This is a genomic window from Bradyrhizobium sp. UFLA06-24 (genome assembly GCF_054967145.1).
The window spans coordinates 55,954-113,624 of the sequence record NZ_JADFUE010000016.1 but is presented as its reverse complement, the minus strand read 5'-3'; the positions used below and the strand labels follow the sequence as shown (position 1 = coordinate 113,624).

Below are 57,671 nucleotides of genomic sequence, written 5' to 3'. Positions count from 1 at the left end.
TCTACCGTGAGCTGGTGCGTCGCGGCGTCAGCGATTACGTGCTCGCACCGGTCGGTGCGATCGATGTGGTGCGCTCGATCTGCAACCTGTTCTCGGCTCCCGAAGCCAAGGCGGTCGGCCGCATCATCGCCGTAGTTGGAGCCAAGGGCGGCGTCGGCGCCTCCACCATCTCACACAACGTCGCCTGGGCGATTGCGCGGGACCTCGCGATGGACGCCGTGGTCGCCGACCTCGACCTGGCCTTCGGCACCGCCGGGCTCGACTACAATCAGGACCCGCCGCAGGGTATCGCAGACGCCGTATTCTCACCCGACCGCGTCGACACCGCCTTCATCGACCGCCTGTTGTCGAAATGCACGGACCATCTGAGCCTGCTGGCGGCACCGGCGACGCTCGACCGGGTCTATGATTTCGGCACCGACGCCTTCGATGCGGTATTCGATACGCTGCGTGCGACCATGCCCTGCATCGTGCTCGACATCCCGCATCAATGGTCGGGCTGGACCAAGCGCGCTCTGATTGGAGCCGACGATATTTTGATCGTGGCGGCGCCCGACCTCGCCAATTTGCGCAACACCAAAAACCTATTCGATCTGCTCAAGGCCGCGCGCCCCAACGACCGCCCGCCACTATACTGCCTGAACCAGGTCGGCATCCCCAAGCGGCCGGAGATCGCCGCCAGCGAATTCGCCAAGGCGATCGAGAGCCAGCCAGTGGTTTCGATCCCGTTCGAGCCGCAGATCTTCGGCGCTGCCGCCAACAACGGCCAGATGATCGCGGAGATCTCCGCGAACCACAAGTCGATCGAGATGTTCCTCCAGATCGCCCAGCGCCTGACCGGCCGCAGCGAGACGAAGAAACAAAAGTCGTCCCTGCTTTCACCGCTGATTGAGAAGTTGCGGGGAAAATAAGCCGCCGCATGGAGTTGTTAAGTGTTCGGTAAGCGTAGCGGAACAGACACCGACTTTCGGGCTCCCAAGCCCGGCGCCGTGTCGCCAGAGCCTGCCCCGGCTCCGGCGCCGACGGTGTCGCGCGCGCCGCCCCCGCCGGCCATCGCTTCCCCGCCCCTCGCCCCCTCCCGGCCCGTGCCGGTCATGGAGACCCGGCGCTCGGACAATTATTACGAGGTCAAGGCGACCATCTTCGGCGCCCTCATCGAGGCGATCGACCTCGCCCAGCTCGCCAAGCTCGATTCGGAGTCCGCGCGCGAGGAAATCCGCGACATCGTCAACGAGATCATCGCGATCAAGAACATCGTGATGTCGATCGCCGAGCAGGAAGAGTTGCTCGACGACATCTGTAACGATGTGCTCGGCTATGGCCCGCTCGAGCCGCTCCTTGCGCGCGACGACATCGCCGACATCATGGTGAACGGGGCCGGCACGGTCTTCATCGAAGTCAGCGGCAAGATCCAGCGCACCGGAATCCGTTTCCGCGACAATCAACAGCTCCTCAACATCTGTCAGCGCATCGTCAGCCAGGTCGGCCGGCGCGTCGACGAATCCTCGCCGATCTGCGACGCGCGTCTCGCCGACGGCTCCCGCGTCAACGCCATCGTGCCGCCGCTCGCGATCGACGGCCCCGCGCTTACCATCCGCAAGTTCAAGAAGGACAAGCTGACGTTGGATCAGCTGGTCAAGTTCGGGGCAATCTCGCCGGAGGGCGCGGAGATCCTCCAGATCATCGGCCGCGTACGCTGTAACGTGCTGATCTCCGGCGGTACCGGCTCCGGCAAGACCACGCTGCTCAACTGTCTAACCAACTATATCGAGCACGACGAGCGCGTCATCACCTGCGAGGACGCCGCCGAGCTCCAGCTCCAGCAGCCCCATGTGGTGCGCCTCGAAACCCGCCCGCCCAACATCGAGGGCGAAGGCCAGGTCACGATGCGCGAACTGGTGCGCAACTGCCTGCGCATGCGTCCCGAACGCATCATCGTCGGCGAAGTCCGTGGCCCGGAGGCGTTCGATCTGCTCCAGGCCATGAACACCGGCCACGACGGCTCGATGGGAACGCTGCACGCCAACAATCCCCGCGAAGCGCTCTCGCGCTGCGAATCCATGATCACGATGGGCGGCTTCTCCCTTCCTTCGCGAACAATTCGCGAGATGATCTGCGCCTCGATCGACGTCATCGTCCAGGCCGCGCGCCTGCGCGACGGCTCGCGGCGCATCACGCACATCACCGAGGTGATGGGCATGGAAGGCGACACCATCATCACCCAGGACATCTTCCTCTACGACCTGATCGGCGAGGACGCCAACGGCAAGATCATCGGTCAGCACCGATCGACCGGCATCGGGCGTCCGAAGTTCTGGGAACGCGCACGCTATTACGGCGAAGAGAAACGCCTTGCCGCCGCGCTCGACGCTGCGGAAAAGAAACCGAACACGTGAGCGGGCCGGCGCAGCCATGAACATTCAGGTCCTCGCCCTCGCCTTCCTCGCCACCGCTGCCGTCGGCGGCATCGCCTGGGTCTTCCTCTATCCGATGCTCTCAGGCGAGCGGAAGGCCGAGAACCGCCGCGCGTCGATTGCGCGCGCCGAAGCGCCAGCGGCGCGCCAGGCCGAGAAGACCCAGCGCTCGCGCCGCGAGCAGGTCGAGAGCTCGCTCAAGGATCTCGAGGCGAGACGCTCGCAGGAGAAGAGCGTTCCGCTCAACATTCGTCTGTCGCAGGCGGGGCTCGACTGGACGACGCAGAAATTCTGGATCGCGTCCGGCGTCGTGGCCGGCGTGTTCTTCTTTGGCGCCTTGTTCGGCGGCGGCGGCCTGCTGGGCGCCGCCGGTCTCGCCTTTGCCGGCGGCTTCGGACTGCCGCGCTGGGCGCTGGGCTTCTTGAAGAAGCGGCGCGAGAACAAGTTCCTGGCTGCCCTGCCCGACGCCGTCGACGTCATCGTCCGCGGCATCAAGGCCGGCCTGCCGCTGTTCGAATCCATCAAGGTCGTCGCGGCCGACGCGCCGGAGCCGCTGCGCAGCGAATTCCTGGCCATCATCGAGACGCAGGCGATCGGCATGCCGCTCGGCGAGGCCTGCTCGCGCCTCTACGACCGCATGCCGCTGCCGGAGGCCAATTTCTTCGGCATCGTGGTGTCGATTCAGCAGAAATCGGGCGGCAACCTCTCCGAAGCGCTGGGCAACCTCTCCAAGGTGCTGCGCGACCGCAAGAAGATGAAGGAAAAGATCCAGGCGATGTCGATGGAAGCCAAGGCCTCGGCCGGCATCATCGGTTCGCTGCCGCCGATCGTGATGTTCCTCGTCTATCTCACGACGCCCGACTACATCTCCTTGCTGTGGACCCATCCCACCGGTCAGCTCATGCTGGTCGGCTGCGTCGTCTGGATGTCGATCGGCATCATGGTGATGAAGAAGATGATCAACTTCGATTTCTGACGGTGCCGCATGGTCGAGTTCCTCGTTACGAAACTGCATGACGCCCACTTCATGACCATGCTGCTGGCGGCCATCGCCGCCAGCGCCACCGTCTATACGCTGGTGATGCCGCTGTTTGCCGGCGAAGGCCTTTCCAAGCGGATGAAGGCGGTAGCCAGCGAGCGCGAGCGGATCCGGCAGCGCGAGCGCGAGCGCCTCAACAAGAACGAGAAGGTCTCGCTGCGCCAGACGCCCAAGCAGATCGTCTCCAAGGTCGTCGAGGACTTCAACCTGACCAAATGGCTGGCGCAGGAGGCTGCGCGCGACAAGCTGATCATGGCGGGTTATCGCGGCCAGGCGCCTTACATTACCTTCCTGTTCGCGCGCTTGGTGGCCCCGATCGTGCTGCTCGTCGGCTCGGTGATCTACGTGTTCCTGATCGCCCATATGGATCGGCCGCTGCCGATCAAGATCGGCATTTGCGTCGGCGCGGCCTATCTCGGCCTGCAGGCGCCGATGCTGTTCCTGAAGAACGCGATCTCCAAGCGTCAGCTCTCGATCAAGCGCGCCTTTCCCGATGCGCTCGATCTGCTGCTGATCTGCATCGAATCCGGCATGTCGGTCGAAATGGCGTTCCGCAAGGTCGCCACCGAAATCGTCGGCCAGTCGATCGCGCTGTCGGAGGAGTTCACCCTGACCACCGCCGAGCTCTCCTACCTGCAGGACCGCAAGGTGGCGTACGAAAACCTGGCAAAGCGCACCGGGCTCGAAGGCGTCAAGTCGGTGTGTCTGGCGCTTCAGCAGGCGGAACGCTACGGCACGCCGCTCGGTCAATCGCTGCGCGTGATGGCGCAGGAAAATCGCGACATGCGCATGAACGAGGCCGAGAAGAAGGCCGCCGCGCTGCCGCCGAAGCTGACGGTGCCGATGATCCTGTTCTTCCTGCCGGTGCTGTTCGTCGTCATTCTCGGGCCGACCGGCATCAAGATCTCCGAGCTGCACTGACGCGGAACGAAAAACGCGAAAACAACCCCATGCACAGTAGCCGGCCACCGCCGGCTCTATGCCCTGTAGATCGCGATAAGCCTTCGCAATGTCGGGTTAATTTCGCCTGATCGCGCCAAGAGCGGCAGATCAGTCGGATTGGCTGAGCGAGGCGACCGGCGTGCGCTTCGGCACGCCGCGCGGAGCATCGCTGCGGCTCAGCATGTCCTTGAGATAGGCGACATTGGCCGCAGCCTGGTCCGGCGGGAGGTCCGCCTTCACGATGGCCTCGGCCTCCGCGAAGCGACCCTGAAGGCCGACCACCAGGCCGAGATTCTGCCGCACCCGCGAGCTCGCACGCGGCGAAGCGTAGGCCTGCCGCAGCACCTCTTCCGCCTTGGGCAGATTCCGCGACAGCATGTAGGACAGCCCGAGATTGGACAGCACGCCGGGATCGTCAGGCGCGATCTTCAGCGCACTCGCATAATAGGCGCGCGCCTCGTCGTGACGGCCCATCTGGTCGAGACAGGTCCCCTGCACCGAGAGCAGGCGCCAGTCCGGATTGTCCGGCGAATGCGCCTTCGACAACACGTCGAAGGCCTGTTGGAAATTGCCGTTGTCGGCAAGCGCGCGGCCGTAGAGGGCCAGGAGCGGCTTGTTGCCGGGGTTGGCGATGGTCGCCTGCTCGAGCACGGCGGCGGCCTGGGCACGCTGGCCATTGGCGCGCAAGGCCTGACCGTAGGCCAGCGCCGCGTCCGCGTCCTTGGGATTGGCGCGGTAGCGTTCGCCATAGGCCTCGACCGCGCGCGCCGGATCCGCCGGCACGGCTTCCGCCTTCGGCCCGATCGAGCCCGTGACGTCGGACAGCTTTGACATGGCAGTGCAGCCGCCGAGGCTCGCGGCCACCAGAGCAATCAGCGAGGCGGAGGCAAGAAGCCGGACAGGACGGAACCGTTGACGCATGACGCTTTGACTCTCGAGCCGATGATCGAGCCGAACGCGCCAGCAATAGACTGTTAACCCTAATGGTCGGTTAACGCCGGGAACGGCCGCCTTGCGGCGGCATCTCCCCGCCCAGGTCGAGATCGAGGCCGAGCAGCTTCATCTGCTCGTTCAGCTGGCGCAGCAGATGCAACCGCTGTTGCGTTCTCCCGGCGACATCCGCGGCCTCGCGCGGCAGCATCGGCCACCGGCGCAGGAGGTCGTCACGATTGAGCAGGCGATCCGTGCGGAGTTCCTCCAGAGTGGCATGGTCGATGCCGAGCATGTCGGCTGATTGTCCAATCAGTCGGTGGAGCAGCGCCCTCACTTCGGCCCGCGCCGTGGCTTCGGACCTTTGTGCGGACCTGGCGAGCTTACCGTCGAGATCGGCCCAGGCATGAAACGTGACGAGATAGGTGTAGAGCATGTCCGTCCAATCCTGCCCGCCGGCGTCGTAGAACGCAGGGCGCGACAGCAGCCGCCGGACCAGCCCCAGAACCTGGTCCCGCGACAGCGACGTGGATGAGGCGATCTCGATCGCCGACTGGACGGCCGGATCGCGGGACAGATCCCGCCCCGCCGGCAGTCTGATGAGCCCGTCCGGCAGATTCGAATCGAGCGGCCTGAAACCGGCATCGTTGCGTGGCTGGGAGTAGCGGGCGATCGTGAACCGATACTCGCAGCGCTCGGACCCGGATGTCGGACCCAAATGGACGATGTTGAAGCCGGCGTCGTCGCCGCCATGCCCGGTGGAGGATGGACAGGACAGCACATAGATCGTGCGCCAGAAATCCTCCCCGCCGCTCCGCATCGCACGTGGATCGGGAATCGAGTAGCGACTGAGGCCCTCGATATGGCGATGCCCATGCAGAACCATGGTGACGCCGAGCGAGGTCGCCGCCTCCAAAAAAGTCGCGGGTGCGGCGAGATACATCAGCGGCTCGTCCGGAACGCCGAGAAACCGCTTGCCCTCGCCGGTCGCCTGCGGCAGCGGATGATGATGTAGCGCCAGCACGCGCACCAGGTTTTCCGCAGGCTCGGAATAACAGGCACGTCCGGCCGAACCAATGCTGCCTGCAAGCTCGATGCTCAGCCGGGCGGACTGCGCGACCATCGCATGGTATGCTTGTTCGTCGATGTTGCCGCTGGCAAGCGTCGTGAGGCTCGCGCTGTTGGAGTCGAGCAGCACCAGGTCGAGACCGGCCTCGCGGTAATAGACGCTCTTCGAAGTCCGCGGCAGGCGCAGATAATCATAGGCGTCGTGCCGGCCGCCGCGCTGGCTCGGACGCTTGACATCGTGATTGCCTGCGACCGCCTGGATGTCGGTGAATAATCCCGTCTGCCTGAAAGAGGCGATCACCGCGAGCGCTTCGTCGAGCGCGGGCGGGGTCGGGTCGTTCACGATGTCGCCCGTGATCAGCAGGATACGGTCCGGCACGTCCGCGAAGGCCGCCATCCGCTCGCGCAGCGCAGCGATGAGGGTCTCAATGGCCGGAAGCAACCGGCCTGCCCCATCCAGATGCAGGTCGGAGATCTGCGCAATGACAAACGATCTATTCATTTTGCGCCGCTCACAACGAATGTTGCGCCGCCCAAACGATTGAGAGAAATGCCTTCGAAGAGTTCAGGCAGATAACGTCTGGTATCGGTATCGTCAGGGAGTCAGCGGCGCTCTTGCGCTCCATGCGTGCAGAGACGCGCCGCACAACCACAATATATTCGACAATAATGCCACAACCGCAGCGCTAGTAAAGTCCTGCGCCCGCGCACGCGTGAGCGGCAGTCTCAAACCAGATGCGAGCGCGGTCGCAGATGGTTACAGACAGTCAAATCAATATTCGATGGCGAGACGTTTGCGGATTTCGTCGATGCGCTTGTCGAGCGCATCGAAGCGCGCATGAATCGAACGGTCATGGAGGTAGAAGACGTAGCCGCCGGCGAGAAACGCAAATACCCAGTGGTGATGCTCCACATAGCCAAAGACTGCCTCGATGGCCTGGCCGATGAATGTGACCACGCTCCACACAAATTCCATTCGCGTTTCCTCCCGGCACGCTTCGTCTTCGGCCGCTGCCGTCCCGTAGACAGGTGACAAGCCGACCCGCAACCGTTGCCGGAACCTAGCACGGCTCCTGATCTGCGAGTAGCTGCTCACCGGGCGGTGACCGCAAAGCCGATTGCGGCCACGGCAAAACTCTGCGAAGTCTCCTCCAACCGAATGACCTTGCGGACCCGCCAATGCCTTCCGTGTTCGAGACGTCCTCGACTGCCACCCCGATCACCTTCGTCACCAAATCGAGCTGGGAGGCCGTGCGCGAGTCGCTGCCGCCGGCGCAACGCCAGTTTGCCGTGGCGAGCGCCTACGCCGCCAAGCCGGGCGGCTATCTGGCGCTCCCAGCGCCGGACGGCACGATCGCGCAAGTGCTGTTCGGCCTCGAAGAGGACGGCGCCCGCTCGCGCGATCCGTTCCGGCCCGGCGCCCTGCCCGGCCTGCTGCCGCCGGGTATCTATCGCTTTGCCAATGCACCGCACGATGCACGACTGGCGGCGCTCGCCTTCGCGCTCGGTGCCTATCGCTTCGCACGCTATCGCAAGGCCGACCGGCCCGATGCCCGGCTGGTGCCGCCTGATGGTATCGATCCCGCCGAGATCAACCGCATGGCCGATGCCGCGATGCTGGCGCGCGATCTCATCAACACGCCCTCCAACGACATGGGGCCGGAGGAACTCGCCGCTGCCGCGCAAGAGCTCGCGGCCGAATTCGGTGCCAGCTACGCCTGCACCACCGGCACGGAGCTGGAGACAAACTTTCCGCTGATCCATGCGGTCGGCATGGCCTCGAGCCGCGCGCCGCGGCTGATCGATATCGGCTGGGGCGATCCCAGCCATCCCAAGGTGACGCTGGTCGGCAAGGGTGTCTGTTTCGACACCGGTGGCCTCGATCTGAAACCGTCGAGCGGCATGCTGATCATGAAGAAGGACATGGGTGGCGCGGCCAATGTGTTGGCGCTGGCGCGCATGGTGATGGATGCCAAGCTGAAGGTCCGGCTGCGCGTGCTGATTCCGGCCGTGGAGAACGCGCTCGCCGGAAATGCCTTTCGTCCGCTCGACATTTTTACATCGCGCAAAGGCATCACGGTCGAGATCGGCAACACCGATGCGGAAGGACGCCTGGTGCTCGCCGACGCCCTGGCGCTGGCCGATGAGGAGAAACCCGAACTGCTGATTGATCTCGGCACGCTGACGGGGGCCGCGCGCGTTGCGCTGGGACCGGATTTGCCGCCCTTCTACACAAATGATGAGGCGCTGGCCGCCGACGTCGCGCGCTGCGCGGTGCAGGAGAACGATCCGTTGTGGCGCATGCCGCTGTGGCCGCCTTACGATGCGTGGCTGGACTCCAAGACCGCCACCATCACCAACGCCCCGTCGGGCGGCTTCGCCGGTTCGATCACCTGCGCGCTGTTCCTGCAGCGCTTCGTCGAGCAGGCCAAGAGCTGGCTTCACGTGGATATTTATGGCTGGACGCCGTCGGCGAAGCCGGCGCGGCCCGAGGGCGGCGAATGCCAAGCCGCCCGTGCCATCTACAAGGTGCTGAGCGAGCGCTATGCCTGATCCAGGCCACGATCCGCGGCTGACGCCCGCGCGCGGCGACCTCGCCGCAAAATATCTCGAAGGCAAGGTGCAAGCCGATCGCTTCGTCGTGGGCGAGGAGTTCGAGGTCACCGCGCCGATCGCGCCGGCGCGCGAACAGCCCTCCTCGAACGCCATGCTGATGACGCAAGCGCTGCGCGGCGAGCGGGTGACGGTCTACGACCGCAACGGCGAGGGCTGGGCCTGGGGCCAACTCGCCAGCGATGGCTATGTCGGGTGGCTGCCGGATGCCGCACTGATGAAGCCGGCGGCCGCGCCGACGCACAAGGTGAGCGCACTGCGGACGCTCGTCTTTCCTGGCCCCTCGATCAAGCTGCCGCCGGCCGACACACTGGTGCTGGGGTCGAAGCTCACGATTGCGCGCGAGGACGGCCCTTTCGCTGTCACGCGCGACGGCGCGTTCCTGCCGAAGGCTCATCTCGTCCCCCTCGAGTCTCGCGAGCCGGACTTCGTCGCGGTCGCCGAACGCTTCGTCGGCACGCCCTATCTCTGGGGCGGCAAGAGCAGCCTCGGCATCGATTGCTCCGGCCTGGTCCAGGTTTCGCTGACGGCCGCAGGCACCGGGTGTCCGCGCGACAGCGACATGCAGCAGGCCGGCCTCGGCCGCGCACTGGAACCGCATGAGCGAAGCAGCTTACAGCGCGGCGATCTGATCTTCTGGAAGGGCCACGTCGCCATCGTGCGCGACGGAAGCACCATGGTTCACGCCAACGCGCATCACATGGCGACGGTGGTCGAGCCGATCGAACCGGCGATTGCGCGGATCAAGGCGGCCGGGAGCGAGGTGTCGGCGATCAAGCGGCTGTAGCGCGCGTCGGCGAATGCTTTGCTACGCCGACCCCGGAAGACGGACCCGGAGCGGCATCATCAAAGAATCGGGTCAATCATGACAGCGCCTCAAGCTCTTCAACACCTACAGGAGGCTTGCTTCGCCAACCAATCATGTATGACCGTTTCGCCAGACCGTCCTGAACGCGAGCAATCTGCGTCCGCTCGCCTGCGAGCCGCAACCGGAGCAGGGGATCGTGAGTTCCCGACGCGATCAGGCATTTGTTGATGACCCAAGCGAATGGCTCAATACCGGCGCGCCGCAGGTCTTGCTGAAGAGCAGCGGCCTCTGAAACCGGAGTTGTCTCCGGCAGAGTTACCAGGATCACCCGGGTGTGAGTGGGATCCTGCAGCCTCATCAGCGGGGTCACGATACGCCCCGGTCCGCTCGGTTCTAGTTGGCCTGTCATCTGACGATGATAAGCGCCGGTCGCGTCCAGCAGCAGCAAGGTGTGGCCTGTTGGAGCCGTATCGAGGACCACAAAGGCGCTTCGCGCCTCGGCAACAACGTGCGAGAAGGCGTGAAACACAGCGACCTCCTCAGTGCATGGCGAAGCCAGGTCTTCGAGCAGTAGCGCCTTACCCTGATCATCCAGGTCGCGGCCACGGCTCGCCAGTATTTTCGAGACATAGCGTTCCGTCTCAACCCGGGGATCGATCCTGTCTACCGTGAGGCCCGGCATCACGCCATCGACCACGAAATTGACATGCGCTGCAGGATCTGTCGTGCTGAGGTGCACGGCATGTCCGCGCTTGGCGAGACCCACGGCGATGGCCGCGGCAATCGTCGTCTTTCCGACGCCGCCCTTGCCCATGACCATGATGAGGCCATGCTTGCCTTGGGCGATGTCGTCGACCAATCGCTTAAAGCCCGGCAAGTCGATTGGCTCGGCATCTCGCTCGGCGGCGTCATTCGGATCCCGTGGATTGGATGACGCCAACATCCGCCTCAGAGCCGTGAGGCCCACGATGTCAAATCCAAACAATGGAATTTCGTCTCGCGGCAGCTTCGTCAACGACGCCGGCATCGAGGCGAGAGCCTCGTCCTGGTCCCGCTCAAGGGCAACTGCCACAACATCGGCAGGATCCGTGGCGTGAAAGCGTCCGTTCACGGCGAGAGTCTGGTTCGAGAGATTGAGCGCGTCGAGTTCGCCCGACGTTCGAGCCGCCTCGCGGATCGCGCTCCGATCGGCGCGAGTGACCAAGACAACCGTCGTCCGCTTCGGATCGCCCAGCGCTTGAAGCGCTTGGCGAAAGCGATTCTCTTGCATCTTCAAACCAGAATGAGGACCGAGACAGGATGCCCCCCGGTCGTTGTCCTTCAGAAAGCCGGTCCATGCCTTTGGCAGGCTGAGAAGCCGCAATGTGTGGCCGGTCGGGGCCGTATCGAAAATGATATGGTCAAAGCCTGCCATGTCGCCATCCAGCAGGCCGACGAACTCGTCGAAGGCAGCTATCTCGGTGGTGCAAGCGCCGGAAAGTTGCTCGCGAACGGTCGATCTCTCCTCAGGGGAAACCGCGGGCCCGAGCTGGTTGAGCACACGGGTTCGATAGCTCTCGGCCGCTGCCTCCGGGTCGATGTTCATCGCGAAGAGCCCGGCGGCGTTCGGCACTGGCGCTGGATTGTCGCTTAGCCGGACCTCCAGCATCTCGTCGAGGTTCGAGGCAGGATCCGTGCTGACGAGGAGGACACGCGACCCGCGGTCGGCGAGACCGATGGCGGTAGCACAGGCCAGCGAGGTCTTGCCGACGCCGCCCTTACCAGTAAAGAACAGAAATGGTGTTGGAGCGTCCAGCGCGTGAAAGTGAAGCATCAAAAATAATCCCCCGGTCGCGTGCGGTGATGCGGGATACCCCCTCGTGGGAGTGGCGGCCCGAGGACTGCGGCGCGTGGAGCGCTATCCGACGCCCTGAACGATGAGGCCCGTACCGTCGCAGCGTTCGCAAGCACTCTCCTTGCCGGTCGCCTTGTCTGCCACTTTGCCGGTGCCCGCGCATTCGGGACAGAGGTCCTCGGCGGTACCTGGCGTTCCGGGTTCCGGATCATCATCAGGGGTGTGCGGCCTCAGCGGATTTGATTTCATGTCGGCTTCCTTCCGCCATATGTTAGGAGCCGCCAATTGATAAGTCCCGACACAAACGGGCGGATTGATCTAACGCAAGGACCGATCTTGCGCATGCCGGATCGCCGATGCTGAGAAGCACGCTGCTCTTTCTGGCCCTTCGGGGACCTGAGCGTCGGACTGGATGTCCGCTTTGCACCACAAGTTGCCTTTCGTCTCGTACGAGCAACGCGAATTACGATTGACGAGGAAATGCCGCTGAGAGTGAGGTGACTGCCTTCAACATGGCAGCGACGATGTGCGAAGGTGCCGATCCCGTTTCAACGGTGACGCGGAACACGGAAAAGCCAGGATTGCGCGCAGAGCGAATGCGATGGCGCGTGGGGACTTCTTCGACTTCCGCGGAGAGAGACTTGGTGGGTTTTCGCCTAACCCATCCGACGAAAGCTAAGTCGCCACCGCCCCGTTCCCCGCCGTCTCCAGCCGGAACGCCGCCGCGAACAGCGCGCGGGTGTAATCCGTCTTCGGATTCTTGAACAGCTCGGCGGCCTGGCCTTCCTCGACCACCTTGCCGCTCCGCATCACGATGAGATGGCTGGCGAGCGAGGCGACGACGCGCAAATCGTGCGAGATGAACATGTAGGTGAGATCGCGCTTGCGCTGGAGCTCGCGCAACAGCTCCACCATCTGGGCCTGGAACAGCATGTCGAGCGCGCTGGTCGGCTCGTCCAGCACGACGAAGTCAGGCTCCAGCACCACCGCGCGGGCGATGCTGATGCGCTGGCGCTGGCCGCCGGAAAACTCGTGCGGGTAGCGGAAGCGCGTGTCCGGCTTCAGTCCGACATCCTCGAGCGCCTTGACGACGCGCGCCTCGCGCTCCTCGCGCGACAGGTTGGGTTGATGCACCGAGAGACCTTCGGCTACGATGTCCGCGATCGACATGCGCGGTGAGAGCGAGCCGAACGGGTCCTGGAACACGATCTGCATGTCGCGCCGGAACGGGCGCATCTCCTTGAAGCGGAGGCCCTGGATGTCCTTGCCCAGGAACACGATGCGCCCGTTCGAGGAGATCAGCCGCAATAGCGCCAGGCCCAGCGTGGTCTTGCCCGAGCCGGATTCGCCGACGACACCGAGCGTCTCGCCCTTGCGCACGGCGATGCTGACGCCGTCGACCGCCTTGATATGGCCGACCGTCTTGCGCATCAGGCCGCGCTTGATCGGAAACCACACTTTCAAATCGTCGGCCGACATCACCACCGGGGCGTCAGGCTGCGGCGGGGCCGGATCCGGCTTCGGCTCGGCCGCAAGCAGATCGCGCGTATAGGGATGCTTCGGGGTCTTGAAGACCTGCTCGACCGGCCCCTGCTCGACGATCTCGCCGCCCTTCATCACACAGACGGTGTCGGCGATGCGGCGCACGATGCCGAGATCGTGGGTGATGAAGAGCAGGCTCATGCCGAGACGCGACCTGATCTCGGCCAGCAGGGCCAGGATCTGCGCCTGCACGGTGACGTCGAGCGCCGTGGTCGGCTCGTCCGCGATCAGGAGATCCGGCTCGTTGGCAAGCGCCATCGCGATCATGACGCGCTGGCGCTGACCGCCGGAGAGCTGGTGCGGATAGCTCTTCAGCCGCGTCTCCGGCTCGGGGATGCCGACCTGGGTCAGCAGCTCCAGCGTCCGCCTGCGCGCCTCCGAATTGCTGGTCGGATTGTGCAGCTGGATGATCTCGCCGATCTGCGCCTCGATCGTGTGCAGCGGATTGAGCGAGGTCATCGGCTCCTGGAAGATGATGGAGATGTCGCTGCCCCTGATCTCCCGCATCTCCTGCTCGGAGCGATCGATTAGCTCCTGCCCCTTGAAACGGATGCTGCCCGAGGGGTGCGAGGCGGTCGGATAGGGCAGGAGCTTCAGGATCGAGAGCGCGCTGACCGACTTGCCGGAGCCGGACTCGCCGACCAGCGCGACGCATTCGCCGCGCTTGATCTGGAACGACACCTTGTCGACCGCCAGCGTCGTGTTGCCGCCCTGGTGGAAGGCCACCGAAAGATCGCGCACGGCAAGCAGGGGCTGGTTGATCGCGTCCATCACGCCCTCACTTGAACGTCTTGCGCGGATCGAAGGCATCGCGCACGGCTTCACCGATGAAGATCAGCAGCGACAGCATGATCGCGACCGAGAAGAAGCCGGTGAAACCGAGCCACGGCGCCTGCACGTTGGATTTGCCCTGCGACAACAGCTCGCCGAGCGAGGGCGAGCCGGGCGGCAGGCCGAAGCCGAGGAAATCCAGCGCCGTCAGCGTCATCACCGAGCTCGAGACGATGAACGGCAGGAACGTCATGGTCGCCACCATCGCGTTGGGCAACAGATGCCGGAACATGATGACCCCGTTCGAGACGCCGAGCGCCCGCGCCGCCTGGATATATTCGAAATTGCGTCCGCGCAGGAATTCCGCGCGCACCAGGCCGACCAGCGACACCCATGAGAACAGCAGCAATATGCCGAGCAGAACGAAGAAGCCGGGCACCAGCACCGAGGACAGGATCAGCAGCAGGTAGAGCGAAGGGATCGCGGTCCAGATCTCGATGAAGCGCTGGAAGGTGAGATCGATCCAGCCGCCGAAATAGCCCTGGATGCCGCCGGCGGCGACACCGACGATCGAGGAGACGATGGTGAGACAGAGGCCGAACAGCACCGAGATGCGGAAGCCGTAGATCAACCGCGCCACCACGTCGCGGCCCTGATCGTCGGTGCCGAGCCAGTTGTATTCGAGGTCGCGGCAGCTCTTCAGCCCCTTCTTCTCGAGCACCGGCTTGCACTGGGCTTCCGTCAGCATCCAGGTCGGCGGCGACGGAGCCGGCGTCGGCAGATCGAGATTGTGAGTGTCGTAGGAGTAGCGGATCAAAGGCCAGACGATGCTGCCGCCCTTGTCCTTGATCAGCTTCTGCAAGTACGGATCGCGGTAGTCGGCCGCGGTCTCGAAGTCGCCGCCGAAGGTCGTCTCGGAATAGGTGACGAAGGCCGGCCAGTAGAGATGACCGTCATATTTGATCAGGAACGGCCGGTCGTTGGCGATCAGCTCGGCAAACAGCGACACCACGAACAGGACCATGAAGAGCCAGAACGACCAGTAGCCGCGCCGGTTCGCCTTGAAATTCTCCCAGCGCCGCTTGTTCAACGGCGACGGCGCGAACGGCTTGCGCGTAATCGGCACGGCCGCACCGAGCGGGCTCTTGGCCGAGGTCTCGATCGGAGTCGGAGCGGTCAGCGTCATCAGACCTCCCTCGCCTCGAAGTCGATCCGCGGATCGATCCACATATAGGTCAGATCGGAGATCAGATTGACCACGAGGCCGACGAGCGAAAAGATGTAGAGCGTGCCGAACACGACGGGGTAATCGCGGTTGAGCACGCTCTCGAAGCTGAGCAGCCCGAGCCCGTCCAGCGAGAAGATCGTCTCGATCAGCAGCGAGCCGGAGAAGAAGGCGTGGATGAAGGCGCCCGGAAAGCCCGCGATCACGATCAGCATCGCGTTGCGGAAGATGTGGCCGTAGAGCACCTGGTTCTCGCTGCAGCCCTTGGCCCGTGCGGTCATGACATATTGCTTGCGGATCTCGTCGAGGAACGAGTTCTTGGTCAGCAGCGTCATGGTCGCGAATGCGCTGAGGCCCATCGAGATCAGCGGCAAGGTGAGGTGCCAGAAATAGTCGATGATCTTCCAGTACCAGGGAAATTGCGACCAGCCGTCCGAGGTCAGGCCGCGCAGCGGGAACAGGTTGAAGAAGGAGCCGCCGGCGAACAGGATGATCAGGAGGATCGCGAACAGGAAGCCGGGAATCGCGAAACCGATGATGATGATCGCCGAGGTCCAGGTGTCGAAGCGCGTACCGTCCTTCACCGCCTTGCGGATACCGAGCGGGATCGAGATCAGATAGGTGATCAGCGTCAGCCAGATGCCGAGCGAGATCGAAACCGGCAGCTTCTCCTTGATCAGCTGGATCACGCTGACATCGCGGAAATAACTCTTGCCGAAATCGAAGCGGGCGAAATTCCACACCATCAGCGCAAAGCGCTCCGGCGCCGGCTTGTCGAAGCCGAACTGCACTTCGAGCTTCTTGATGAAATCAGGGTCGAGCCCCTGAGCGCCGCGATACTTCGAGTTGATGGCATCGCCGCCGGCGCCGAGCTGCCCGGGCGCGCGTTGCGCAAAGTCGCCCCCGCCCGAGATGCGCGAGCTGCCGCCGGTGTCGGCGCCCGAGAGCTGCGCGATGACGCGCTCGACCGGACCGCCCGGCGCGAATTGCACCACGACGAAGGAGACGAACAGGATTCCGAGCAGCGTCGGAATCATCAGGAGAATACGGCGGGCGATATAGGCGCTCATGATTATTTCGCCTGCTCGAGCTTGGCCGCCTTGGCGGCATCGTACCACCAGTTCTCAGGCGCGCCGACGCCTTGCGCATACTTCGGCGGCTTGTCCGGATGGCTGAACTGATCCCAATACGCGACGCGATGGAAATTGGCGTACCATTGCGGCACCCAGTAGCGGCCGGCGCGAAACACCCGGTCGAAGACACGGCAGGCGGTCGTCAGCTCTGCCCGGTTCTGGGCCGCGATGATCTTCTCGATCAGAGCATCGATCACGGGATCGGAGATGCCGGCGAGGTTGTACGAGCCCTTGGTGTTGGCTGCCTGCGAGGAGAAGAACGGCCGCATGGCGTCACCCGGTGTCGCAGACATCGAGAAGCGCTCCATGGTCATGTCGAAGTCGAAATCCTCCACCCGCGCGCGATACTGCACGGCGTCGACCAGCCGGAACGTCGCATCGATGCCGAGCGTTGCGAGGTTCTTCAGGTAGGGGCCGTGATGCGGCTGAAGCGAAGGCTCGTCGTTCAGGAACTCGATCGTGAACGGCTCGCCGTTGGGCAGAACCCGCTTGCGGTCCTTGATGACGAAGCCGGCTTCGTTGAGCAGCTCGCTCGCCTTGCGCAGCAGAGTACGGTCCTGTCCCGAGCCGTCCGACACCGGCGGCACGAAGGGCTGACCGAACACTTCGTCGGGCACCTTGCCGCGGAAGGGCTCCAGCAATGCGAGCTCTTCGGGCGAAGGCGGGCCCGATACCATCATGTCGGAATTCTGGAACGGCGAGCGCGTGCGCGCATAGGCGCCGTACATGATGGTCTTGTTGGTCCACTCGAAGTCGAAGGCGTAGATCAGCGCCTCGCGCACGCGCGGATCCTTGAACTTGTCGCGCCTGAGGTTCATGAACCAGCCCTGCGCGCCGGACGGCGTCTCGTCCGGCAACTGCTCGCGCTTGACGCGGCCGTCCTTGACGGCCGGAAAATCGTAGCGGGTGGCCCAGATGCGCGCGGTGAGCTCTTCGCGAAACAGATAGTTCTTGCCGGTGAAGCCTTCGAAGGCGACGTCGCGGTCGCGATAGAATTCGTAGCGCACCGTATCGAAATTGAAGCTGCCGCGGCAGAGCGGCAGATCGGCGCCCCACCAGTCCTTGACCCGGTCGTATTCGACGTAGCGGTTGACCTCGAACCTGCCGACCTTGTACGGGCCGGAGCCGAGCGGCGTATCGAGCGTCGATTCATCGAAGGCGCGCGTGGCGTAATACGCTTTCGAGAAGATCGGAAGGCCGGCGACATAGAGCGGCACGTCGCGCGCGCGGTTCGGCGCGAAGGTGACGGCGACGGTGGCGTCGTCGATCGCCTCGGCCTTCACCAAATCGCGGAGCTGCACGACGATCAGCGGATGCCCCTTCTCCTTGAGGACATTGAGCGAGAAGGCGACATCATGCGCCGTCAACTTCGAGCCGTCGTGGAAACGGGCCTCGGGACGCATCGTGAAGGTATAGGTCAGCTTGTCCGGCGAGATCCGGACCGACTTGGCGGCGAGCCCGTACATGGCATCGGGCTCGTCGTTGGCGCGTCCCATCAAGGCCGCGAAGGTCATATCCATGCCCTGCGCGCCCTCGCCCTTCAGGATGTAGGCGTTGAGCGAGGAGAACGTGAAATAGGACTGGTTGTACGATCGCACCGACGGGATCAACGAGAACGTTCCGCCCTTCGGAGCGTCAGGGTTGACGTAGTCCAGATGGTGAAAGTCGGCCGGATATTTGAGGTCGCCGAACGCCGAGATGCCGTGCGCTTCCGCCACCGCCTCCGACGCCCTCACCTTGCGGAGTGCGCCGGCGCCAAGCGCGCCGCCGACACCGAGGACCAGCACATGCCGGCGTGAAAGCTGCGCCATGCGCAATTGCTTCCTCAAGAGCGTTTTCCGATCCGCGCCGCCTTCTCAGCATCGTACCACCACAGCGTCGGCAGGCCGGACCGGCCGTATTTCGGCAGCGGATCGGCATGGCTGAAGCGGTCCCAGCGAGCGTAGCGCGAGAAGCCGTAGGTGAACTGAGGGACGAGGTAGAAATTCCACAACAGCACGCGATCGAGCGCGTGGGTCGCGGCAACCAGTTCGGCGCGATTTTTGGCGTAGATCACCTTCTCGATCAACGCATCGACCGCAGGATTCTTGATGCCGATGGTGTTGCGCGCACCGGGCATGTCGGCCGCCTGCGAGCCCCAGAACTCGCGCTGCTCGTTGCCGGGCGAAAGCGATTCGCCCCACTGATCGATGATCATGTCGAAGTCGAAGCTGCGCAGACGGTTCTGGTACTGCGCGTCGTCGACGACGCGGATCGAGGTGCTGACGCCGATGCGTTCCAGCGAGGGCTTATAGAACAGCGCGATGCGCTCGGACGACGGATCCTGCACCAGGATCTCGACCGTGAGCGGCTTGCCGGTGCTATCGACCAGCTTGTGGTCCTTGACCTCGAAGCCGGCCTCCTTCAGGAGTCTTGCCGCCTCGCGCAGATTGCTGCGCACGGCCTCCGGACTGCCGCCGACCGGATTCTGGTAGACCGTGGTGAAGACCTCCGGCGGCACCTTGTCCTTCACGGCCTGAAGAATCTCCAGCTCCTGCCCCTGCGGCAGGCCGGACGAAGCGAGCTCCGTGCCCTCGAAATAGCTCGCGATGCGCTTGTACTGGCCGTAGAAGAGCTGCTTGTTCATCTCTTCGAAATCGAACGCGTAGTTGAAGGCGCGGCGCAGTCGCGCGTCCTTGAACTGATCGCGGCGGATGTTGAAGGCGAAGGCCTGCATCCGTCCGGAATCGTTGATCGGGAATTCTTCCTTGATCACGCGCTTGTCTGCCACCGCCGGGAAATCATAGGCCGTGGCCCACTGCTTGGCGGAGTTTTCCGCGATCCAATCGGCCTGGTCGGCCTTGAAGGCTTCCAGCGCGACGAGGTTGTCGCGGAAGAACTCGAAACGCAGCTCGTCGAAATTGTTCTGGCCGATCTGACTCGGGACGTTGGCGCCCCAATAATCCTTCACCCGTTCGAGCTTGATCGAACGTCCGGCCACGAATTCCTTGATCTTGTAGGGACCGGAGCCGAGCGGCGGCTCCAGCGTGGTCGCGCTGACATCGCGCTTGCGCCCCTGCGCATCGGTGCCTTCCCACCAATGCTTCGGCAGCACCGTCAGCTCGCCCACGATGGTCGGCAATTCGCGGTTGCCCGGGGCATCGAAGGTGAACTTGACCTCGCCCTCGGCGACTTTCTCCGCCTTCACGACGTGACGATAGTAGGAGGCATACATAGGCGACTGCTTCTTGAACGTCTCCAACGAGAAGATCACGTCCTCCGGCGTCACCGGCTTGCCATCGTGCCAGCGCGCCTCCTTTCGCAGGCGATAGGTCACCCACGAGAAATCGTCCGGATGCTGCGCGGATTCGGCGAGCTCGCCATACTCGGTCGCAACCTCGTCCTGAGCACGCGCCATCAACGTTTCGTAAATCAGCGCGGCGGCCGGCGCGAGAGACCCCTTGATGCCGGCAACAGCGAGATTGAAATTGTCGAAGGTCCCGAGCGAGATCAGCCGCGCGACGCCGCCCTTGGGCGCATCCGGATTGACATAGTCGAAACGCTTGAAACCCGGCGGGTACTTGATGTCGCCGAACAGTGACAGCGCGTGGCGCCAAGGCAGCCCACTTGAAGCCAGTTCTCCGGTCTGCGCTTCCGCCGATCCGACCAGGGGAACACCCGCCGCAGAACCGAGGGCGGGAAGCGCGGCAGCGGCCGCGCCGGTGAGCAGAAGATCGCGTCGGGTAATGGCCAAATCAACATCCCTGTCTTGAAGGAGGCTACTCCTTTAAGTTCCCAATATAGGCGAGGTTTCGACCGAATATGTTGCTTTTTCCTCATCTTGGAAGACCGGGCGGCCTCTTCGATGCGACCAAACGCCCCGATCACGGCGCTGCGAGGCCCGGACAGGGAAACGGCCAGGCTTTGGGGCCTGGCCGCATATCCGAGATCGAAGATTGAAGCGCCTTATTTCGCCGCAGTCGGGAGCGGCTTCGGGTTGTCGGAGAGGCTGTTCAGATAGGCAAGGACGTCGGCGCGCTCGCTATCCTTCGGGATGCCGGCGAAGCCCATCGCGGTGCCGGGGATGTCGCCCTTCGGATTGGCGATGAACTTGTTCAGCTCGTCGATGGTCCAGGTGCCCCCCTTGGCCTTCATCGCGGCCGAGAAGTTGAAGCCGTTGCGGCCTTCACCGCGGTGGTCGCCGACGATGCCGTAGAGGTTCGGACCGACGCGGTTGGGACCGCCCTTCTCGAAAGTGTGGCAGGCGGCGCACTTCTTGGCGGCGGCGGCGCCCTTCTCGACGGAGGCGGTCTGGAGCAGCTTTTCGATCGGCTCGGAGGAGGCAGCGGCCGCGGGCGCGCCGCCCTTGTCGCCGGCCTCTTCCTTCACGGCGATCTCGAAGCCCGGCTTTTCCGGCATCTTGGGCGAGAACAGCGCATTCGCGGTGAAGCTCGTCACCAGCAGGATGAGACAGGTGCCGAGCACGGCACCGAGAATCTTGTTGAGTTCGAAAGAGTCCATTTCCGGCTAGGCCCCACACCGCAAGAAGGAAAAAGCGGCCGGGCGGCCGCCAGGACGAGCCTCGGGAGAATCAAAAACGTTCCTGATTGTTTCCCCGAGTTTTGCCATTGAGATATCGGTTTGCCCGGGGTCTGGCAACCCGTATAAGCGGTCCCGCTTTCAGCCCGTCCCCACCCCATTTCTCGGTGCGGAAAACGCTCCGTTTCCAGGCCCTTGAACTGATGACTGATTCCCGCATCCTAGTGCTGATCCCGGCCCGCATGGCCGCCACCCGCCTGCCCGGCAAGCCGCTCGCCGATATCGCGGGCCTGCCGATGATCGTCCATGTGATGCGGCGCGCCGTGGCGGCCGATATCGGCCGGGTCGCGGTGGCAACCGACACGGCGGAAATCGCCGCAGTCGTGACCGCCCATGGCGGCGAGGCCGTGATGACCCGCCCGGAACACCCTTCCGGCTCCGACCGCATCCACGAGGCCATGCAGAAGCTCGATCCGGCGGGGAGAGCCGAAATCGTGGTCAATCTCCAGGGCGATTTCCCGACCATCACGGTCGACAACATCCGCGAGGTGCTGCCGCCGCTGAAAGACCCTGAAGTGGACATCGCCACGCTGGCCTCACAGATCCATACCGAGGAGGAGGACCTCGCCCCGAGCGTCGTGAAGGCGATCGGAACCTCGCTCGGTGGTCGGCGCATGCGCGCACTTTATTTCACCCGCGCGACCGCGCCGACCGGCGACGGACCGCGCTACCATCATATCGGCCTCTACGCCTATCGCCGCGCCGCCTTGGAGCGTTACGTTTCGCTGCCGCCCTCGCCGCTGGAATTGCAGGAGAAACTCGAGCAGCTCCGCGCGCTGGAGGCCGGGATGCGCATCGACTTCACCATCGTCGACACCGTTCCCCGCGGGGTCGACACGCCTGCGGACCTCGAGACCGCCCGCGGCATCCTTTCCAAATCCTGAGCCGCTGCTACAAGGCCGACCATGAGCAAGCTGAAAATCGCATTCCAGGGCGAACCTGGCGCCAATTCCCACATCGCCATCGTCGAGGCCTACCCCGAGGCCGAGCCGATGCCCTGCGCCACTTTCGAGGACGCGCTGTCGGCGATCTCCTCGGGCGAGGCCGATCTCGGCATGATCCCGATCGAGAATTCGGTCGCCGGCCGCGTCGCCGACATCCATCATTTGCTGCCGGCCTCCGGCCTCTTCATCATCGGCGAATGGTTCTTGCCGGTCCGGCATCAGCTAATGGCGGTGAAGGGGACCAGGCTCGAGGACATCAAGAGCGTCGAGAGCCACGTCCACGCACTCGGCCAGTGCCGCCGCGTCATCCGCAAGCTCGGCATCAAGCCCATCGTGCACGCCGATACCGCCGGAAGCGCCCGCGACATCTCCGAGCGTAACGACAAGACCGTCGCTGCGATCGCCTCGCGCCTCGCCGCAAAGATCTACGGCCTCGACATCCTCGCCGAGGACATCGAGGACGAGTCCCACAACACCACGCGCTTCGTGGTGCTGGCGCGCGAGCCGAAATGGGCGCCGCAGGGCTCCGGGCCGCTGGTCACCACTTTTGTATTCCGGGTGCGCAACCTCCCCGCGGCGCTCTACAAAGCGCTCGGCGGCTTTGCCACCAACGGCGTCAACATGACCAAGCTCGAAAGCTACATGGTCGACGGCAATTTCTTTGCCACGCAGTTTTACGCCGATGTCGACGGCCATCCTGAAGACAAGGGCCTTGCTTTCGCGATTGAGGAGCTGAAATTCTTCTCGCGCGAATTCCGCATCGTCGGCGTGTATCCGGGCCACCCGTTCCGCGCGACGTTCAGCGAGACGCAGCAGGATTGAACTCGCGTCCCGGACGCGCGAAGCGCGAGCCAGGACGCGAGAGGCTGCGACGCTCGGGGCTGCGATGGGCACCGGCTCAGCAGCGCATCACTGCGTGCTGCGCTACGTCCGGGGCACGGGAGCAGCTCACGCTACCTGCTTCACAAGCCCAAACGCCTCGGCCAGCAGCGCATACGACTTCTTCCGCGCCTCGTGATCGTACACGGCCGTGATCACCATCAATTCGTCCGGCCTGCTCGCCTCGATCAATGGCTGAAGCTTTCTCTGCACCGTCGCCGGATTGCCGACGAACAGGCGCGAGCGGTTGCGTGCGATTGAGACCCGCTCGGCCTCGGAGTAAGGATAGGCCAGCGCCTCCTCGACGCTCGGCAGCGGCAGATATTGGCCGCGGTCGCGGCGCAGGCGGTTGAGATCGAACGAGGCGGCGAGCTTTTCGGCCTCCTCGTCGGTGTCCGCCGCGATGACAGCCACGGCGAGGATCGCGTGCGGGGTTGCCCGCCAGGCCGAGGGCTGGAAGCGGTTGCGATAATGCATCATCGCATCGACCGCATCGTGGGATGCGAAGTGATGCGCGAAGGCGAAGCCCATGCCGACTTGCGCCGCGAGCTCCGAGGAATAGTCGCTGGAGCCGAGCAGCCAGATCGGCGGCAACGGACTGTCATCCGGCATCGCGACCACGGTGTGATAGGGGTGGCCTGCGGGAAATTCGCGGGTCTCCCACAAAATCAGCTCATGCAGCCGCTCCAGAAAATCGTCGCCCTCGCGGCGATCGAGCCGGCTGCGAAGCGCATAGGCCGTGGCCCCATCAGTCCCCGGCGCGCGGCCGAGGCCGAGGTCGATACGGCCGGGAAACAATGCTTCCAGCATCTTGAAGCGCTCGGCGACCACCAGCGGGGCGTGGTTGGGCAGCATCACGCCTCCGGAGCCGACGCGGATGTGCTTCGTCACCGCCGCGATCTGCCCGATCATCACATCGGGCGCCGGGCTAGCGACCGAAGCGAGGTTGTGATGCTCGGCGAGCCAGTAGCGGACATAGCCAAGCCCATCGACATGGCGTGCCAGGTCAATGCTGTTGCGCAGAGCGGCAGCGGGCTTTGTACCCGTGGTAACGACGGACAGGTCGAGGACGGAGAGCGGGATCATGGCGGGCTAAGGTAGTGGAGGGGCGCGCGACGGCAATGGGCCGGCGGCGCAGGTCTGGCGCGCGCGCCGCGAGCCCGGGGCGCCGCGGTCCAACCTGTCGTGGTGGGACGAAAACAGTGAACTAAATCTTATTTTCACATTGCCCATCCCCTAAGCCCGTTCAAGAAGACAACGCGAAACAAATAAACTATTGAATTACATGAATTATTATCTGAATACCACATTTCCCACCGCTAGGTCTAGCGCCATTATAATTTTGCGCTTCTGGCATAAAGTGGGCCACTTCCCATCTCCGATGGGCTGTCGAGTGCGACGGCTTTGGCTTATTTTGGCACCTTGAGACCTGATCGTCGGCCGCCGAGGCTTAGCGATATTCCTGGAGTGAGTGGTGCCATGACCGATCTGACGACGTCCGCGACAGCCGACGGGCAAAACGGGCACCTGAAGCGGCCTGCGATTTCATTCGAGTTCTTTCCGCCAAAGACGGAAGAGATGGAACGCAATCTCTGGGAGACCATCAACCGGCTGGCGCCGCTCGAGCCGAAATTCGTCTCGGTCACCTATGGCGCCGGCGGCTCGACCCGGGAGCGCACCCACTCGACCATCGCGCGCATCCTCAAAGAGACCGCGCTGCTGCCGGCGGCGCATCTGACCTGCGTCGGCGCCTCGCGCGGCGAGATCGACGAGATCGTCGATCGCTACCACGAGGTCGGCGTCCGCCACATCGTGGCGTTGCGCGGCGATCCCGCCGGCGGCATCGGCACATCCTACTCCAGCCATCCCGACGGCTATCAGAGCTCCGCCGACCTCGTCGCGGGAATCAAGAAGCGGCACGCCGATATCGAAGTGAGCGTGTCTGCCTATCCCGAGAAGCACCCCGAGGCGCGCGACTTCGACGCCGATATCGATACGCTGAAGGCCAAGGTCGATGCCGGCGCGACGCGCGCGATCACGCAAGTCTTCTTCGATAACGACTTTTACTTCCGCTATCTCGACCGCGTCCGTGCCCGCGGGATCAACATTCCGATCGTGCCGGGCATCATGCCCATGCACAATTTCAAGCAGGCGCGCAATTTCGTCACCCGGAACGGCACCAGCGTGCCGGACTGGCTCGCCGCGAAATTCGAGGGTCTCGACAACGACGCCGAGACCCGCAAGCTGGTGGCAGCAACCGTCGCCGCCGGCCAGGTGCAGAAATTGGCAAAACACGGCGTCGATACCTTCCACTTCTACACCATGAACCGCGCCGATCTCGTGTTCGCGATCAGCCATCTGCTCGGCATCCGCGCCAACAGCGCGCAGAAGGCAGCGTAAAGACACCATGACTGTATCTCCCTCGCCCAAACGAATTGCCCTGCTCAACGCCGCGCGCGAGCGCATCCTCGTGCTCGACGGCGCCATGGGCACGATGATCCAGAACCTGCAGTTCGACGAGGCCGCCTTCCGCGGCGAGCGCTTCAAGAATTTCCACCGCGACCTGCGCGGCAACAACGATCTGTTGATCCTGACGCAACCGCAGGCGATCGAGGACATCCACGTCGCCTATTTGCGCGCAGGCGCCGACATCGTCGCGACCAACACCTTCTCCACGACTTCGATCGCGCAGGCCGACTACGACCTCACCGACATCGTTTACGAGATGGCGCGCGAAGGCGCCCGCCTCGCCGGCAACGCCGCCCGTCGCGTCGCCGCCGAAGACGGCAAGCCGCGCTTCGTTGCCGGCGCCATCGGTCCCACCAACCGCACCGCCTCGATCTCTCCTGACGTTTCCAATCCCGGTTATCGCGCCGTCACCTTTGACGACTTGCGCAAATCCTATGGCGAGCAGATCCGCGGCCTGGTCGACGGCGGCGTCGATCTCTTGCTGGTCGAGACCATCTTCGACACGCTGAATGCCAAGGCGGCGCTCTATGCCATCGCCGAGATCACCGAAGAGCTCGGCATCGACATGCCGGTGATGGTCTCGGGCACCATTACCGACAAATCCGGCCGCCTGCTCTCGGGCCAGATGCCGGAGGCGTTCTGGAATTCGGTGCGGCACGCAAAACCCGTCACCATCGGCTTCAACTGCGCGCTCGGTGCGGAAGATCTGCGCGCGCATATCGCCGATATCGGCCGCGTCGCCGATACGCTGGTTTGCGCCTATCCGAATGCCGGCCTCCCCAACGAATTCGGCCAGTATGACGAGACGCCGGAATATATGGCCCGCCTGATCGGCGAGTTCGCCCGCGACGGCCTCGTCAACATCGTCGGCGGCTGCTGCGGCACCACGCCGGATCATATCGCGGCGATTGCCGCAGCGGTGGCCCCGCACAAGCCGCGCATCGTGCCGGAGATCGAACAACGCTTGCGGCTCTCCGGCCTCGAGCCGTTCGTGCTGACGGACGCGATCCCCTTCGTCAACGTCGGCGAGCGCACCAACGTCACCGGGTCGGCCCGCTTCCGCAAGCTGATCACCGCGGGCGACTACACCGCGGCACTGCAGGTCGCACGCGACCAGGTCGAGAACGGCGCGCAGATCATCGACGTCAACATGGATGAGGGGCTTCTGGATTCGGAAGCCGCGATGGTGACCTTCCTCAATCTCGTCGCCGCCGAGCCCGACATCGCCCGTGTCCCCGTGATGGTCGACTCTTCGAAGTTTTCGGTGATCGAGGCGGGCCTGAAATGCGTGCAGGGCAAGCCGGTCGTCAACTCGATCTCGATGAAGGAAGGCGAGGAGAAGTTCATCCACGAGGCCAAGATCGCCCGCCGGCACGGCGCGGCCGTCGTGGTCATGGCGTTCGACGAGGTCGGCCAGGCCGACACCTTCGCGCGCAAGATCGATATCTGCAAGCGTGCCTACGACATCCTGGTGAACAAGGTCGGCTTCCCGCCCGAGGACATCATCTTCGATCCGAATATCTTCGCGATCGCGACCGGCATCGAGGAGCACAACAATTACGGCGTCGACTTCATCGAGGCGACGCGGTGGATCCGTCAGAACCTGCCGGGCGCGCACATCTCGGGCGGCGTCTCCAACCTGTCGTTCTCGTTCCGCGGCAACGAGCCGGTGCGCGAGGCCATGCACTCGGTGTTCCTGTATCACGCCATCAAGGCCGGCATGGACATGGGCATCGTCAATGCCGGGCAGATGATCGTCTATGACGATATCGATCCCGAGCTGCGGCAAGTGTGCGAGGACGTCGTCCTCAACCGGGACCCGAATGCCTCCGAGCGACTGCTGGCGCTGGCGGAGAAATTCCGCGGCAAGAAGACGGAAAGCAAGGAAGCTGATCTCGCCTGGCGCGAATGGCCGGTGGAGAAGCGGCTGTCGCATTCGTTGGTCCACGGCATCACCGAGTTCATCGAGCAGGACACCGAGGAAGCCCGCAAGAACTCCTCGCGTCCGCTCGACGTAATCGAAGGTCCGCTGATGGCCGGCATGAACGTGGTCGGCGACCTCTTCGGCGACGGCAAGATGTTCTTGCCGCAGGTGGTGAAGTCCGCCCGCGTGATGAAGCAGGCGGTTGCCTACCTCATGCCGTTCATGGAAGAGGAGAAGGCGCGCAACCTGGCAAGCGGTATCGGCACCGAGGGCTCCTCGTCTGCCGGCAAGATCGTGCTCGCGACCGTGAAGGGCGACGTCCACGACATCGGCAAGAACATCGTCGGCATCGTTCTCCAGTGCAACAATTACGAGGTGATCGATCTCGGCGTCATGGTGCCGGCAGCCAAGATCGTCGAGACCGTGAAGGCCGAGAAGGCCGACATCGTCGGGCTGTCGGGCCTGATCACCCCCTCGCTCGACGAGATGGCGTTCTTCGCCGGCGAATTGCAGCGTGAGGGCCTGAAGCTGCCGCTGCTGATCGGCGGCGCCACAACGAGCCGCGTGCACACCGCGGTGAAGATCGACCCGAGTTATCGCGCCGGTCCCGTCGTCCACGTCAATGACGCCAGCCGCGCCGTCGGCGTCGCCTCCTCACTGCTCTCGCCCGAGAAGCGCGAGGCCTATGCCGCCGAGGTGCGGGCCGAATACGCCAAGATCTCGGAGGCGCATCTGCGTGCGCAGGCCGACAAGAAGCGGCTGAAGCTGGCCGACGCCCGTGCCAACCGCGTGCCGGTCGATTTTGCCAAGAACAGGCCGGTGAAACCGACGTTCCTCGGCATCAAAAGCTTCGACGATTACGATCTCGCCGAGCTCGTGCCTTGCATCGACTGGACGCCGTTCTTCCAGACCTGGGAGCTCGCCGGCCGTTTCCCCGCCATCCTCGACGATGCCAAGGTCGGCGAGGTCGCGCGCTCGCTTTATGACGACGCGCGCAAGATGCTCGACACCATCGTGAGGGAGAAATGGTTCCGGGCGCGCGCGACGATCGGCTTTTGGCCGGCGAATGCCGAAGGCGATGACATCGCGGTTTACGCCGACGAGAGCCGGACCAAGCGGATCGCGACGCTGCACACGCTGCGCCAGCAGCTCGAGAAGCGCGAGGGCCGCTTCAACGCCGCGCTGTCCGACTTCATCGCGCCTTCGGGCGTGCCCGACTATATCGGCGGCTTCGTGGTCACCGCGGGGATCGGCGAGGACGCGGTTGCCGACCGCTTCAAGATGGCGAACGACGATTACTCCTCGATCCTGTGCAAGGCGCTGGCCGATCGTCTGGCCGAAGCCTTTGCCGAGCGGATGCATGCCCGCGTGCGCCGCGAGTTCTGGGCCTATGCGCCCGACGAGGCGCTCTCCAACGAGGATCTGATCCTCGAAAAATATCAGGGCATCCGCCCCGCGCCCGGCTACCCCGCCCAGCCCGATCACACCGAAAAGGCGACGCTGTTCGAACTGCTGGATGCGGAAGCAACCGCCGGCGTGAAGCTGACCGAGAGCTTTGCGATGTGGCCGGGCAGTAGCGTGTCAGGGCTCTATTTCGCCAGTCCCGAGAGCTATTATTTCGGCGTCGGCAAGATCGAGCGCGACCAGGTCGAGGACTACGCTGCACGCAAGGGGATGACGGTCGCCGAGACCGAGCGCTGGCTTGCGCCGGTGCTGAACTACATCCCCTCGCAGCAGGGGGCCGACAAGGCGTTCACAGCAACGCCCGCGAACGACGAGACATCGAACGACCTCGCCTCGCACCCGCCGGGCTGCACCTGCGCGGTGCATCTCGTCTGGCAGAAAAAGCGCGCGGGCGCGGGATAGGCGCGCCTCGAAAGCGAAAGTCGAAAACAACCCCATGCACAGTAGGGATGGGGTTTGAAGCGGCCGGCGATTTTTCGGTATTATCGAACATCGCTTGCTCCGTCGGGCAAAACAGGTGTATCAAGGCAGGATCGGCCACTTTGTCACCGTCGTCATTCCGGGGGCGCGCGGAGCGCGAGCCCGGAATCCATCGTGCGGCGGTGACGTGAAGAAGTGGATTCCGGGCTCGCGCCAAGGGGCGCGCCCCGGAATGACGGCAGCACCTCACCCCTTCGGCGGCGCCAGCGGCTGCACGATCTCCTTGAACGACGTCAGGTCCTCGCAGCGATCGGCGTGCTCTGACAGTGCCGGATAGCGCGCCGCCTCGAACAGGTCGGGGTGCGCCTCGCGGGTGAAGCGGACGACGCAGGCGACGGCGATGTCGGCGTGACCGATGCGGTCACCCAGCCAGTACGGCGTCGTCACCTTCGCGCGCTCGGCTTCCAGCACGGCGAGCACATCGCCGATCTGCGCCTGGCAGCGTTCGACCCACAGCGCGAGCTGCTCCTTGCGCAGCACGCGCTCGTAGAGCAGGCTGACGGCCTTGTCGCCCAGGCCAGTGGCGAGCGCGCAGATGCGCAGGTGCCTGCGGCGCTCGGCGCCACTGCGCGGCAACATCGCCTTCTCCGCGCCAACGAGCTCGTCGAGATAGTCGAGGATGATCGTGCTCTCGATCAGTGCCTCGCCATCGTCGAGCACCAGCGTCGGCACGCGGCGCAGCGGATTGTACGGTGCGATCTTGTCGGCGTCGCCGAAGGTCGACCACGGCTTGTGCTCGAAAGCGAGCCCATAGAGCCGCAGCGCAATCGCGACGCGGCGGACGAAGGGGGAATCATATTGGCCGATCAGGAACATGGTTCTCGCTCTTCTCAGTCGCTGGATGAAGCAGGGCCGATCAGTTTCCGCGAGAAGATCGTCGCGACGCAAGGACGATGTTGGAAATGGAGCATTGCACCTGATGCAAGCGCCCCGCGACAGCGTCGCCCCGATGCGCTATCACGGACGACATCATGACAACGACATCAGACATCAATCGCGAGCGGATTGCGGCGACCGAGGCCGTCATTCGCCCGCACATCAGGCGCACGCCGCTGCTTGCGGCCGACCTCGCCGATTTCGGCCTGCCGGCCGCGCCCATCACCTTCAAGCTCGAACTGTTGCAGCACTCCGGATCGTTCAAGGCGCGCGGCGCCTTCGCCAATCTCCTGCTGCGGCAAGTGCCGAAGGCCGGCGTCGTCGCGGCCTCCGGCGGCAATCACGGCGCGGCGGTCGCCTATGCGGCGCAGCGGCTCGGCATTCCCGCCACGATCTTCGTGCCCGACATCACCTCGCCCGCCAAGGCGGAGCGGATCAGAGGCTACGGCGCCGAGCTCGTGATCACGGGCAACCGCTACGCCGATGCGCTTGCCGCCAGCGAAGCGCATGTCGCGCGGACCGGCGCCATGGCCGTGCACGCCTACGACCAGGCCGAAACCTTGCTCGGTCAGGGCAGCGTTGGCCTCGAGCTGGAGCAGGACGCCCCCGATATCGACACGCTGCTGGTGGCCGTCGGCGGCGGCGGCCTGATCGGCGGCATCGCGGCGTGGAGCGCCGGGAGGACGCGCATCATCGCCGTGGAGCCGGAGCAATCGCCGACGCTGCACAGCGCCTTTGCGGCCGGCACTCCGGTCGACGCGCCAGCCGGGGGCCTCGCCGCCGACAGCCTCGCGCCGCGGCGCGTCGGAGAGTTGATGTTTCCGATCGCGCGCGCCCATGTGGAGCGCGTCGTGCTGGTCAGCGACGATGCGATCCGGCAGGCGCAAGCCGCGCTATGGTCGCGCCTGCGGCTGGTCACTGAACCCGGCGGCGCGGCCGTGTTCGCAGCACTGCTCTCGGGGCGTTATCAACCCTCGCCCGGCGAGCGGATTGCGGTGCTGCTCTGTGGGGCGAATACGACGGCGGTGAATTTCGACGGATAGAGGAGGCTATGGTTCCTACACTCCGTCATGCGAGCGCAGCGAAGCAATCCAGAATCTTTCCGCGGAGACAGACTGGATTGCTTCGTCGCAGGGGCACCTCGCAATGGCGTGCGGAGGGAGCCGCGTGGCCCGCTATTCGATGATCGGCACATGCTTCGCTGCATCGCGCGGCAGCGTGCCGTCGAGCCGCGGATCATCGGCCACCTCGATCTGGCGGCGGAACGGGCGGAAGCCGGAGCGCTGGTAGAATCCGAGCGCCGAGGGATGATCGAGCGTGCAGGTGTGCACCCAGACGCGGCGCACGTCACGCGACCATGCGCGCTCCAGCGCGCGGTTCATCAGGAAGCGGGCGGCGCCGGTGCCGATCAGCTTTGCGGTGACGCCGAAATAGACCAGCTCGCACTGGCCGGGCTCGCGGAGATCGAGCTCCAGCAGGCCTTCATCGCGGCCGTCCAGTGCGAGCGCATGCACCTCGACGTCGGCGGCATGGATGATCGCGGCGAGCTCGGCGTCATTCATGCGCGCGCGTGAGAACCACAGCCACTCCTCGCCGACGCGGCGGAGGAGGTCGCGGTACCAGTCAAGCGGCGGCGCATCGACTTTGCGCAGGCTCCAACTGCCCGACGGATCGTCGCGGCGCGCCGGAGGCGCGGTCAGCTCCAGATGGGTGACGACCGCGGCGATCTTGCCGGCGGGAATGTCGGAATAGCCATCGGGGAGGATCATGATTTCTTGCTTGGATTCATGCGAGACCTGTACTCCGTTATTGCGAGCGCAGCGGAGCAATCCAGAGTCTTTTCCGCGGAGACAGCCTGGATTGCTTCGCTGCGCTCGCAATGACGTATGAGGCAGCTGCGTAGCTCGGATGGAGCGCAGCGCAATCCGGGAACCGTGCCCGCGGAAAGAATCCCGGATTTCGCGGAGCCTGTCATCGGGCGGCGCTGCGCGCCGACCCGTTGGCTCCGTCCGGGCTACAAGAGTCCGCCTACCCCTCCCCCTCGTCGCTCGCCAGCACGCCCTTCACCGCGCGCGCCCAGCCGGCGAGCTTTCGTTCGCGAGTCGCTTCGCTCATGTTCGGCTTGAAGCGGTGCTCGAGGCGCCAATTGTCGGCAAATTTGGTCGGCTCGGGATAGACGCCGGCATTGAGGCCGGCGAGATAGGCGGCCCCGAGCGCAGTGGTTTCCTGAATCACCGGCCGGTCGACCGGCGCGTCGAGCAGATCGGCGAGGCGCTGCATGGTCCAGTCGGAGGCGGTCATGCCGCCGTCGACGCGGAGCACGACGCTCGCGGTTTCCGAGCACGGCCAATCCGCGCGCATCGCCGCCCAGAGATCGAAGGTCTGGTAGCAGACGCTCTCCAGTGCCGCATGCGCGAGCTCGGCGGGGCCGGTGTTGCGGGTGAGGCCGAACAGCGCGCCGCGCACGCGCGGATTCCAGTACGGCGCGCCCATGCCGACGAAAGCAGGCACGAGATAGACGCTCTGCATCGAGTCCGATTGATCGGCGAGAGGTCCGGTTTCGGCGGCGTGCTTGATGATGCCGAGGCCGTCGCGCAGCCATTGCACCGCCGAGCCTGCAACGAAGATCGAGCCTTCGAGCGCATAGGTGCGCTTGCCGTCGAGCTGGTAGGCGACGGTGGTGAGCAGCTTGTTCTTGGAGACCACAGGCGTGGCGCCGGTGTTGAGCAGCGCGAAACAGCCGGTGCCGTAGGTCGACTTCATCATGCCCGGGCGGAAGCAGGCCTGGCCGATGGTCGCGGCCTGCTGGTCGCCGGCGATGCCTGAAATCACGATCGGGCCGCCGAACAAATCGGGCGTGCTCTCGCCGAAACGGGCGGAAGAATCCTTCACTTCCGGCAGCATCGAGCGCGGCACGCCGATGATCTCCAGGAGCTCGTCGTCCCACTGGCCGGTATGGATGTTGAACAGCAGCGTGCGCGAGGCGTTGGTGGCGTCGGTGGCGTGGACCTTGCCGCCGGTCAGGCGCCACAGCAGGTAGCAATCGACGGTGCCGAACATCAATTCGCCGCGCGCCGCACGCGCCCGCGCGCCGGGGACGTGGTCGAGGATCCAGGCGACCTTGGTGCCGGAGAAATAGGGATCGATGATCAGGCCGGTCTTCTGCGAGATCAGGGGCTCGCGGCCCTCGGCCTTGAGTTTCGCGCAGATGTCGGCGGTGCGGCGGTCCTGCCAGACGATGGCCCGGTGCACGGCCTGGCCAGTCGCGCGATCCCACACCACGGTGGTCTCGCGCTGGTTGGTGATGCCGATCGCGGCGATGTCCTTTGCGGTGATGCCGGCCTGCTCGATCGCCTGGCGGCACACCATCACGGTCGAGGTCCAGATGTCCTCCGGCTCGTGTTCGACCCAGCCCGAGGCCGGAAAGTGCTGCGGAAACTCGGCCTGCGCCTTCGCCGCGATGGAGATGTCGCCGCGAAACACGATCGCGCGCGAGGAGGTGGTGCCCTGGTCGATGGCGAGGACGAAAGACATGGCGGTTTACCTTGGCGTTGCCCTGGAGGGGTCATTGTGTCGCGCCAAAGGGAGCGGATTGGAGCCGGAAGGTCAATACCAGCGGTGCGGCCTTGTTTCACCTCGCCCCGCCTGCGGGGAGAGGTCGGAATTCGCGCGAAGCGCGGATTCCGGGTGAGGGGGTACAGGTCTCACGACGATCTCGTGCGCGGAGAGAGGCCCCTCACCCCAACCCTCTCCCCGTAAGAACGGGGCGAGGGAGTAGACCGCGCCTACACCGCCGCCGTGGTGACGCCGCCGTCGATGACGATGGTCTGGCCGGTCATGAAGCTCGACGCGTCCGAAGCGAGATAGGCGACCGCGCCGGCGATCTCATCGGGCTCGCCGATGCGGCGCAGCGGCGTGGTGGCGGTGCGGCGCTTGAGGTTGGCTTCGTCTTCCCACAGCGCGCGGGCGAAATCGGTCTTGACGAGGCCGGGCGCGATGCAATTGACACGGACGCCCTTCGGACCCCACTCGCCGGCGAGCGAGCGGCACAGCGCAAAATCCGCCGCCTTCGAGATGCCGTAGGCGCCGATCACGGTCGAGCCGCGCAGGCCCCCGATCGAGGAGATGATGACCACCGAGCCCTTGCCGCGCTCGGCCATCTGCGGGATCGCGAGCGCGGAAAGCCAGATGTTGCTCTTCACGTTCGAGCCCATGATCTTGTCGAAGGCCTCGTCCGTGATGTCGAGCAGCGGGCCGTAATACGGGTTCACCGCGGCGTTGCAGACGAGGATGTCGATCTTGCCGTAGTGTTTCGTGGCGCCGGAGATCAGCGCCTCGACCTCGTTCTTGCGCGCGATGTTGCAGGGGATGACGGTGGCATCGCCGCCGGAGGCGTTGATACGGTCGGCGACCTCCTTGCAGGCCTCGGCCTTGCGCGAGGAGACCACGACCTTCGCGCCGAGCTTTGCCAGCAACTCGGCCGAAGAGCGGCCGATGCCGCGGCTGGAGCCGGTGACCACGGCGACCTTGCCGGTGAGATCGAACGGGGTGTTTTTCATGGGTGTTGCTCCGTTGACGCCGCTTGGTCAGTGTCATCGCCCGACTTGATCGGGCGATCCAGTACTCCGCGGCGGAAGTTGCGTGAACGAACTGCTGCCGCGGAATACTGGATGCCCCGGTCGAGCCGGGGCATGACAGTCGTCGTGTGGTTCAGATCAACTCAAATCAACCCGCCCGAATCCGCGACGCGGCGCTGGTGGTAGTCGGTGTCACCAAAGGTGTTCTCGATCATGGTGAGGCGCTTGAAGTAGTGGCCGATCTTAGCCTCCATGGTCATGCCGATGCCGCCGTGGAGCTGGATCGACTGCTGGCCGACGAACTTGGCCGACTTGCCGATCTGCGCCTTGGCCGCGGCGATGGCGCTGGCGCGCTCCTTGGCGTCCTCGAAATCACCGGCCATGGTCGCGAACATCGACATCGATCGCGCCTGCTCGGCCGCGACGAACATGTCGGAGGCGCGGTGCTGCAGCGACTGGAACGAGCCGATCGCGACTCCGAATTGCTTACGCGTCTTGATGTACTCGACCGTGGTCTTGAGCGATTCGTCCATCAGGCCGACCGCCTCGGCGCAGAGCGCGACGCGGGCTTCGTCCACCACGCGCTCGATCAGCGCGAGCGAGTCCTCGGGATTGCCGATCGCGGCATCGCTGCCGACCTCGACGCCGGTGAAGGTGATGTCGGCGGCGTGCAGGCCATCCTGGGTCGGATAGGACTTCTTCGTGACGCCCTTGGCATTCGCCGGCACCAGGAACACGCCGATGCCGCTCGTGTCGCGGCGATTGCCCTTGGTGCGGGCGGTGACGACCAGCGTGTCGGCGTTCTCGCCGTTGAGCACGACGAACTTCTCGCCGTCGATCACCCAACCGTCGCCCTTCTTCTTCGCCGTCGTCGAGACGTCGAACAGATCGTAGCGCGAGTTCTTCTCGAGCTGGGCGAAGGCGAGCGTCTTGCTGCCGTCGATGATCCCGGGAATGTGCGCGGCCTTCTGCGCGTCGGTGCCGGCGTGGCGCAGGAAGCCGCCGCCGATCACGACCGTCGCCAGATACGGCTCGAGCACCAGCGCCTTGCCGAGCGCTTCCATCACGATCATGGTCTCGACGCCGCCGCCGCCGAAGCCGCCATCGGCCTCGCTGAACGGCAAACCGAGCAGACCCTGCTCGGCGAGCTTGAGCCAGACGGCTTTGCTCCAGCCGCCTTTCTCCTTCATGTATTTCTTGCGGCTCTCGAAGTCGTAGGAGTCGGTCAGCAGGCCGTCGATGCTTTCCTTGAGAAGCCGCTGCTCCTCGTTCAGATCAAAATCCATTTCTTTGGTTCCTCGTACCCGGACTATTTGGCTTCGTCATTCCCGGATGGCCCGAAGGGCCAGGCCTGGAATCCATTTCGCCTCAGCATATGGGGCCCGATGGATTCCGGGCTCGCGACTTCGTCGCGCCCCGGAATGACGGTGGAAACATTGCCCTCCCCGCCTCCGCGGAGAGGGAGTAGATCACAGCCCCAGCACCGCCTTGGCGATGATGTTGCGCTGGATCTCGTTGGAGCCGCCGTAGATCGAGACCTTGCGGTTGTTGAAGTAGCTCGGCGCGATCTGGGCGGTCCAGTCCATGGCTTCGTTCGAGCCGTCGTCGCCATGCACGTCGTAGGGCGCGGCGAACGGGCCGATCACTTCCATCAGGAGCTCGGTGGTGGTCTGCTGGATCTCGGAGCCCTTGATCTTCAGCACCGAGGAGGCCGGATTGGGCTTGCCCTTGCCGTGCTTGCCTTCGTCGGCGACGACGCGAAGCTGGGTCAGCTCGAGCGCCTTCAGCTCGATCTCGCAGGCTGCGAGCTTCTCGCGGAACGCCGGATCCTGGATGATCGGCTTGCCTGATGATTCGACCTTGCCGGCGAGATCGCGGATGCGGCGCAGCCGCTCCTTGGAGACGCCGACCCGGGCGATGCCGGTACGCTCATTGCCGAGCAGGAATTTTGCGTAGTCCCAGCCCTTGTTCTCCTCGCCGATCAGGTTCTCGTACGGCACTTCGACGTCGTCGAAGAACACTTCGTTGACCTCATGGCCGCCGTCGATGGTCTGGATCGGGCGCACGGTGACGCCTTTCGACTTCATCGGGAATACGATGAAGGAGATGCCCATCTGCTTCTTGGCGGACGCATCGGTGCGGCAGAGGCAGAAGATCATGTCGGCGTGCTGCGCCAGCGTGGTCCAGGTCTTCTGGCCGTTGATGATCCACTTGTCGCCCTTGCGCTCGGCCTTGGTCTTCAGCGAAGCGAGATCAGAGCCCGAGCCCGGCTCCGAGAAGCCCTGGCACCACCAATCGTCGACATTGGCGATGCGCGGCAGGTACTTCTTCTTCTGCTCCTCGTTGCCGAAGGTGTAGATGACCGGGCCGACCATGCTGACGCCGAAGGCGAGCGGCTGCGGCGCCGGGTAGGACTGCAGCTCCTCGTTGAAGATGTAGTGCTGCACGGACGTCCAGCCCGTGCCGCCATACTGCGTGGGCCAATGGCTGACGCCCCAGCCCTTCTTGTTGAGGATGCGCCACCACGTCACCATCTCGTCCTTGGTGAGGTGACGGCCCTCGACCAGCTTGCGCCGCGTATCAGGCGGCACGTTGTCGCGGAAGAATGACCGCACTTCCTCGCGAAACGCCTGCTCTTCTTTCGTGAATGCGAGATCCATCGGATCCTCCCTTAGAATTACTGCAACACTTCGAACAAGCCGGCCGCGCCCATGCCGCCGCCGACGCACATGGTGACGACCGCATATTTGGCCTTGCGGCGGCGTCCCTCGATCAGGGCGTGGCCGGTGAGCCGCGCGCCGGACATGCCGTAGGGATGGCCGACCGCAATCGCGCCGCCGTCGACATTGATCTTGTCGGGGTCGATGCCGAGCTTGTCGCGGCAATACAGCACCTGCACCGCGAAGGCTTCGTTGAGCTCCCAGAGGCCGATGTCGTCGACGGTGAGGCCGTGGCGCTTCAAGAGGCGCGGCACCGCGAAAACGGGGCCGATGCCCATCTCGTCAGGCTCGCAGCCGGCGGACACGAAGCCGCGGAAGATGCCGAGCGGCTTGAGCCCGCGCCTGGCGGCTTCCTTGTCGCTCATGATGACGGTCGCGCTGGCGCCGTCGGAGAGCTGGCTGGCATTGCCGGCGGTGACGGTGAAACCGTCGCCGCGCACGGGCTTGAGGCCCGCAAGGCCTTCAGCGGTGGTCTCGGGGCGCGGGCCTTCGTCCTGCGACAGCGTGACTTCCTTCATCGAGACAGTGCCGGTCGCCTTGTCGGTGACCGCCATCTGCGTCGTGATCGGCGCGATCTCGTCCCTGAACTTGCCGGCCTGCTGCGCGGCGGCGGTGCGGCGCTGGCTCTCCAGCGAATATTCGTCCTGACGTTCGCGCGAGATGCCGTAGCGCTTGGCAACGATCTCGGCCGTGTCGATCATGGGCATGTAGACCTCGCCCTTGATCTTGAGCAGCGCCGGGTCCTGGGCGTGGAAGCCGTTCATCTTGTCGTTCTGCACGAGGCTGATCGACTCGCCTCCGCCACCGACCGCAACCTCGACACCGTCGAAGATCACCGAACGCGCGGCCAGCGCGATCGCCTGCAGGCCCGAGGCGCATTGCCGGTCGATGGTGGTGCCGGCGACGGTGACGGGAAGGCCGGCGCGGAGCAGCGCCTTGCGCGCGATGTTGCCGCCGGTCGCGCCCTGCTGGAGCGCAGCGCCCATCACGACGTCTTCGATCTCCTTCGGATCGACTTTCGCGCGCGCGACGGCTTCGCCGATGGCATGGCCCAGCAGCGTGGCGCCCTCGGTGGCGTTGAGCATGCCGCGATAGGCCTTGCCGATCGGCGTGCGGGCGGTGGAAACGATGACGGCGTCGGTCAAGAACGACCTCCTGGTTGGTTGGATTGTGATGGTTTTCGCTGCTGGCGCAATTCGTGGCGCGACAATTTGCCGACCGGCGTGCGCGGCAGATCGTCGACGAATTCGACCTCCGCGGGCAATTCATGCTTGCCGAGCTTGCCGGCGAGCTGGGCACGCAATTCGTCGAGCGAGAACGGCTTTGCGTCGGGCTTGAGCTTGATGAAGGCCTTTGCGGCCTCGCCGCGATAGGGGTCGGGAATGCCGAGCACGATCACCTCGTGCACGCCCGGAATGGTGTAGATCGCCTGCTCGATCATCTGCGGATAGACGTTGAAGCCGCCGGAGATGATCATGTCCTTCTTGCGGTCGACCAGGAAGAAATAGCCGTCGGTGTCGAGATAGCCGATGTCGCCGGTGAGGAAGCGACCGTCGACGAAGGCCTCCGTGGATCCCTCCGGCTTGTTCCAGTAGCCTTTGGTGACATTCGGGCCCTTGATGCGGATCTCGCCGACTTCGCCCGGCGGCAGCACGCGCCTGGGATCATCGAGCGCGACCACATCGAGCTCGATGCCGGGCAGCATCAACCCGATCGAGCCGGGCTTGTCGGGTCCGGTAGGCGGATGGCCGGTGCCGGGCGAGCAGGTCTCGGTCATGCCCCAGCCACTCTTCAGCTTCTTGCCGACCTTGCGCTCGAAGAAGCTCGCGACCTCGACCGGCAGCGGCGCACCGCCGGAGCCAATGGCGGTGAGCGAGGAGAAATCGCGCTTGTCGAGATCGGGCAGCGCGGCGATCGCGATCCACATGGTCGGCACGCCCGGGAAGTAAGTGGCGCGCTTGACCTCGATGTCGCGCATCACGGCTTCGACATCGAAGCGCTGGTGCAGCGAGATCAGATTGCCGCGGCGGAGCGAGGACAGCAGCACGACGGTGAGCGCATAGATGTGGAACAGCGGCAGCACGCAGATGACGCGCTCGACCACGTCGCCGCGCGCGGCCCGTGCCGGCTTGCCCCAGACGTCGTAGATCGACACTGCCGAAGTCAAATTGCCGTGCGTCAGCATGGCGCCCTTGGGCAGGCCGGTGGTGCCGCCGGTATATTGCAGCAGCGCGACGTCATCGACGGCAACGGCCGGCCATTGCGCTGGCAGCGGCGCGCCCTCGACGAAGTCTTTGAAGGTGACGATGCGGGGGTCACTCGGGATCGCCGCCTGCGGCGTGCCGACCTTGCCCCAATCATCATCCTCGCAGACGACGAGGCGGTCGATCAGCCCCTTCTCCAGGAATTTCAGCGCCGTCGGCAGCAGCGCCTGGAGGTTCGAGGTGACCAGCAGGCGCGAGCCCGAGTCGGAGACCTTGTGGGTCAGCGCGATCTCGCCATCGAGCGGCGACAGATGCGCGACCCGGGCACCGGCCTTGAGCGCGCCGAAGAAATTGACGGGATGATCGGGCGTGTTGCCGAGGAATAGCGCGATCGACGTTCCCTTGCCGCAGCCGGCGCGCAGGAAGGCCGCCGCCGCGCACTCGGCCATGCTCGCGAGCTCGGCATAGGTGATCGGGCGATCGCGGAATTCCAGCGCGGTGCGCGGGCCGTAATTCGCAGCCGCCGTCGAAAGCAGGTCAGGCAGCGTACCCTGGACGATGCTGTCGTCCCAATGCACGCCCTCGGGGTAAAATCGTTCGCCGGGATGGGTCATTTCAATTCGCTGGTTCGCACCACTCGAGCCGTGGCTCACCGCAAGGCAGGCACGGACGGATGGGCTCCCCTCCCCCTTGTGGGGAGGGGTTGGGGAAGGGGGTGGCCACAAACGCTGATCTCGCCTGGGGTACCCCCCTCCCTGCCCCTCCCCCACAAGGGGGGAGGGAACGGAGAGAGTATTGCCCGGAGTACGACACCACGGCGACTGCCAACCTGATCAAGCCGCTTTCGACGCTGCGGCCAGTGATGCGAACGTCTTGCCTTCGGCAGCCAGCTTCTTCAGCAGCGGGGCAGGCTCGAGGCTCGGATCGTTGGTCTCCTTGGCGTAGAAAGCCAGACGATCGGCGATGTGCTTGAGGCCGACGCTGTCGGCCCAGAACATCGGGCCGCCGCGGTAGATCGGCCAGCCGTAGCCGTAGAGCCAGACCACGTCGATATCGGACGGACGCGCCGCGATGTTTTCTTCGAGGATCTTCGCGCCCTCGTTGATCATCGGATACATCATGCGCTCGAGGATCTCCTCGTCGCTGACGACGCGCTTCTTGCGGCCGAGACGCAGCAGCGTCTCGTCGATCAACTTCTCGACCTCGGGATCCGGCAGCGGCGAACGGCTGCCGGCTTCGTACTTGTAGTAGCCCTTGCCGGTCTTCTGGCCGAAGCGGCCGGCTTCGCAGAGCGCGTCCGCGATCTCAGACTTGATGCCGCGATCCTTGCGCGAGCGCCAGCCGATGTCGAGGCCGGCGAGATCGCCCATCGCGAACGGCCCCATCGGCATGCCGAACTTGGTGACGACGGCGTCGACCTGCTGCGGCAGCGCGCCTTCGAACAACAGCTTTTCGGACTGCTTGCTGCGCTGGGCCAGCATGCGGTTGCCGACGAAGCCGTCGCAGACGCCGACCACGACCGGCACCTTGGCGATCTTGCGCGCGATGGTGACGGCGGTGACCAGCGCGTCCGGTGCGGTCTTGTCGGCGCGCACGATCTCGCACAGCTTCATCACGTTGGCCGGCGAGAAGAAGTGCATGCCGAGCACGTCCTGCGGACGCTTGGTCGCTTTCGCGATCTCGTCGATGTTCAGATACGAGGTGTTGGAGGCGAGCACGGCACCCGGCTTGACGTACTGGTCGAGCTTGCCGAACACCTCCTTCTTCACCGCCATGGTCTCGAACACGGCTTCGATGACGAGGTCGGCATCGCCGACATTCTCGATCCCGACGACGCCGTTGATCAGCGCCATACGCTTGGCGGGCGCATCCGCGGGAATACCGCCGCGCACCGCGGTCGCTTCCCAGTTCTTCTGCATGATGCCCATGCCGCGCTTGAGCTGTTCCTCGCCGGTCTCGATCAGGGTGACGGGAATGCCGGCATTGGCAAAGGACATCGCGATGCCGCCGCCCATGGTGCCGGCGCCGAGGATGGCGACGCGGTTGACGGCGCGGCCCTTGGTGCCTTCGGGGACGCCCGCGATCTTGTTGGCCTCGCGCTCGGCGAAGAAGGCGTAGCGCTGCGCCTTGGACTGGTCGCTGGCGACCAGCTTGAGGAATCCCTCGCGTTCCTTCTTCAGACCTTCGTCGAAGGGTAGGTCAATGGCGTAGCCGACGGCATCGGCGGCCGCAAACGGCGCCTCGAGGCCGCGCGACTTCTTCGTCATGGCGGCGACCGCATTGGTGAAGATCGAGCGGTCGGCCTTGGCTGCCGCGATCTTGGAATCATCGTCGCGCAGGCGGCGCAGCGGACGCTTCTCGGCGACCATCTTGCGCACGAAAGCCTCGCCGCCCGAGGCCGGGCCTTCGATGATCTCCTCGATCAGGCCGCTCTTCAGCGCCTCCGCCGCGCCGATCGGATCACCCCCGACGATCATCTTGACGGCAAGTTCGGGACCGACCGCGCGCGGCAGGCGCTGGGTGCCGCCGGCGCCCGGCAGCAGGCCGAGCTTCACTTCGGGCAGACCGAGCTTGGCCTCCTTGACCGCGACGCGGAAATGACAGGCGAGCGCGACCTCGAGGCCGCCGCCGAGCGCGGTGCCGTGGATGGCGGCCACGACGGGCTTGGGCGAATTCTCGATCTCGGCGAGCACGTCATTGAGCGCCGGCGGCTTCGGCGGCTTGCCGAATTCCGTGATGTCGGCACCGGCGATGAAGGTGCGGCCGGCGCAGGTCAGCACGATGCCCTTGATGGCGGGATCGGCGACCGCGGCCTTGATGCATTCGAGGATACCGCCGCGGACTGCGGCACTCAGCGCGTTGACCGGAGGGCTGTCGACCGTGACGATCCCGACTTCGTCATGACGCTCAAGCTTGACCACTTCGCTCACGGTGTCCCTCCTTGGTGGGGAATTTACTTTTGTTCGATTTCGCGGTGCGGAATTTAATTCCGCATCTTGACGGCAGGGTTATTTTGAAGCACGTGGCTTGTCAACGACTCCGCGCAAGAAGCAGATCAGGGATGAAGCGTACAGGAAAGAAGACAGCGACCGATCGGAATTTCGTCGTCGCGCTTTCCCGCGGACTGGACGTATTGCGCGCTTTCCAACCCAATGACGGCCTGCTCGGCAATCAGGAGATTGCGGCCCGCACCAATCTGCCGAAGCCGACCGTGTCGCGGCTGACCTACACGCTGACCAAGCTCGGCTATCTCGCGCCGGTTCCCCGCTTCGAGAAGTACCAGCTCACGCCGGCCGCGATGTCGCTCGGCTACGCCGCACTCGCCAATCTCGGCGTTCGGCACTTGTCCGAACCATTCCGCGAAGAATTGATGCGCGCGACGGGAGGAGCCGTCGCCGTCGGCGGCCGCGACCGTCACAGCATGATCTATTTCGGACAGAGCCGCGGCAGCGAGACGGTGGGCGTGCAACTTGACGTCGGCTCCCGCGTGCCGATTGCAACCAGCGCGATGGGCCGCGCGTACTTCTGGGCGCTCGCGGAGGATGATCGCGCCGAGCTGTCGCGCGTCCTGCGCGAACATTACGGCAGCCGCTGGCCCAAGATGCGTGACGGACTGGAACGCTCCGGCGAGACCGTCGCGAAATACGGTTTCGCGATGTCGGTAGGCGATTGGCACGACGACATCGGCGCCGCAGGTGTCGCGCTCAAGCTCAATGACGGAACCGGACCTTACGCATTCAACTGCGGCGCACCTGCATTCCGCTTCACGGAAGAACGTCTCATCAACGACATTGGACCACGTCTGCTCGCGATGGTAAGGAACATCGAAGCGGTGCTTGGGGGTCTGGTGCCGCAATCCAAAAAAGAAATCAGCAAAAAGCTGAAACCAGGAGGAAAAGTTGCTCGTGTGGCCGAGGGGTTCAGATAGCCTTTGTGATCATCGGGAGCGGTCCGCATCGCCCCATCGCCCACTGAATGGTGTGGGCGAGACGAGATGACGCAGGCACAGCTCGCGCAGGGGACATCGCCTCTGCTCGCCGTTCGCGACGTCAGCGTCGTGTTCGGCGGCATCGTCGCGCTCAATGGCGTGTCCTTCGACATGCACAAGGGCCAGATCCTCGGACTGATCGGCCCCAACGGCGCCGGCAAGACCACGCTCTTCAATTGCCTGTCGCGGCTCTATCAACCATCGTCCGGCGACATCCTGATGGAAGGCGTCAGCATTCTGTCCCGCCCGCCGCACCGCATCGCCGAGATCGGTATCGGCCGCACCTTCCAGAATGTCGCGCTGTTTCCGAACCTGTCGGTGATGGACAATGTCCGCGTCGGCACGCATGCGCGCACCTCGTCCGACATCATCAGCGATTCACTGCGCCTCGCCTGGATTCGCAAGAGCGAAACCAGCGTGAACAAGAAGGTGCACGAGATCCTCGCCTATCTCGACCTCGAGGACGTCGCCCACACCACCGTGTCCGGCCTGCCGTTCGGCACGCAGAAGCGCGTCGAATTGGCGCGGGCGCTGGCCGCCGATCCGAAGATCCTGCTGCTCGATGAGCCCGCCGGCGGCCTCAACCACGAAGAGGTCTACGTGCTCGGCGACCTCATCCGCAAGATCCGTGACGAGCGCCACATGACCGTGCTGCTGGTCGAGCACCACATGGGTCTTGTGATGTCGATCGCCGACCACGTCGTCGCCCTGAATTTCGGCAAGAAGCTCGCGGAAGGCACGCCGGCCCAGGTGCAGGCGGACCCCGACGTCATCAAGGCCTATCTCGGGAGCAAGGACCAATGACTGTTCTGCTCGAGGTCAAGGACCTGCGCGCCTATTACGGTCAGGTCCAGGCCCTTCATGGCCTCTCCTTCTCGCTCAACGAGGGCTCGCTGACGACGCTGCTGGGGGCCAACGGCGCCGGCAAGACCACGACGCTGCGCGCGATCTGCAACATGGTGCGCTCCACCGGCGGCATCGAGTTCGACGGCAAGCCGCTGAACAACCGCTCGACCGAAAACATCGTGCGCTACGGCATCGCCCATGTGCCGCAGGGCCGCGGCACCTTCACCACCATGACGGTGGAGGAGAACCTGCAGCTCGGGGCCATCACCCGCAAGGACAATGCCGGCATTGTCTCCGACATCGAGCGGATGTATGCGCATTTCCCTGTCCTGAAGCAGCGGCACACCCAGCAGGCCGGCACGCTGTCGGGCGGCGAGCAGCAGATGCTCGCGGTCGCCCGTGCGCTGATGCTGCGGCCGCGGCTGATGCTGCTGGACGAACCGTCCTTCGGCCTCGCGCCGCTGGTGGTGCGCGACCTGTTCGGCATCCTCGGCAAGATCAACCGCGAGGACAAGGTGTCGATCCTGGTGGTGGAGCAGAACGCCCAGCTCGCGCTCGAACTCGCCGACCAGGCCTATGTGATCGAGACCGGCCGTATCGTGATGTCCGGCAACGCCAAGGACATCGCGAACAACGAAGAAATCCGCAAATCCTATCTGGGTTACTGAGGAGCCGGCACGATGGAGCTGTTTACCAACCAGGTGCTGGCCGGCATTGCCACCGGCGCCATCTATGCCTGCATGGCGCTCGCCGTCGTCATGATCTACCAGGCAATCGATCATCTCAACTTCGCGCAAGGCGAGATGGCGATGTTCTCGACCTTCATCTCGTGGCAACTGATGCAATGGGGCGTGCCCTATTGGGCCGCCTTCGTGATCACGCTGGTGCTCTCGTTCATCGGCGGCATCGCGATCGAGCGCATCCTGTTCAAGCCGCTGGCGAAAGCGCCTGTTCTCACCAATGTCGCCGGCTTCATCGCGCTGTTTTCCATCATCAACTCGTCGGCCGGCCTGATCTGGGACTTCACCATCAAGCAATATCCGACGCCGTTCGGCTCCTCACCGTTTCTCGGCAGCCAGCTCGTGTCGACCCACCAGGCCGGCATGATCGGCGTCACCGTGCTGCTGCTGCTCGGCCTCTACTTCTTCTTCCAGTACACCAGGATCGGCCTTGCGATGCGCGCGGCCGCCTCGGTGCCTGAATCGGCTCGCCTCGTCGGCATCAACACCTCCTGGATGATCGCGCTGGGCTGGGGCATGGCCTCCGCGATCGGCGCCATCGCCGGCATGCTGATTGCCCCCGTGGTGTTCCTCGAGCCCAACATGATGGGCGGCGTCTTGATCTACGGCTTTGCCGCGGCCGTGCTCGGTGGCCTCACCAGCCCGTTCGGCGCCGTGGTCGGCGGCTTCCTGGTCGGCATCTTCGAGAATCTCGCCGGCACCTACATTCCCGGCGTCGGCAACGAGCTGAAACTCCCGATCGCGCTCGCGCTGATCATCTCCGTCCTGGTCGTCAAACCCGCTGGCCTGTTCGGCCGGCACATCGTCAAGCGAGTTTGATCATGAGCGCAGCCGAAGAAGTCGTCGCCGAAGGCAACGAGGCGGTCGAAGCCGTTCCGAAGCGAGCCATGACGATGGGCACGGGCACGTCGGTCGTGGTGCTGCTGCTTCTCATCGCCGTCCCCCTGTTCGCCAAGAACTTCGTGATCTTCCAGCTGACCCAGCTCCTGTATCTGGGCCTCGCCGTGCTGGCGCTCAACATTCTGACCGGCGGAAGTGGCCAGTTCTCGCTCGGCCAGAGCGCGTTCTACGGCATCGGGGCCTACGTCACCGCTGTGATGATGGAGCAGTTCAACATCCCCTACTTCCTCTGCCTGCCGGTCGCGGGCGTGCTCTGCTTCGGCGTCGGCTTCCTGTTCGGCCAGCCGGCGCTGCGGCTCTCCGGCGTCTACCTCGCGCTCGCGACCTTCGCGCTCGCGACCGCGATGCCGCAGCTGCTCAAGCTGAACTTCCTCGAGCCCTGGACCGGCGGCGTGCAGGGTCTCGTCGTCACCAAGCCCGACGCGCCGTTCGGCCTGAAGATGTCGCAGGACATGTGGCTGTATTATTTCACGCTTCTCGTCGTGCTTGCGATCTACATCTTCTCGGTGAATTTGCTGCGCTCCCGCTCGGGCCGCGCCTTCATGGCGATCCGCGACAACGAGATTGCGGCTTCCGCGATGGGCGTCAACGTCGCACTCTACAAGACGCTCGCCTTCGGTGTCTCCGCCGGCATCACCGGCGTCGCCGGCGGCCTCAGCGCCATCGCGGTGCAGTTCGTCGCTCCCGACAGCTTCACCATCACGCTCGCGATCCAGCTGTTCCTCGGCATGGTCGTCGGCGGTGTCGGCTGGCTGCCGGGCTCGATCGTCGGCGCAGCCTTCATCATCTTCGTGCCGAACATCGCGGAAGGCATCTCCAAGGGCCTCTCCGGCGCCGTGTTCGGCGTGATTCTGTTCCTCGTCATCTACCTCGTGCCGCATGGCGCAAGGCAGGTCGCGATCCTGGGCCAGCAATTCGCCGGACGGCTCAGACGAAACTAAGCCATCATCAAGACTGTTGTTTCAACCAAGGAGACCAAATTGCTTTTCGAAAGAACACTACGAGCCGCCGCACTGGTAACGGCGGTCGCGACACTCACCTCCGGCGCAGCACTCGCCCAAAAGAAATACGACACCGGCGCGTCCGATACCGAGATCAAGATCGGCAACATCATGCCGTACAGCGGTCCGGCGTCGGCCTACGGCATCATCGGCAAGACCGAGGAAGCCTACTTCAAGATGATCAACGACAAGGGCGGCATCAACGGCCGCAAGATCAGCTTCGTGACCTATGACGACAGCTACTCGCCGCCGAAGGCGGTCGAGCAGGTCCGCAAGCTGGTCGAGAGCGACGAGGTGCTGGCCGTGTTCAATCCGCTCGGCACGCCCTCGAACAGCGCGATCCAGAAATATCTCAACGCCAAGAAGATCCCGCAGCTGTTCGTCGCGACCGGTGCCACCAAGTGGAACGACCCGAAGAACTTCCCCTGGACCATCGGCTGGCAGCCCTCCTACCAGAGCGAGGCTCAGATCTACGCGAAGTGGCTGATGAAGGAGAAGCCCGACGCCAAGGTAGCGATCCTCTATCAGAACGACGATTTCGGCAAAGACTACCTCAAGGGCACCAAGGACGGTTTGGGCGCCAAGGCTTCGTCCATGATCATCATGGAGGAAAGCTACGAGGTCTCCGAGCCGTCGATCGACGGCCACATCGTCAAGATCAAGGCCGCCAATCCCGATGTGCTGCTGATCTATGCGACACCGAAATTCGCGGCCCAGACTATCAAGAAGACCGCCGAGCTCAACTGGAAGCCGCTCCAGATCCTCACCAACGTCTCGATCTCGGTCGGCAGCGTGATGAAGCCGGCCGGCTTCGAGGCCTCGCAAGGCGTGCTGTCGGCGGCTTATGCCAAGGATTCGACGGATCCGCAGTGGAACAACGATCCCGGCATGAAGAAGTGGAACGAGTTCATCGACAAGTACATGCCGGGCGCCGACAAGACCGACACCGGCACGGTGTACGGCTATGGTGCGGCCTCGACGCTGGCCAAGGTCCTGGAGATGTGCGGTGACGATCTCACCCGCGCCAATCTGATGAAGCAGGCGGCGAGCCTGAAGGACTTTGCACCGGACACCCTGCTGCCCGGCGTCAAGATCAACACCAGCGCCACCGACTTCGCGCCGATCTCGCAGCTCCAGATGCAGCGTTTCAAGGGCGAGAAATGGGAACTGTTCGGCGAGATCATCAGCGGCGACGTCCCCTCCGAGTGATGGGTTGACGCCATCATCCGAACTGACGAGCCCCCGGCGAGCGATTGCGGGGGGCTTTTTGTTGACGTCGTGCATCAATCTTGTTCAATGCTGCGCCGATCCAGGTGGGTAGGAGAGCAATGACGGTCGTTCGATTTCAGGTTGCGGCGGTTGCCGCCGCATTCGCGTTGTGCACTGCAATGAGCAATCCCGCATCGGCGCAGAAGGCCTACGACAGCGGCGCCTCCGACACCGAGATCAAGATCGGCAACATCATGCCCTACAGCGGTCCGGCCTCCGCCTATGCGGTCATCGGCAAGGCTGAAGAAGCCTATTTCAACAAGGTCAATGCCGAAGGCGGCATCAACGGCCGCAAGATCAAGTTCATCTCGTATGACGATGGCTATTCGCCGCCGAAGACGGTGGAGCAGGCGCGCAAGCTGGTCGAGAGCGACAATGTGCTCTTGATCTTCGGCTCGCTCGGCACCTCGACCAACGGCGCCATCCGCAAATACATGAACGAGAAGAAAGTGCCGCAATTGTTCGTGGCGAGCGGCGCCTCGAAGTGGAACGATCCCAAGACCTATCCCTGGACCATGGGCTGGCAGCCGAGCTACGCCAGCGAGGCGAAGATCTACGCCAAATACATCATGAAGGAGAAGCCGGGCGCGAAAATCGGCGTGCTCTACCAGAACGACGATTTCGGCAAGGACTATCTGAAAGGACTGAAGGACGGCCTCGGCGCCAAGGCCTCCATGATCGTGCAGGAAGAAGCCTACGACACCTCGGAGCCTGCGATCGACGAGCATGTGGTGAAGTTGAAAACAGCGGGCGTCGATGTCTTCGTCAGCATCACCACGCCGAAATTCGCGGCTCAGGCGATCAAGAAGGCGGCCGAGATCAACTGGCACCCCATGCACATCCTCTCCAATGTCTCGGCCTCGGTCGGCGGCGTGCTCGAGCCGGCAGGCTTCGAGATCTCGCAGGGCATCCTGTCGGCGACCTACATCAAGGACGGCTCCGACCCGCAATGGAACGCCGACGATGGCATGAAGAAGTTCTACGAGTTCGTCGCGAAGTACGATGCGAAGGCCAACAAACTCGATGCCGGCGTGGTGTTCGGCTATGGGGCCGCACAAACCATGGTGAAGGTGCTGCAAATGTGCGGCGACAATCTCACGCGCGACAATGTCATGAAGCAGGCAGCGTCGTTGAGGGATTTCGCGCCTGATACTCTGCTGCCCGGCATCAAAATCAACACCGCTCCCGACAATTTCGCCCCGATCGAGCAGCTCCAGATGATGCGTTTCAAGGGCAAGTCGTGGGAGCTGTTCGGCGACGTCATCTCGAGTGAGCTCGAGCACTGACGGCAACTCAGAATAGCTCGGAATTGGCGCAGCAACTCAAGACAGTCTCGCCTTCTCGCAGTTGCACAGGCGCCCCTGACTACTAAAGACGCAGCCCCTGCGACGACGTCGCGGGGGCTTTCTGTTGAAGCCGTCGGCCAAATCGTATTGAATTGGGCCGCGTCGCCAAGAACAATTGCGTCAAGAAAAGGAGCGCACACACACCAAGAAAATAGGGAGATTGGAATGCCCGCTGTCACCGGCAAGCTAGCGGCCGCATCACTCGCGTTCGCGCTCATCGCGGCCTCGACCTCCATCGCATCGGCCCAGAAGAAGTACGATACCGGCGCGACCGATACCGAGATCAAGGTCGGCAACATCATGCCCTACAGCGGACCGGCCTCCGCCTACGGCATCATCGGGCGGACCGAAGCCGCCTATTTCAAGAAGATCAACGACGAAGGCGGCATCAACGGCCGCAAGATCAACTTCATCTCCTATGACGACGGCTACTCGCCGCCGAAGACGGTGGAGCAGGCGCGCAAGCTGGTCGAGAGCGACGAGGTGCTGTTCATCTTCAACTCGCTCGGCACGCCGCCGAACTCGGCGATCCACAAATACATGAATTCGAAGAAGGTGCCGCAGCTGTTCGTCGCTACCGGCGCCACCAAGTGGAACGACCCGAAGGACTTCCCCTGGACCATGGGCTGGCAGCCCAACTACCAGAGCGAGACGCAGATCTACGCAAAGTGGCTGCTCAAGAACAAGCCTGACGCCAAGATCGCCGTGCTCTATCAGAACGACGATTACGGCAAGGACTATCTGAAGGGCCTCAAGGACGGCCTCGGCTCCAAGGCGTCCTCGATGATCGTCGCCGAGGAGAGCTATGAGACCTCCGAGCCGACGATCGACAACCACATCGTCAAGCTGAAGTCGACCGGCGCCGACGTCTTCATGAATATCACGACGCCGAAATTCGCGGCGCAGGCGATCAAGAAGAACGCCGAGATCGGCTGGAAGCCGCTGCACTTCCTCAACAACGTCTCGGCCTCCGTCGGCAGCGTGCTCAAGCCCGCTGGCTTCGAGAACTCCCAGGACATCATCTCCGCCGACTATCTCAAGGACGTCTCGGATCCCGAGTGGAACAATGATCCCGGCATGAAGGACTTCCTGGCCTTCATGAACAAGTACTTCCCTGACGGCGACAAGCTCGACCACGGCACCATCGTCGGCTACGGCGTGGCGCAGACGCTCGTCCAGGTGCTAAAGCAATGCGGCGACGATCTGACCCGCGCGAACGTCATGAAGCAGGCCGCCAGCCTGAAGGATTACCGGACCGAAGTGCTGCTGCCCGGCATCCAGATCAACACCTCCCCAACCGACTTTGCTCCGATCAGCCAGCTGCGGCTCGAGCGGTTCAAGGGAGAGAAATGGGAGCTGTTCGGCGACGTGATCAGCGCCGACGCCGGCGGCTAGCCGCCTCGCTTGCGACGACAACGTGCCCCCTGCGAGACGATTGCAGGGGGCTCTTGCTTGGCCGGTCGATTATGATCACGCGATTGCACAATCGAATGATGGTAAAGCGTGCTTACGCTTTTGCGCGCGATGGGGTAGGCAGGTGAAATGGCGGGCTCGCCGCCACCACTCCGAAGGCCATCGTCATGACCGACCGCCGTCCCCTGCTCCGCGCGCTCTACGACGCAGCCGTTGCCGCCGCGCATCCGAATACGATTCTGGCGCCGCATCTGCGGCCGGCTCCGAAGGGACGCGTGATCTGCCTCGCCGCCGGCAAGGGCGCCGCCGCGATGGCCGCGGCTGCGGAACGGCATTATCTCGACACGCTCGAGCTCGCACCGGAGCGCCTCGTCGGCATCGCGACCACGCGCCACGGCTACGGCGTGCCGACGCGCCGCATCCGCGTCGTCGAGGCCGGCCATCCCGTGCCTGACGAAGCCGGCCTGAAAGGTGCCGCCGACACGCTCGCGCTCGCAAGCGAGGCCGGCCCTGACGATCTCTTGCTGGTGCTGCTCACCGGCGGCGGCTCGGCGAACTGGATCGCACCTAGCGACGGCATCAGCTTCGCGCAGAAGCAGGCGGTCAACAAGGCGCTGCTGCGCTCGGGCGCGCCGATCGGCGAAATGAATGTCGTCAGAAAACATCTGTCGCGCATCAAGGGCGGCCGCCTGGCGCGGGCCGGCAAGAACGCCGCCGAGATCGTGACGCTCGCGATCTCCGACGTGCCGCATGACGATCCATCCGCTATCGCCTCGGGCCCGACCGTGCCCGATCCGACCACGCTGGCCGATGCGCGCGCGATCGTCGCGAAATACAAGCTCGCTGTCGACGATGCGGTGCGGCGTGCGCTCGAGGATCCCCGGAATGAAAGCTGCAAGCCTGATGACGCCGCGTTCGCGCGCGCGCATTTCGAACTGATCGCGCGGCCCAGACAATCGCTCGACGCCGCAGTGAAGCTCGCGAAGGAGGCCGGTTACGAGATCATCGATCTCGGCGCCGATCTTGAGGGCGAGGCCCGCGAGGTCGCCGCCGATCACGCCAGGCTGGCGCTTCAGGCCCGCGCCCAAGGCAGGCGCGTTGCGATCCTCTCCGGCGGTGAGCTCACCGTGACCGTGCGCGGCCAAGGGCGCGGCGGCCCCAACCAGGAATACGCGCTGGCGCTCGCCGCTTTGTTGAAGGACACGCCCGATATTGCAGCGCTTGCCGGCGATACCGACGGCGCCGATGGTGGCGCCGGCCACCCAACCGACCCCGCCGGCGCGCTGATCGACGCTGCGACGTTTGCCGGGATGAAGGCGCTGGCGCTCCAGCCGCAGGCCTATCTCGACAACAACGACGCGACGACGTTCTTCGAGGCGACCGGCGACCTGCTGCAGCCCGGCCCGACGCTCACCAATGTCAACGACATCAGGGTGATCCTGGTGGATTGAGCGGGCCAGGCGTTAGCCGTGCATCACATCGATCTCGCGAGCCATCGGGACGGCCGAAGGCCTGACCCGTGGCTCCTCGCAACGGACCGAAGGTGTGGATGCGCCTCACCGCTTGGCGCCAACATGCTCCAGCAGGGCGAGCAGGCCCTTCAACAAGTCCGTCGGCGACGGCGGGCAACCTTTGATGTGCAAATCCACCGGAACGATCTTGGATACGCCCCCGACGCAGGCGTAACTGCCTCTGAAAATCCCACCATCGATCGCGCATCCACCGACCGCAACGACCCATTTCGGATCGGGCGTCGCGTTGTAGGTGCGCTCCAGCGCCTGTCGCATGTTCTTCGTCACGGGGCCCGTGACCAGCAGCACGTCGGCATGGCGCGGCGAGGCGACGAAGCGCAGGCCGAAACGCTCGAGGTCGTAGAAAGCGTTGGACAGCGCGTGAATCTCCAGCTCGCAGCCGTTGCAGGACCCGGCATCGACCTCGCGAATGGCAAGCGAACGACCAAGCCTGGCCTGGGCGGCGCGGTCGACCTTCGTGGCAAGCTCCGCCAGCGCAGATTGGTCCGGCGCCGGCGCAGGCTCCGTCAGCGAACCGTGGGTGAGGCTTTCGAGCAGCGTGTTGCGCATGGCTCAGAGGTCCGCGCCGGAATAGGAACAATTGAACGACTTATTGCAGAGCGGGAAGTCGGCGATGATGTTGCCCTCGATCGCCGTCTCCAGCAGCGGCCACTGGAACCACGACGCGTCGCGCAGATGGCAGCGTTCGACGCGCAACTCGCCATCGAGCCGCAGCCACACCAGAACGTCGCCCCGGAACGCCTCGGCGAGCGCCATGCCCTCACAGGCACCGCGACCGACACCGGGAGGCAGCGCGGTCCCGAGCTCTCCCGGCTCGAGCCGGTCGAGGATCTGCTCGATCAGCTCGACGCTCTGCTCGACCTCGCGGATTCGGATCCAGACCCGCGCGTTCACGTCGCCGGCGTCCAGCACCGGCACCTCGAACGACAATTGATCGTAGGGCGCGTAAGCAAGCGTGCGCCGTGCATCGAAATTGCGGCCCGAGGCGCGGCCGACATAGCCGCCGGCGCCAAACAGGCGCGCGTAGTCCGCCTTCACGATGCCCGTGGTGACGGTGCGGTCCTGCAACGACGCCGTATTGTCATAGAGCTCGATCAGGCGCGGAAAGACTTTACGCAGCTCCGCAAGCAACGCGCGCAGCGCGGAAGCGCCGTCCGGCGTGATGTCACGCCTCACTCCGCCGGGCACGATGACGTCCATCATCAGGCGATGGCCGAACGCGACATCGGCCGCGCGCAAGCAGCGCTCACGCAGAATACCGGTCTGGGCATGCATCAGCGCGAACGAAGCGTCGTTGCAGATGGCCCCGATGTCGCCCAGATGATTGGCGAGCCGCTCCAGTTCCGCCATGAGGGCGCGTAGCCAGGTCGCGCGCTGCGGCGCCTGCACGTCCAGCGCGGCCTCGACAGCGCGCGCAAAGGCGAAAGCGTAGGCGACGGCGCTGTCGCCGGAGGTGCGGTTGGCGAGTTTTGCCGCCGCCTCGAGGCTCGCACCCTGCATCAGCGACTCGATGCCCTTATGGGTGTAGCCGAGCCATTGCTCCAGCCGCACGACATGCTCGCCATTGGCGGTGAAGCGGAAATGGCCGGGCTCGATGATCCCGGCGTGAACGGGGCCGACCGCCACCTGATGCAATGCCTCGCCCTCGGCGGGGAGGAACTGGTAGGGCAGCGCGTCGCGCGAGGCGTTGCGGCCTGACAGCGGATAGGGTTTGCCCCAGACATGGTGATCGAGCCAAGGGCGCAGATCCGGCCGCAGATCGTCAGCGGCAACTGGAACAAGCCCGAACAGGTCATGAATGGTCCGTTCCAGCCGAAGCGCCGGCGGATGGCGGCTGGCGACGCTTGGAAACGTGCCGGCCGTACACGCGTAGGTCACGACCGCGATCTCGGCCGGGCCGCCGTCGAGCAGCGCCAAATGCACCGCGGCCGGCTCGCCCCAGAAGCCAAGCAGCGTGAGGCTTCCCTCGACCAGCCGATCGACCGCGGCCTGCCAACCCGTCTCCGTCACGACCGCGCGCGGCCAGGGGCGGTGCGACGACACCGCATTGACATGGGGGATGCTGTCGAGGATGCCCATCGCCTACCCCAGGAGCTTCGCGACGTTCTGGAAACCGGTGACCAGCACCGGCGGCAGATAGACGCCCGCCATCAGCACCAATCCGAGATGCGTGAACATCGGCACGTAGGAGGCCTCCGCGGGCGCCGTCTTGCCCTTGGGCTCGCCGAACATCACCGGGCCGATCCGCAAGAAAAGCCCGCCGAGCGCGATGATGATGCCGAGCACCAGGATCACCGTCAGCCACGGCGCGCGGGCGAAGGTCGAACTCACCACGAGAAACTCGCTCATGAAGATGCCGAGCGGCGGCAGCCCGACGATGGCAATGACGCCGAGCATCAGGCTCCAGCCGAGCGCGGGGCTGGTCGCCGTGAGCCCGCCGATCTCGGCGATCTTCTGTGTGCCCTTGACCTGTGCGATATGGCCGACCGCGAAGAAGATGGCCGACTTGGTCAGCGAATGCATGGTCATGTGCAGCAGCCCGGCGAAGTTCGCGAGCGGCCCGCCCATGCCGAAGGCGAAGACGATGATGCCCATATGCTCGATCGAGGAATAGGCAAACATCCGCTTGATGTCGCGGCGCCTGTACAGCATCAGCGCGGCGAAGATCACCGAGATCAGGCCCATGGTCACCATCAGCGGACCTGGCGTGATCGCCGCGGAGTTGACCGCGAGCATCATCTTGAAGCGCAGGAGCGCATAGAGCGCGACATTGAGCAGCAGGCCGGAGAGCACCGCCGAGATCGGCGTCGGGCCCTCGGCATGCGCATCCGGCAGCCAGGCGTGCAGCGGCGCGAGGCCGACCTTGGTGCCGTAGCCGAGCAGGAGGAAGACGAAGGCGACGTTGAGCAACGCCGGGTCGAACTGCGCGGCGTGCTTCACCAGCACCGTCCACACCATGCCGTCCATTCCCTCGCCCACCACGGGGCGCGCCGCCATATAGACCAGGATCGTGCCGAACAGCGCGAGCGCGATACCGACGCTACCGAGGATGAAATATTTCCAGGCGGCTTCCAGCGCCTCATGGGTGCGGTAGATGCCGACCATCAGCACGGTCGTCAGCGTCGCCATCTCGACCGCGACCCACATCAGGCCGATGTTGTTGGCGATGAGCGCGAGGTTCATCGCGAACATCAGCATCTGGTACATCGCGTGGTAGAAGCGCAGGAAGGCCGGCGTCAGCCGTCCGGTCTCGATTTCGTGATGGATGTAGCTCGCGCTGAACACTGAAGTCGTGAAGCTGACGAACGTCGTCAGCACGATGAAGACCTTGTTGAGGTCGTCAAGCAGCAGATACTGGCCTGACGTCGGCTCGATCACGAACAGCGTCAGCGAGGTGAGGAAGGTCGCGAGCGCCGCAACGACGTTGAGCTTCGCCGTCAGCTTGTAGCCCGGCAGGAGCGCGAGCAGCGCGGCCGAGATGGCCGGGATCAAGAGGATTGCGCTGAGGGCGTCGATCATCGCCGCTCTCCGCGAAAACGATCGAGCGCCTGCACGTCCACGCTGTCAAAACGCTCGCGAATGCGAAACAGGAAGATGCCGATCACGATGAAGGCGATCAGCACCGAGAAGGCGACGCTGATCTCCACCACCAGCGGCATGCCCTTGGCCCCGGTTGCGGCCAGCACCAGCCCGTTCTCCAGCGACATGAAGCCGACGACCTGGCTCACCGCGTTTCGCCGCGTCACCATGATCAGGAGTCCGAGCAGCACCACTGACAGCGCAAAGGCAAGGTCCTCGCGGGCGAGCGCATCCGCGCCCGGCGTCACCCGCAGCATCACCACCATCGAGAGCGCGACGAGGCCGATGCCGGCCATCATGGTCAGCCCGACGCCGATCACGTTCTCGATCTCGCGGTGGATGCCGAGCTTCTTGATGATCCGGTGCAGCGCGACCGGGATGATGATGGCCTTGAAGACCAGCGCGATCAGCGCCGTGACATAGAGATGCGGCGCCTGCTGCACATAGGCCTGCCACGCCACCGACAATGCCAGCGCGCCGGCATGCAGCGCATAGACATTAAGCAGCGCATAGAGCCGGTCCTGGTAGAGCATCATGAAGCTCGCCAGCACGAGGGAGCCGGCGAGCAGATGGGCGATGTCGAATTGCAGGCTGCTCATCTCTCAGAGGCTCCCCGACACGAAGCGCAGCAGGGTGGCAAGCAGCGCCAGCATCAATGCCGCACCCAGGAACTCCGGAATCCGGAACACGCGCATCTTGGCGATCGACGTCTCGAACACGGCGAGCAGAAAGCCGAGGACCGTCAGCTTGCCGAAGTAGAGCAGCGCACCGGAAACGAGTTTCGCAACGCTCGCATCCGCAGTTGCGGTGCCCCATGGCAGGAACACGCAGGCGATCAGCGAGACGTATAGCAGGAGCTTGAGCTGCGACGACAGATCGATCAGCGCGAGATGACGGCCCGAATATTCCAGCACCATGGCCTCATGCACCATGGTGAGCTCGAGATGGGTGGCGGGGTTGTCGACGGGAATACGTGCATTCTCCGCCAGCGCCACGATGGTCAGCGCGACGAAGGCCATGCCGAGCGAGACGCGCAGACCGACAGCGTCCGAGCCCATGAATTCGGCGACGTAGGCGAGCTGGGTCGATCCCGCGATCATCGCCACGGAGAAGACGGTGATCAGCATCGCAGGCTCGGCGAGCGAGGCGATCATGACCTCACGGCTGGAGCCGATGCCGCCGAAGGCAGTGCCGACATCCATACCGGCGAGCGCCTGGAAGAAGCGCGCGCTGCCGAGCAGCGCGATGATGGCGATGAGGTCGGCGGTCCAGGAGAACAACAGGCCGTTGCCGAAAGTCGGCACCAGCGAGGCCGCAACCCAGGTGCCCGCGAACATCACATAGGGAATGACGCGGAACAGCCAGGATGCGTTGTCCGCGAGCACGACGTCCTTGCGCATCAGACGAACGAGGTCGCGATAGGGCTGGAGCAGCGGAGGCCCCCGCCTGCGCAGCAGCCGAGCCTTCACCTTCCGCACGAAACCCGTCAGCAGCGGCGCGAGCCCCAGCACCAGCGACATCTGGGCGCCTTGGGAGACGATATCGCGCAGCGCGCTCATAAGGCCACCACCAGCAGCAGCACGATGAGCGCCACGAAAACCAGCGTCAGGTAGCGACGAATAC

47 protein-coding genes (2 of these 47 only partly in view) are annotated in these 57,671 nt (G+C 64.4%); 20 read left to right on the top strand and 27 right to left on the bottom strand.

What is annotated here, in order from left to right; genetic code table 11:
- The 4 genes in view from IF809_RS15775 to IF809_RS15760 are tightly spaced (at most 21 nt apart) and all read left to right on the top strand, a layout consistent with a single transcriptional unit that may run on beyond the window.
- A protein-coding gene (locus IF809_RS15775; protein WP_128964067.1) for an AAA family ATPase crosses the window boundary here: on the top strand, positions 1-911 show its 3' portion. It extends 358 nt beyond the left edge of the window; 911 of the gene's 1,269 nt are visible here — the last part of the coding sequence; the start codon falls outside the window, past its left edge; its stop codon occupies positions 909-911.
- Positions 912-932: 21 nt separating this feature from the next.
- Positions 933-2,396 carry a CpaF family protein gene (locus IF809_RS15770; protein WP_128964066.1) on the top strand — a complete coding sequence of 488 codons (1,464 nt, stop codon included), beginning with the start codon at positions 933-935 and terminating at the stop codon, positions 2,394-2,396.
- A gap of 16 nt (positions 2,397-2,412) precedes the next feature.
- Entirely contained in the window at positions 2,413-3,390 is a 978-nt protein-coding gene (locus IF809_RS15765; RefSeq protein WP_453981908.1) for a type II secretion system F family protein, read from the top strand.
- A gap of 9 nt (positions 3,391-3,399) precedes the next feature.
- The gene (locus IF809_RS15760; protein ID WP_128964064.1) at positions 3,400-4,374 is read left to right on the top strand and encodes a type II secretion system F family protein; all 975 of its coding nucleotides are present in this window, start codon (positions 3,400-3,402) and stop codon (positions 4,372-4,374) included.
- 129 nt (positions 4,375-4,503) lie between these two features.
- On the opposite strand, the gene IF809_RS15755 is transcribed toward IF809_RS15760, so the two are convergent.
- The 3 genes from IF809_RS15755 to IF809_RS15745 form a co-directional block, all read right to left on the bottom strand.
- Complete coding sequence (locus IF809_RS15755) at positions 4,504-5,316, bottom strand: tetratricopeptide repeat protein (RefSeq protein WP_128964063.1); 813 nt, start codon at positions 5,314-5,316, stop codon at positions 4,504-4,506.
- A 70-nt stretch (positions 5,317-5,386) separates the two neighbouring features.
- Entirely contained in the window at positions 5,387-6,895 is a 1,509-nt protein-coding gene (locus IF809_RS15750; protein ID WP_453995032.1) for a metallophosphoesterase family protein, read from the bottom strand.
- 270 nt (positions 6,896-7,165) lie between these two features.
- Positions 7,166-7,369: a hypothetical protein gene (locus tag IF809_RS15745; RefSeq protein ID WP_128964061.1), complete on the bottom strand. Its 204-nt coding sequence runs from the start codon at positions 7,367-7,369 to the stop codon at positions 7,166-7,168.
- A 203-nt stretch (positions 7,370-7,572) separates the two neighbouring features.
- Here IF809_RS15745 and IF809_RS15740 point away from each other — a divergent pair, with 203 nt between their 5' ends.
- Both IF809_RS15740 and IF809_RS15735 read left to right on the top strand, forming a co-directional pair.
- Positions 7,573-8,946: a leucyl aminopeptidase family protein gene (locus IF809_RS15740; RefSeq protein WP_462837974.1), complete on the top strand. Its 1,374-nt coding sequence runs from the start codon at positions 7,573-7,575 to the stop codon at positions 8,944-8,946.
- Positions 8,939-9,793 carry a C40 family peptidase gene (locus tag IF809_RS15735; protein WP_453995030.1) on the top strand — a complete coding sequence of 285 codons (855 nt, stop codon included), beginning with the start codon at positions 8,939-8,941 and terminating at the stop codon, positions 9,791-9,793. Before IF809_RS15740 ends, IF809_RS15735 begins: the two co-directional genes overlap by 8 nt.
- Before the next feature lie 76 nt (positions 9,794-9,869).
- Here the strand turns inward: IF809_RS15735 and arsA are convergent, their stop codons facing one another.
- The 8 genes from arsA to IF809_RS15695 form a co-directional block, all read right to left on the bottom strand.
- On the bottom strand, positions 9,870-11,627 hold the full coding sequence (gene arsA, locus IF809_RS15730) for an arsenical pump-driving ATPase (protein ID WP_453995028.1): 1,758 nt from the start codon (positions 11,625-11,627) through the stop codon (positions 9,870-9,872).
- Between the two features lie 84 nt (positions 11,628-11,711).
- Entirely contained in the window at positions 11,712-11,897 is a 186-nt protein-coding gene (locus tag IF809_RS15725) for a hypothetical protein (protein WP_453995026.1), read from the bottom strand.
- A 426-nt stretch (positions 11,898-12,323) separates the two neighbouring features.
- The gene (locus IF809_RS15720; RefSeq protein ID WP_453995024.1) at positions 12,324-13,961 is read right to left on the bottom strand and encodes an ABC transporter ATP-binding protein; all 1,638 of its coding nucleotides are present in this window, start codon (positions 13,959-13,961) and stop codon (positions 12,324-12,326) included.
- 7 nt (positions 13,962-13,968) lie between these two features.
- Positions 13,969-15,147 carry an ABC transporter permease gene (locus IF809_RS15715; protein WP_453995022.1) on the bottom strand — a complete coding sequence of 393 codons (1,179 nt, stop codon included), beginning with the start codon at positions 15,145-15,147 and terminating at the stop codon, positions 13,969-13,971.
- Complete coding sequence (locus tag IF809_RS15710; RefSeq protein ID WP_092292358.1) at positions 15,147-16,256, bottom strand: microcin C ABC transporter permease YejB; 1,110 nt, start codon at positions 16,254-16,256, stop codon at positions 15,147-15,149. Before IF809_RS15710 ends, IF809_RS15715 begins: the two co-directional genes overlap by 1 nt.
- A 2-nt stretch (positions 16,257-16,258) precedes the next feature.
- Positions 16,259-18,130 (bottom strand): extracellular solute-binding protein, encoded by a 1,872-nt coding sequence (locus IF809_RS15705; protein ID WP_453995020.1) that lies wholly within the window; start codon positions 18,128-18,130, stop codon positions 16,259-16,261.
- 14 nt (positions 18,131-18,144) lie between these two features.
- Positions 18,145-20,052 (bottom strand): extracellular solute-binding protein, encoded by a 1,908-nt coding sequence (locus tag IF809_RS15700; RefSeq protein WP_453981900.1) that lies wholly within the window; start codon positions 20,050-20,052, stop codon positions 18,145-18,147.
- A gap of 212 nt (positions 20,053-20,264) precedes the next feature.
- Positions 20,265-20,819 carry a c-type cytochrome gene (locus tag IF809_RS15695; RefSeq protein WP_128964052.1) on the bottom strand — a complete coding sequence of 185 codons (555 nt, stop codon included), beginning with the start codon at positions 20,817-20,819 and terminating at the stop codon, positions 20,265-20,267.
- A gap of 221 nt (positions 20,820-21,040) precedes the next feature.
- Between IF809_RS15695 and IF809_RS15690 the strand changes: the two genes are divergently transcribed.
- Positions 21,041-21,781: a 3-deoxy-manno-octulosonate cytidylyltransferase gene (locus IF809_RS15690; RefSeq protein WP_453981898.1), complete on the top strand. Its 741-nt coding sequence runs from the start codon at positions 21,041-21,043 to the stop codon at positions 21,779-21,781.
- Between the two features lie 21 nt (positions 21,782-21,802).
- Entirely contained in the window at positions 21,803-22,663 is an 861-nt protein-coding gene (locus IF809_RS15685; protein ID WP_453981897.1) for a prephenate dehydratase, read from the top strand.
- 126 nt (positions 22,664-22,789) lie between these two features.
- On the opposite strand, the gene IF809_RS15680 is transcribed toward IF809_RS15685, so the two are convergent.
- Positions 22,790-23,806: an LLM class flavin-dependent oxidoreductase gene (locus tag IF809_RS15680; RefSeq protein ID WP_453981896.1), complete on the bottom strand. Its 1,017-nt coding sequence runs from the start codon at positions 23,804-23,806 to the stop codon at positions 22,790-22,792.
- 393 nt (positions 23,807-24,199) lie between these two features.
- On the opposite strand from IF809_RS15680, the gene metF reads away from it, so the two are divergent.
- Together metF and metH are read left to right on the top strand one after the other, a co-directional pair.
- Positions 24,200-25,120: a methylenetetrahydrofolate reductase [NAD(P)H] gene (gene metF / locus IF809_RS15675; protein ID WP_453995018.1), complete on the top strand. Its 921-nt coding sequence runs from the start codon at positions 24,200-24,202 to the stop codon at positions 25,118-25,120.
- 7 nt (positions 25,121-25,127) lie between these two features.
- On the top strand, positions 25,128-28,979 hold the full coding sequence (gene metH / locus IF809_RS15670) for a methionine synthase (protein ID WP_462837973.1): 3,852 nt from the start codon (positions 25,128-25,130) through the stop codon (positions 28,977-28,979).
- Positions 28,980-29,243: 264 nt separating this feature from the next.
- On the opposite strand, the gene IF809_RS15665 is transcribed toward metH, so the two are convergent.
- The gene (locus IF809_RS15665; RefSeq protein WP_462837972.1) at positions 29,244-29,873 is read right to left on the bottom strand and encodes a glutathione S-transferase family protein; all 630 of its coding nucleotides are present in this window, start codon (positions 29,871-29,873) and stop codon (positions 29,244-29,246) included.
- Between the two features lie 155 nt (positions 29,874-30,028).
- Between IF809_RS15665 and IF809_RS15660 the strand changes: the two genes are divergently transcribed.
- Entirely contained in the window at positions 30,029-30,976 is a 948-nt protein-coding gene (locus tag IF809_RS15660; protein ID WP_462837971.1) for a threonine/serine dehydratase, read from the top strand.
- A gap of 132 nt (positions 30,977-31,108) precedes the next feature.
- On the opposite strand, the gene IF809_RS15655 is transcribed toward IF809_RS15660, so the two are convergent.
- From IF809_RS15655 to IF809_RS15620, 8 genes are all read right to left on the bottom strand, one after another.
- On the bottom strand, positions 31,109-31,702 hold the full coding sequence (locus IF809_RS15655) for a GNAT family N-acetyltransferase (protein WP_462837970.1): 594 nt from the start codon (positions 31,700-31,702) through the stop codon (positions 31,109-31,111).
- Between the two features lie 259 nt (positions 31,703-31,961).
- The gene (glpK, locus tag IF809_RS15650) at positions 31,962-33,467 is read right to left on the bottom strand and encodes a glycerol kinase GlpK (RefSeq protein WP_462837969.1); all 1,506 of its coding nucleotides are present in this window, start codon (positions 33,465-33,467) and stop codon (positions 31,962-31,964) included.
- A gap of 251 nt (positions 33,468-33,718) precedes the next feature.
- The gene (locus IF809_RS15645; RefSeq protein WP_453995010.1) at positions 33,719-34,492 is read right to left on the bottom strand and encodes an SDR family NAD(P)-dependent oxidoreductase; all 774 of its coding nucleotides are present in this window, start codon (positions 34,490-34,492) and stop codon (positions 33,719-33,721) included.
- A gap of 161 nt (positions 34,493-34,653) precedes the next feature.
- Positions 34,654-35,796, bottom strand: a complete 1,143-nt coding sequence (gene pimD / locus IF809_RS15640; RefSeq protein WP_462837968.1) for a pimeloyl-CoA dehydrogenase small subunit — start codon at positions 35,794-35,796, stop codon at positions 34,654-34,656.
- Between the two features lie 183 nt (positions 35,797-35,979).
- A complete protein-coding gene (gene pimC, locus IF809_RS15635) occupies positions 35,980-37,170 on the bottom strand; it encodes a pimeloyl-CoA dehydrogenase large subunit (protein ID WP_128964040.1) in 1,191 nt (396 codons plus the stop codon).
- A 17-nt stretch (positions 37,171-37,187) separates the two neighbouring features.
- Entirely contained in the window at positions 37,188-38,375 is a 1,188-nt protein-coding gene (locus IF809_RS15630) for an acetyl-CoA C-acyltransferase (protein WP_453981888.1), read from the bottom strand.
- The gene (gene pimA / locus IF809_RS15625) at positions 38,372-40,048 is read right to left on the bottom strand and encodes a dicarboxylate--CoA ligase PimA (RefSeq protein ID WP_462837967.1); all 1,677 of its coding nucleotides are present in this window, start codon (positions 40,046-40,048) and stop codon (positions 38,372-38,374) included. Before pimA ends, IF809_RS15630 begins: the two co-directional genes overlap by 4 nt.
- 219 nt (positions 40,049-40,267) lie before the next feature.
- Complete coding sequence (locus tag IF809_RS15620; RefSeq protein ID WP_462837966.1) at positions 40,268-42,364, bottom strand: 3-hydroxyacyl-CoA dehydrogenase NAD-binding domain-containing protein; 2,097 nt, start codon at positions 42,362-42,364, stop codon at positions 40,268-40,270.
- Between the two features lie 131 nt (positions 42,365-42,495).
- Between IF809_RS15620 and IF809_RS15615 the strand changes: the two genes are divergently transcribed.
- The 9 genes from IF809_RS15615 (at position 42,496) to IF809_RS15575 (ending at position 52,388) form a co-directional block, all read left to right on the top strand.
- Positions 42,496-43,362: an IclR family transcriptional regulator gene (locus tag IF809_RS15615; RefSeq protein ID WP_164938976.1), complete on the top strand. Its 867-nt coding sequence runs from the start codon at positions 42,496-42,498 to the stop codon at positions 43,360-43,362.
- A 66-nt stretch (positions 43,363-43,428) separates the two neighbouring features.
- Positions 43,429-44,226: an ABC transporter ATP-binding protein gene (locus IF809_RS15610; protein WP_128964036.1), complete on the top strand. Its 798-nt coding sequence runs from the start codon at positions 43,429-43,431 to the stop codon at positions 44,224-44,226.
- Positions 44,223-44,936, top strand: a complete 714-nt coding sequence (locus IF809_RS15605) for an ABC transporter ATP-binding protein (RefSeq protein ID WP_453981886.1) — start codon at positions 44,223-44,225, stop codon at positions 44,934-44,936. Before IF809_RS15610 ends, IF809_RS15605 begins: the two co-directional genes overlap by 4 nt.
- A 12-nt stretch (positions 44,937-44,948) precedes the next feature.
- Positions 44,949-45,827, top strand: coding sequence for a branched-chain amino acid ABC transporter permease (locus IF809_RS15600; RefSeq protein ID WP_462837965.1), 879 nt, complete (start codon positions 44,949-44,951; stop codon positions 45,825-45,827).
- Between the two features lie 2 nt (positions 45,828-45,829).
- A complete protein-coding gene (locus IF809_RS15595; RefSeq protein ID WP_453994998.1) occupies positions 45,830-46,849 on the top strand; it encodes a branched-chain amino acid ABC transporter permease in 1,020 nt (339 codons plus the stop codon).
- 39 nt (positions 46,850-46,888) lie between these two features.
- Entirely contained in the window at positions 46,889-48,118 is a 1,230-nt protein-coding gene (locus IF809_RS15590) for an ABC transporter substrate-binding protein (protein ID WP_453981884.1), read from the top strand.
- A 119-nt stretch (positions 48,119-48,237) separates the two neighbouring features.
- Positions 48,238-49,464, top strand: coding sequence for an ABC transporter substrate-binding protein (locus IF809_RS15585; protein WP_462837964.1), 1,227 nt, complete (start codon positions 48,238-48,240; stop codon positions 49,462-49,464).
- 225 nt (positions 49,465-49,689) lie between these two features.
- Positions 49,690-50,919: an ABC transporter substrate-binding protein gene (locus IF809_RS15580; RefSeq protein WP_462837963.1), complete on the top strand. Its 1,230-nt coding sequence runs from the start codon at positions 49,690-49,692 to the stop codon at positions 50,917-50,919.
- A 185-nt stretch (positions 50,920-51,104) separates the two neighbouring features.
- Entirely contained in the window at positions 51,105-52,388 is a 1,284-nt protein-coding gene (locus IF809_RS15575) for a glycerate kinase type-2 family protein (RefSeq protein ID WP_462837962.1), read from the top strand.
- Positions 52,389-52,493: 105 nt separating this feature from the next.
- Here IF809_RS15575 and IF809_RS15570 read toward each other — a convergent pair whose 3' ends face one another.
- The 6 genes in view from IF809_RS15570 to hyfB are tightly spaced (at most 3 nt apart) and all read right to left on the bottom strand, a layout consistent with a single transcriptional unit that may run on beyond the window.
- Entirely contained in the window at positions 52,494-53,018 is a 525-nt protein-coding gene (locus IF809_RS15570; protein ID WP_462837961.1) for an NADH-quinone oxidoreductase subunit B family protein, read from the bottom strand.
- A gap of 3 nt (positions 53,019-53,021) precedes the next feature.
- Positions 53,022-54,548: a hydrogenase large subunit gene (locus tag IF809_RS15565; protein ID WP_462837960.1), complete on the bottom strand. Its 1,527-nt coding sequence runs from the start codon at positions 54,546-54,548 to the stop codon at positions 53,022-53,024.
- A gap of 3 nt (positions 54,549-54,551) precedes the next feature.
- Positions 54,552-55,988, bottom strand: coding sequence for a hydrogenase 4 subunit F (locus IF809_RS15560; RefSeq protein ID WP_128964026.1), 1,437 nt, complete (start codon positions 55,986-55,988; stop codon positions 54,552-54,554).
- Complete coding sequence (locus tag IF809_RS15555; RefSeq protein WP_462837959.1) at positions 55,985-56,647, bottom strand: hydrogenase-4 component E; 663 nt, start codon at positions 56,645-56,647, stop codon at positions 55,985-55,987. The genes IF809_RS15560 and IF809_RS15555 overlap by 4 nt, the downstream gene beginning before the upstream one ends.
- Before the next feature lie 3 nt (positions 56,648-56,650).
- On the bottom strand, positions 56,651-57,607 hold the full coding sequence (locus IF809_RS15550; protein WP_462837958.1) for a respiratory chain complex I subunit 1 family protein: 957 nt from the start codon (positions 57,605-57,607) through the stop codon (positions 56,651-56,653).
- Positions 57,604-57,671, bottom strand: the 3' portion of a protein-coding gene (hyfB, locus tag IF809_RS15545) for a hydrogenase 4 subunit B (protein WP_462837957.1). The gene runs 1,933 nt beyond the window's last position; the window shows 68 of its 2,001 coding nt (coding positions 1,934-2,001); its start codon lies off the right edge, out of view; it ends in the stop codon at positions 57,604-57,606. Before hyfB ends, IF809_RS15550 begins: the two co-directional genes overlap by 4 nt.

Coding starts and splice junctions, on each gene's coding strand:
- IF809_RS15765 (WP_453981908.1), top strand. CDS start 2,413: ATGAACATTCAGGTCCTCGCCCTCGCCTTCCTCGCCACCGCTGCCGTC.
- IF809_RS15760 (WP_128964064.1), top strand. CDS start 3,400: ATGGTCGAGTTCCTCGTTACGAAACTGCATGACGCCCACTTCATGACC.
- IF809_RS15755 (WP_128964063.1), bottom strand. CDS start 5,316: ATGCGTCAACGGTTCCGTCCTGTCCGGCTTCTTGCCTCCGCCTCGCTG.
- IF809_RS15750 (WP_453995032.1), bottom strand. CDS start 6,895: ATGAATAGATCGTTTGTCATTGCGCAGATCTCCGACCTGCATCTGGAT.
- IF809_RS15745 (WP_128964061.1), bottom strand. CDS start 7,369: ATGGAATTTGTGTGGAGCGTGGTCACATTCATCGGCCAGGCCATCGAG.
- IF809_RS15740 (WP_462837974.1), top strand. CDS start 7,573: ATGCCTTCCGTGTTCGAGACGTCCTCGACTGCCACCCCGATCACCTTC.
- IF809_RS15735 (WP_453995030.1), top strand. CDS start 8,939: ATGCCTGATCCAGGCCACGATCCGCGGCTGACGCCCGCGCGCGGCGAC.
- arsA (WP_453995028.1), bottom strand. CDS start 11,627: ATGCTTCACTTTCACGCGCTGGACGCTCCAACACCATTTCTGTTCTTT.
- IF809_RS15725 (WP_453995026.1), bottom strand. CDS start 11,897: ATGAAATCAAATCCGCTGAGGCCGCACACCCCTGATGATGATCCGGAA.
- IF809_RS15720 (WP_453995024.1), bottom strand. CDS start 13,961: ATGGACGCGATCAACCAGCCCCTGCTTGCCGTGCGCGATCTTTCGGTG.
- IF809_RS15715 (WP_453995022.1), bottom strand. CDS start 15,147: ATGACGCTGACCGCTCCGACTCCGATCGAGACCTCGGCCAAGAGCCCG.
- IF809_RS15710 (WP_092292358.1), bottom strand. CDS start 16,256: ATGAGCGCCTATATCGCCCGCCGTATTCTCCTGATGATTCCGACGCTG.
- IF809_RS15705 (WP_453995020.1), bottom strand. CDS start 18,130: ATGGCGCAGCTTTCACGCCGGCATGTGCTGGTCCTCGGTGTCGGCGGC.
- IF809_RS15695 (WP_128964052.1), bottom strand. CDS start 20,819: ATGGACTCTTTCGAACTCAACAAGATTCTCGGTGCCGTGCTCGGCACC.
- IF809_RS15690 (WP_453981898.1), top strand. CDS start 21,041: ATGACTGATTCCCGCATCCTAGTGCTGATCCCGGCCCGCATGGCCGCC.
- IF809_RS15685 (WP_453981897.1), top strand. CDS start 21,803: ATGAGCAAGCTGAAAATCGCATTCCAGGGCGAACCTGGCGCCAATTCC.
- IF809_RS15680 (WP_453981896.1), bottom strand. CDS start 23,806: ATGATCCCGCTCTCCGTCCTCGACCTGTCCGTCGTTACCACGGGTACA.
- metF (WP_453995018.1), top strand. CDS start 24,200: ATGACCGATCTGACGACGTCCGCGACAGCCGACGGGCAAAACGGGCAC.
- metH (WP_462837973.1), top strand. CDS start 25,128: ATGACTGTATCTCCCTCGCCCAAACGAATTGCCCTGCTCAACGCCGCG.
- IF809_RS15665 (WP_462837972.1), bottom strand. CDS start 29,873: ATGTTCCTGATCGGCCAATATGATTCCCCCTTCGTCCGCCGCGTCGCG.
- IF809_RS15660 (WP_462837971.1), top strand. CDS start 30,029: ATGACAACGACATCAGACATCAATCGCGAGCGGATTGCGGCGACCGAG.
- IF809_RS15655 (WP_462837970.1), bottom strand. CDS start 31,702: ATGATCCTCCCCGATGGCTATTCCGACATTCCCGCCGGCAAGATCGCC.
- glpK (WP_462837969.1), bottom strand. CDS start 33,467: ATGTCTTTCGTCCTCGCCATCGACCAGGGCACCACCTCCTCGCGCGCG.
- IF809_RS15645 (WP_453995010.1), bottom strand. CDS start 34,492: ATGAAAAACACCCCGTTCGATCTCACCGGCAAGGTCGCCGTGGTCACC.
- pimD (WP_462837968.1), bottom strand. CDS start 35,796: ATGGATTTTGATCTGAACGAGGAGCAGCGGCTTCTCAAGGAAAGCATC.
- pimC (WP_128964040.1), bottom strand. CDS start 37,170: ATGGATCTCGCATTCACGAAAGAAGAGCAGGCGTTTCGCGAGGAAGTG.
- pimA (WP_462837967.1), bottom strand. CDS start 40,048: ATGACCCATCCCGGCGAACGATTTTACCCCGAGGGCGTGCATTGGGAC.
- IF809_RS15615 (WP_164938976.1), top strand. CDS start 42,496: ATGAAGCGTACAGGAAAGAAGACAGCGACCGATCGGAATTTCGTCGTC.
- IF809_RS15610 (WP_128964036.1), top strand. CDS start 43,429: ATGACGCAGGCACAGCTCGCGCAGGGGACATCGCCTCTGCTCGCCGTT.
- IF809_RS15605 (WP_453981886.1), top strand. CDS start 44,223: ATGACTGTTCTGCTCGAGGTCAAGGACCTGCGCGCCTATTACGGTCAG.
- IF809_RS15600 (WP_462837965.1), top strand. CDS start 44,949: ATGGAGCTGTTTACCAACCAGGTGCTGGCCGGCATTGCCACCGGCGCC.
- IF809_RS15595 (WP_453994998.1), top strand. CDS start 45,830: ATGAGCGCAGCCGAAGAAGTCGTCGCCGAAGGCAACGAGGCGGTCGAA.
- IF809_RS15585 (WP_462837964.1), top strand. CDS start 48,238: ATGACGGTCGTTCGATTTCAGGTTGCGGCGGTTGCCGCCGCATTCGCG.
- IF809_RS15580 (WP_462837963.1), top strand. CDS start 49,690: ATGCCCGCTGTCACCGGCAAGCTAGCGGCCGCATCACTCGCGTTCGCG.
- IF809_RS15575 (WP_462837962.1), top strand. CDS start 51,105: ATGACCGACCGCCGTCCCCTGCTCCGCGCGCTCTACGACGCAGCCGTT.
- IF809_RS15570 (WP_462837961.1), bottom strand. CDS start 53,018: ATGCGCAACACGCTGCTCGAAAGCCTCACCCACGGTTCGCTGACGGAG.
- IF809_RS15565 (WP_462837960.1), bottom strand. CDS start 54,548: ATGGGCATCCTCGACAGCATCCCCCATGTCAATGCGGTGTCGTCGCAC.
- IF809_RS15560 (WP_128964026.1), bottom strand. CDS start 55,988: ATGATCGACGCCCTCAGCGCAATCCTCTTGATCCCGGCCATCTCGGCC.
- IF809_RS15555 (WP_462837959.1), bottom strand. CDS start 56,647: ATGAGCAGCCTGCAATTCGACATCGCCCATCTGCTCGCCGGCTCCCTC.
- IF809_RS15550 (WP_462837958.1), bottom strand. CDS start 57,607: ATGAGCGCGCTGCGCGATATCGTCTCCCAAGGCGCCCAGATGTCGCTG.